Raw genomic sequence first — 56,930 nt, 5'->3', positions numbered from 1 at the left:
CAGGCCCAGCGCTTCCGTCGCGTGGTCGTCACCGACGAGCAGGCACGCGAGCTGATGGCAGGGGAGCCCTACAAGCAGGAGCTCATCGGCCTGAAGGGTGCCGCGACCGACGGCGACTCCGGCGAGAGCGTCGAGGTCGGCGCCGGCGAACTGACCGTCTACGAGAACGTCGACCCGAAGTCGGGCGAGGTGCTCTGGCAGGACCTCTGCCGCGGCCCACACGTCCCGCACACCCGCTGGATCGGCAACGCCGCCAAGCTCATGCGCGTCGCCGCTGCCTACTGGCGCGGCTCCGAGAAGAACCCGCAGCTGCAGCGCATCTACGGCACCGCGTGGCCCGACAAGGACCAGCTCAAGGCGTACCTCGTGCGGCTCGAAGAAGCGGCGAAGCGCGACCACCGCAAGCTCGGCGCCGAACTCGACCTGTTCTCGTTCCCTGACGAGATCGGTTCCGGCCTGGCGATCTTCCACCCGAAGGGCGGCATCATCCGCCGCGAGATGGAGGACTACTCGCGCCGTCGGCACGAGGAGAACGGCTACTCGTTCGTCTACACGCCCCACATCACCAAGGGCGACCTGTTCGAGACCTCCGGGCACCTCGGCTGGTACAAGGACGGCATGTTCCCGGCCATGCACATGGACGAGGCCAAGGACGAGGACGGCAACGTCACGCGTCAGGGCGCCGACTACTACCTCAAACCGATGAACTGCCCGATGCACATCCTTGCGTACCGGTCGCAGCCGCGTTCCTACCGCGACCTGCCGCTGCGGATGTTCGAGTTCGGCACGGTCTACCGCAACGAGAAGTCCGGCGTCATCCACGGGCTCACCCGTGTCCGGGGCATGACCCAGGACGACGCGCACATCTTCACCACGCAGGAGAAGATGAAGGAGGAGCTGACCACGACCCTCGAGTTCGTGCTCTCGCTCCTGCGCGACTACGGCCTCGACGACTTCTACCTCGAGCTGTCGACGAAGGACCCGGAGAAGTACGTCGGCGACGACGAGATCTGGGACGTCGCGACGAACACGTTGCGCGAGGTCGCCGAAGAGTCCGGCCTCGAGCTGGTGCCGGACCCCGCCGGCGCCGCGTTCTACGGCCCGAAGATCTCGGTGCAGGCGCGCGACGCCATCGGCCGCACCTGGCAGATGTCGACCGTGCAGCTCGACTTCAACCTGCCCGAGCGCTTCGGCATCGACTACACCGCGGCCGACGGCTCCCGCCAGCGTCCGGTGATGATCCACCGCGCGCTCTTCGGCTCGATCGAGCGCTTCTTCGGCGTCCTCACCGAGCACTACGCGGGCGCGTTCCCGGCGTGGCTGTCGCCCGTGCAGGTCGTCGGCATCCCGGTCGCGGCCGAGTACGGCGACTACCTCGACGAGGTCATCGCGAAGCTCCGCGCCCATGGCGTCCGCGCCGAGGTCGACCACTCCGACGACCGCATGCAGAAGAAGATCCGCACGCACACCAAGGCGAAGGTGCCGTTCCAGCTCATCGCCGGTGGCGACGACCGTGACGCCGGCGCCGTCAGCTTCCGCTTCCGTGACGGCCGCCAGGACAACGCGGTGCCCGTCGACGAGGCCGTGGACCGCATCCTCACCGCGATCCGCGAGCGCGCGCAGGTCTGATGACACAGTCGGGAGGCCCGGAGCAGGCCGCGGGGACCGGTCACGTCGACGACGTGGCCGGTCCCACCGCCGCCGCGGGCTCCGAAGGCGCGGACACTGATCCGCTGGTGATCCGCGACGCGGCCACCGGCGCAGCCGTCCCTGACGCGTTCCAGCGACTCTGGAACCCCCACCGGATGGCGTACATCGACGCCGGTCGCGAGGGTCGCGGCCGCGGACACGACGACGACTGCCCGTTCTGCGCGGCGCCGCGGATGTCCGACGAGGACGCCCTGATCGTGGCCCGCGGCGAGCACGCCTACGTGCTGCTCAACCTGTTCCCGTACAACAACGGGCACCTGCTCGTCTGCCCCTACCGGCACGTCCCGCTCTACGACGAGGCGACCCCGGACGAGCTGCGTGAGATCGGCGAGCTGACCCAGACGGCGATGCGGGTGCTGCGCGAGGTCTCGCACTGCGACGGCTTCAACATCGGCATGAACCAGGGCGAGGTCGCCGGCGCCGGGGTCGCCGCGCACCTGCACCAGCACATCGTGCCGCGGTGGCAGTCCGACGCGAACTTCTTCCCGATCATCGCCCGGACGAAGTCCATGTCGCAGCTGCTCGGCGAGACCCGTCGACTCGTCGCCGACGGGTGGCCGCAGGCGCACTAGACTGGCCGGCATCATGAGCGACAGCACCAGCACCTCCGGCACCCCTGGCACCTCGATCACCGGCTCCGACCGCGTCAAGCGCGGCCTCGCCGAGATGCTCAAGGGCGGCGTGATCATGGACGTCGTCGACGCCGAGCAGGCCCGCATCGCGGAAGAGGCCGGCGCGACCGCCGTCATGGCACTCGAGCGCGTCCCCGCCGACATCCGTGCGCAGGGCGGCGTCGCCCGCATGTCCGACCCGTCGATGATCGAGGAGATCATCGCCGCCGTGTCGATCCCGGTCATGGCGAAGGCCCGCATCGGCCACTTCGTCGAGGCCCAGGTCCTGCAGGAGCTCGGCGTCGACTACATCGACGAGTCCGAGGTGCTGTCGCCGGCCGACTACGTCAACCACATCGACAAGTGGAAGTTCACCACCCCCTTCGTCTGCGGTGCCACCAACCTGGGCGAGGCGCTCCGTCGCATCACCGAGGGCGCGGCCATGATCCGTTCCAAGGGCGAGGCCGGCACGGGTGACGTGTCCGAGGCCACCAAGCACATCCGGACGATCACCAAGGAGATCGCGGCGCTCCGCCACCTGCGCGACGACGAGCTCTACGTCGCCGCCAAGGAGCTCCAGGCCCCGATCGACGTCGTGCAGGAGGTCGCCCGCACCGGCAAGCTGCCCGTGGTCCTCTTCACCGCCGGTGGTGTCGCCACCCCGGCCGACGCCGCGATGATGATGCAGCTGGGCGCCGACGGTGTCTTCGTCGGCTCGGGCATCTTCAAGTCCGGCGACCCGGCCGCGCGTGCCGCCGCGATCGTCAAGGCGGTCACCTTCCACGACGACCCCAAGGTCATCGCCGAGGTCTCCCGCGGTCTGGGCGAGGCGATGGTCGGCATCAACGTCGCCGACGTCCCCGCACCGCACCGCCTCGCCGAGCGTGGCTGGTAGTCCGACGAGCGGCGCTCGTCCCCGCATCGGGGTACTGGCGCTGCAGGGTGACTTCCGCGAGCACATCGCCTCGCTGACGGAGCTCGGCGCCGACGTGGTGCCGCTCCGTCGCCCCGAGGAGATCGAGACCCTCGACGGCGTCGTGATCCCCGGTGGCGAGTCGAGCGTCATGGACAAGCTGTCCCGGGCGTTCGGGGTCGCCGAGCCCCTCGCCGACGCCATCCGCGCCGGCCTGCCCACCTACGGCACCTGCGCCGGCATGATCATGCTGTCGTCGCGGATCACCGACGGCATCAGCGGGCAGCGGACCCTCGACGTCCTCGACACCACCGTGCGGCGCAACGCGTTCGGTGCGCAGAACGACTCGTTCGAGATCGACATCCCGATGCCCGACCTCGGCGAGGCCCCGGTGCACGCGGTGTTCATCCGGGCGCCCGTCGTGGAGCAGCGCGGCGACGACGTCCACGTCCTCGGAGCGCTGCCCGACGGTCAGGTCGTCGCGGTGCAGCAGGGCAACGTCATCGCGAGTGCCTTCCACCCCGAGGTCGCGGGGGAGGACCGCTTCCACCGTCGCTTCCTCGACCTGGTGCGCACCGCCTGAGGCGCGACCGCCGCGCGGGTCGAACCGGCGGGGCGGAGCCGCACCGCGCCTCCCAGGCCGGTAAACTGAGCCCGACTTTCCGCAATACGCAAGGAGAACCGTGTCCGGGCATTCCAAGTGGGCAACGACCAAGCACAAGAAGGCCGTCATCGACCAGCGACGTGCCAAGTCGTTCGCCAAGCTGATCAAGAACATCGAGGTCGCCGCGAAGATGGGCGGCGCTGACATGTCCGGCAACCCGACGCTGGTCGACGCCGTCCAGAAGGCCAAGAAGACCTCGGTCCCCAACGACAACATCGACCGCGCCGTCAAGCGCGGTGCCGGCCTCACAGGCGAGACCATCGAGTACACGACGATCATGTACGAGGGCTACGGTCCGAACGGCGTCGCGATGCTCATCGAGTGCCTCACGGACAACAAGAACCGCGCGGCGGCCGAGGTCCGGACCGCGATGTCCCGCAACGGCGGCACCATGGCCGACCCGGGCAGCGTCGCCTACAACTTCTCGCGCAAGGGCGTCATCTCGGTCACGAAGACCGACGGCCTCGACGAGGACACGGTGATGGCCGCGGTGCTGGACGCCGGCGCCGAGGACGTCATCGACCAGGGCGGCGGCTTCGAGATCATCACCGAAGCGAGCGACCTGGTGGCTGCCCGCACCGCGCTGCAGGACGCCGGCATCGACTACGACTCGGCCGACGCCGAGTTCGTCCCCGGCCTCAAGGTCCCGGTCGACGCCGAGACCGCCCGCAAGGTGTTCCGCCTGATCGACGCGCTCGAGGACTCGGACGACGTGCAGAACGTCTACTCGAACTTCGACATCCCCGCGGACGTCCAGGCCGAGCTCGACGAGGACGAGGGCGAGTAACCGTGCTCCGTGTGCTCGGGGTGGACCCCGGGCTCACCCGGTGCGGCGTCGGCGTCGTCGAGGTCGCACCGAACCGGCGCGCACGACTCGTCCACGTGACGGTCGTGCGCACACCGCCGGACATGCCGCTCGAACTGCGGCTCCTCCGGATCGCGGACGGCATCGCCGCCGAGATCGATGAGCACCAGCCCGACGCGGTCGCCGTCGAGCGGGTCTTCGCGCAGGCGAACGTCCGCACCGTGATGGGCACCGCGCAGGCGGCCGGCCTGGCGCTGCACGCCGCGGCTGCCCGTGGCCTGCCCGTCGGGCTGCACACCCCGTCCGAGGTGAAGGCGGCCGTCACCGGTTACGGCAACGCCGACAAGCGCCAGGTGCAGACGATGATCGCGCGCGTGCTCGGTCTCGACGAGGCCCCGAAACCAGCCGACGCCGCGGACGCGCTCGCGCTGGCCGTGTGCCATGCCTGGAGGCTCGGATCACCCGACGCCGCCGGCTCGCGTGCCACGAACCTCACCCCCGCACAGCGTGCCTGGCGGGACGCCCAGGGCGGGACCGTCGACTCCCCGCTCGCGCGGGCCGCCGCGGCGGCGACCCGGGCGCAGCGTGGCAGGTCGGCATCGTCGGTGGCCGGCCCTAGGCTCGGAGCATGATCGCGAGTCTCCGGGGCACCTGCATCGACATCGCCGGGTCGGGCGTGGTGATCGAGGTCGGGGGAGTCGGGTACGCCGTGACGGTCACGCCCGCGCACGCGCTGACCATGCGCCACGGGTCCGAGGTGTTCGTGCGGACCGCCATGATCGTGCGCGAGGACGAGCACCTGCTGTTCGGCTTCGAGTCCACCGACGCGCTGCAGGTGTTCGACCTGCTCCGCGGCGTCTCCGGCGTCGGTCCGAAGTCGGCTATGGGCGTCCTGGCCCACATGGAGCCCGCACAGATCGCGAACGCCGTGGCGCACGAGGACGACGGCGCCTTCCGCAAGGTCTCCGGCATCGGCCCGAAGACCGCCAAGCTCATCATCGTCGCGCTGTCCGGCAAGCTGGGCGCGTTCGAGCAGGTCGCCTTGGTCGCCGCTGCCAGGGACACCGCGGCGCATCCGGCCGCGACCGACGTCGTCTCGGCGCTCATCGGCCTCGGTTGGCGGGAGGACGCCGCACAGACGGCCGTCGACGAGACCATCGCGAACGAGCCCGGTGCCGCCGCCATGGGTACCCAGGCGCTGCTCCGCGCCGCCCTCGGTGCGCTCCGACCCGCGGCTGCCGGCCGGTGAGCGGCATCACCTCCGCCGGCGCCGAGTCGCCGGAGGAACTCGCGTTCGAGGGGGCGCTCCGTCCCCGGTCGCTCGACGAGTTCGTCGGGCAGCGCAAGGTCCGCGGGCAGCTCGACCTGCTCCTCAAGGCCGCGGGGATGCAGGACCGCACGCCGGACCACATCCTGATGGCCGGCCCTCCCGGCCTCGGCAAGACCACGCTCGCGATGATCGTCGCCCACGAGACAGGCCGGCCGCTGCGCATGTCGAGCGGTCCGGCCATCCAGCACGCCGGAGACCTGGCGGCGGTGCTGTCGTCGCTCGTGCCGGGCGAGGTCCTGTTCATCGACGAGATCCACCGCATGGCCCGCTCTGCGGAGGAGATGCTCTACCTGGCGATGGAGGACTTCCGCATCGACGTGATGGTGGGCAAGGGCGCCGGTGCGACGAGCATCCCGCTCGACCTCGCCCCGTTCACGCTCGTCGGGGCGACCACCCGCGCCGGCCTGCTGCCGAACCCGCTGCGCGACCGCTTCGGGTTCACCGCCCACCTCGAGTTCTACGAGAAGGACGAGCTCGAACAGGTCCTGATCCGTGCGGCGCACCTGCTCGAGCTCGACATCGACCGCACCGCACTCCGCGAGATCGCGGGGCGCTCCCGGGGGACCCCCCGCATCGCGAACCGGCTGCTCCGACGGGTGCGCGACTACGCCCTCGTCCACCGCACGACCGACGGCATGACCGCCGTGCAGGGTGCGCTCGACCTGTACGACGTCGACGAACTCGGACTCGACCGGCTCGACCGGGCCGTGGTCGAGATCATGCTGACCCGTTTCGACGGTGGGCCCGTCGGGCTGAACACCCTCGCGGTGTCGGTCGGCGAGGAGTCCGAGACCATCGAGTCCGTCGTCGAACCGTTCCTCGTCCGCGTCGGGCTCGTCACCCGCACCCCGCGCGGCCGCATCGCGACCCCGCGGGCCTGGCGGCACCTCGGCCTGGTGCCGGGGCAGGCCGCTGGCGGGCAGCCCGGGCTCTTCGACGACGCCGACACCACAGACTGACAGCCCAGCGGTCGAGCGACATGCCACGTACAGTGGCGTGCCCTAGACTGCTACGGCCCGAAACCGAGCAACCAGAGAAGGCATCGCATCATGGGTCAAGAAGTCATCCTCATCGTCATCGTCGTGGCGTTCGCGGCCTTCATGTTCTACAACAGCCGCAAGCGCAAGAAGCAGCAGGCCGAACTCGTGGACAAGATGGTCCCGGGCGCCAAGGTCATGCTGTCCTTCGGCCTCTACGGCACGCTCCTCTCCGTGAACGACGAGAAGGTCACCGCGGACGTCGAGATCGCACCGGGGACCATCGTCACCGTGCACCGCCAGACCCTGTCGCGTGTCGTCGACGACAGCGCGTCGGACATCGAGACCACCACGACCACCGAGGCCGAGCCGACGCCGCTGGCCGAGCTCAACGGAGAACCCGTCTACGGCGAGCGGGTCGACGAGACCGACGCCACGAAGCGCAGCAAGTCCGACGACTGACGCACTCGGCTGCCGGGTCGTCTGACCCGGCGGCTCCCCTCTGCCGTCGCACGGTGTGCCGACGGTCCTGAACAGAAAGACGAGACGACCGGTGGCACGATCGACACCCGTCAAGAAGGCGCTGCGCTCGCTCACCTGGTTGGTGATCCTGATGGCGATCCTCGCCGGCCTGAACACCGCCGCGTCGATCCTCGCCGGCTCTTCGAAGGACGACACCGACAAGTGGTACCAGGGCGCGAGCTGGGTCCCCGAGCTCGCCCTTGACCTCCAGGGCGGCACGCAGCTGACCCTCGCCGCGCAAGACACCGAGGGCGACTCCGTCACCTCCGAGCAGCTGCAGCAGGCGGTGAACATCATCCGCCAGCGCATCGACGCCACCGGAGTCTCCGAGTCGGAGATCAACACGCAGGGCGCGAACAACATCGTCGTCTCGATCCCCGGCCGCCCCGACAAGGCGACCATCGACCGCATCGAAGCCGCGGCAAAGCTGACCTTCCGCCCGGTCCTCTACACCGAGGCCGCGACCAACACCGCGGTCGGCGACGACGGCAAGGCAACGGCGTCAGCCACGCCGTACTCCCCGCCGGCGTCGCTCGCGGCGACACCGAGTGCCAAACCGTCGAACGCGAGCGACCTCAACTGGATCACGCCGAAGCTGCAGGACCTGTACACCAACTACAACTGCGCGGCCCCCGACGACGTCACCGCGGCACCGGACGACGAACCCCTCGTCACGTGCGACCAGGACGGCGCGGCGAAGTACATCCTCGGCCCCGTCGAGGTCTCCGGCGCGGACATCAGCAACGCGACCTCCGGGCTCGCAACGGACTCGCAGGGAACGTCGACCGGTCAGTGGGCCGTCAACCTGACCTTCGACGGTGACGGCACCAAGGACTTCCGCACCGTCACGAACCGGCTCGTCTCGCTGACCGAGCCGCAGAACCAGTTCGCGATCGTCCTGGACGGCTCCGTCATCACCGCGCCGACCACGAACTCCGCGATCACGAACGGCAAGGCGCAGATCACCGGCTCGTTCACCGCCGACTCCTCGAAGACCCTCGCCGACCAGCTCAAGTACGGCGCGCTGCCGATCAACTTCCAGGTGCAGTCGAACGAGAACATCTCGGCGACCCTCGGTACCGCGCAGCTCATCGGCGGTCTCGTTGCCGGCCTGATCGGCCTCATCCTGGTGATCATCTACTCGGTCATCCAGTACCGGGCGCTGGCGTTCGTCACGGTGCTGTCCCTCGGGATCGCCGCGGTGCTCACCTACCTGGTGATCGCGATCATGTCCTGGCGCGTCGACTACCGCCTCTCGCTGGCGGGTGTCGCGGGTCTGATCGTCGCGATCGGCATCACGGCGGACTCGTTCATCGTGTACTTCGAGCGCATCCGTGACGAACTCCGTGACGGACGCGCCCTCGAGAGCGCGGTCGAGTCCGGCTGGAAGCGCGCGCTCCGCACGATCCTGGCGTCCGACGCGGTGAACTTCCTCGCCGCCGTGACGCTCTACGTGCTGGCGGTCGCCGACGTGAAGGGTTTCGCGTTCACGCTGCTCCTCACGACCCTGATCGACATCGTGGTGGTCACGCTCTTCACCCACCCGATGATGCAACTCATCGCCCGCACCCGGTTCTTCGGTGACGGGCACCGGATCAGCGGCCTCGACCCGGCGGCACTCGGCGCGGTCTACCGGGGGCGTGCACAGTTCCGCGCGCCCGTGGTGGACGGCAAGCGCCAGCGCAGTGCCGGTGAGGCCCAGCGCCGACAGACGATCGCGGAGCGGAAGGCCCAGCAGGCCTCCGGCGACAACGGCTCGACGCCGGACGGGAAGGACGACTGATGGCCAGCTTCAGCCAGTTCGGCAGCGACCTCTACACGGGCAAGCGGTCGTACGACATCATCGGACGACGCAAGACCTGGTACCTCATCGCGCTCATCATGATCGTGATCTCGCTCGCCACCCCGTGGCTGCGCGGCGGGTACCAGCTCGGGATCGAGTTCACCGGTGGTTCCGAGTTCACGATCTCGGACGTCGAGTCGCTCGACCAGAGCATCGCGACCGAGACCGTCGAGAGCGTGGTCTCCGACGAGCTCCCGCGCGTCTCGCAGCTCGGTACGCACGGCATCCGTGTCCAGACCGGACAGCTCACCGACCGCCAGACGACCGAGGTGCAGGACGCCCTGGCCGAGGCGTACGACGTGCCGGAGAGCCAGGTCGCCGCGACCTTCATCGGCGCCACCTGGGGTGCCGACGTGCTCGCGCAGGCCATCCGCGGTCTGGTCATCTTCCTCGCCCTCGCCGCGGTGTTCATGACGCTGTACTTCCGCACCTGGAAGATGTCGCTGTCCGCCATGGCCGCGCTGTTGCACGACCTGCTCATCACGGCCGGTGTCTACGGCATCGTCGGGCTCGAGGTCACGCCCGCGGCGGTGATCGGCTTCCTGACGATCCTCGGCTACTCGCTCTACGACACCGTGGTGGTGTTCGACAAGGTCCGCGAGAACACCGCGCAGGAATCGATCCGCACCTTCAAGCAGTCGGTCAACCTCGCGGTCAACCAGACCCTCGTCCGCTCGATCAACACCTCGGTCGTGGCGCTGCTGCCGGTGGCGGCGATCCTGTTCATCGGGTCGTACGTGCTGGGTGCCGGCACCCTCCGCGACATCTCGCTCGCGCTGTTCATCGGCATCATCGTCGGCACGTACTCGACGATCTTCATCGCCTCGCCGATGTACGCGCACCTGCGTGAGAGCGAGCCGAAGATCAAGGCGTCGGACGCCAAGAAGACCCAGGCGGCAGAGAAGCGCCGGCGCGAAGTCGACGCAGCGGCGGCGAACGCCTGATGCCGATCGAGATCCAGGAGATCCACGTCGCCGAGGCCCGTCGGCGGATCGACGCCGGGGCCCGACTGTTCGACGTCCGCGAGCAGGGGGAGTGGGACGAGGTCCACGCTCCCCACGCCACGCTCGTGCCGATGTCCGAGTTCGTGAACCGCTGGCAGGAGATCGACGGCGGCGACGAGCCGGCCATCATCGTCTGCCACTCCGGTGCCCGGTCCGCCCGCATCGTGGCGGCGCTCGAGCAGTCCGGTGTCCCCGCCGTGAACCTGACCGGCGGCATGGTCGCCTGGGAGCAGGCGGGGGGCCCGGTGGAGCGCGACGCCCACGGCGAACCGCGGCACGGGCACTGACCGGGGACGCGTAGTCTTGTCGGATCGAGCTCGGATCGAGCTCTCGGACCGAGTCCTGGGAGGCGCATCATGACGGACACCCGAGAAGAGCCGTCCGCGCCGAGCCGCCCCGGCTCCGCCCAGCAGCCGTCGAGCCCCATCGGCCCGAACACCACCGGCAACCTCGGTTCGCTCCGGTCCCTGCTGCCGCGGCTCTTCTCCCGCGCGCAGCCGGCCGGAGCAGTGGACACCCTGATCCGCACGGTCCGCTCGCACCACCCCAAGGCCGACGTCACGCTCATCGAGCGTGCCTACTCGGTCGCCGAGCGCGCCCACGACGGCCAGAAGCGCAAGTCCGGCGAGCCGTACATCACGCACCCGGTGGCGGTCGCGCAGATCCTCGCTGACCTCGGCATCGGCACGATCACCATCGCCGCCGCGCTCCTGCACGACACGGTGGAGGACACCGACTACCAGCTCGACCAGCTGCGGGCGGACTTCGGCGACGAGATCGCCATGCTCGTCGACGGCGTCACGAAGCTCGACAAGGTCAAGTACGGCGACAGCGCGCAGGCCGAGACCGTCCGCAAGATGGTCATCGCGATGTCGAAGGACATCCGGGTCCTCGTCATCAAGCTCGCCGATCGGTTGCACAACGCTCGAACGTGGGGTTTCGTCGAGTCCACCTCCGCCACGCGCAAGGCGAAGGAGACGCTCGAGATCTACGCGCCCCTGGCGCACCGACTCGGCATCCAGATGATCAAGCTGGAGCTCGAGGACCTGTCGTTCGCGGTCCTGCACCCGAAGCTCTACGTCGAGATCGACAGCCTGGTCAAGGAACGGCAGCCCAAGCGCGAGCAGTTCGTCCAGAACGTCATCGGCACCCTGAAGAAGGACCTGAAGGCCGCCAAGGTGCGCGGTGACGTCATGGGCCGGCCGAAGCAGTACTACTCGATCTACCAGAAGATGATCGTTCGGGGGCGTGAGTTCGACGAGATCTACGACCTCGTCGGCATCCGGGTGCTCGTGCCGACGGTCCGCGACTGCTACGCGATGCTCGGCTCCGTCCACGCGCGCTGGACCCCCCTGCCCGGTCGCTTCAAGGACTACATCGCGACCCCGAAGTTCAACCTGTACCAGTCGCTGCACACCACCGTGCTGGGTCCGCAGGGGCGTGCGGTCGAGATCCAGATCCGCACGCACGAGATGCACCAGCGCGCCGAGTTCGGTGTCGCCGCCCACTGGAAGTACAAGCAGCGCGCAGCTGGTCGCGACGCCGGGACCTCGTCGACCGCGGACGACCAGGACATGGCGTGGCTCGCCCACATCACGGACTGGCAGGCCGAGACCAGCGATCCGGGCGAATTCCTCGACTCGCTGCGCTACGAGATCGGTGCGAAGGAGACCTACGTCTTCACGCCGCAGGGCAAGGTCATCGGCCTCCCCGCCGGAGCCACCCCGGTCGACTTCGCGTACGCCGTGCACACCGAGATCGGCCACCGCACGATGGGTGCCAAGGTCAACGGCAGGCTCGTGCCGCTCGAGAGCCAGTTGTCGAGCGGTGACGTCGTCGAGATCTTCACGTCGAAGAACCCCGACTCCGGCCCCTCGCAGGACTGGCTGCAGTTCGTCCGCAGCCCCCGTGCGCGCAACAAGATCAAGCAGTGGTTCACCAAGGAACGCCGCGAAGAGGCGATCGAACAGGGCCGTGACGCCATCGCCCGTGCGATGCGCAAGCAGAACCTGCCACTCCAGCGGATCATGAGCCAGGACAGCATCGCCGAGGTGGCCTCGTCGATGCGGTACGAGGACGTCTCCGCCCTGTACGCCGCCATCGGCGAGGGCCACGTCTCGACCCAGTCGGTGATCGAGAAGGTCCTGGGCAACGTCCAGACCGAGACGGAGACCGACGAGCCCGACCTCGCCTTCCCCCGCCAGGTGACGAGTCGGCAGCTGCGCACCAGCGACAGCGGGGTGCTCGTGCGTGGCGCGCCCGACATCCTCGTGAAGCTCGCCAAGTGCTGCACGCCCGTGCCGGGCGACCAGATCGTGGGCTTCATCACCCGGGGTCAGGGTGTCTCGGTGCACCAGTCGTCGTGCACCAACGTGAAGTCGCTCATGAACGAACCGGACCGGATGATCGAGGTCGAGTGGGCCCCGTCGTCGAAGTCGGTGTTCCTCGTGCAGATCCAGATCGAGGCGCTCGATCGGTCGGGCCTGCTCAGCGACGTCACCCGCGTCCTGACCGACCACCACGTGAACATCCTGTCCGCGACGGTGTCGACCTCGTCCGACCGGCTGGCGCTCAGCCGGTTCGTGTTCGAGATGGGTGACACGATCCACCTCGACCGTGTGCTGAACGCCGTGCGCCGTATCGACGCCGTCTACGACGTCTACCGCGTCAGCGCCGGGTAGCAGTCCGGCCCCGCGCCTCCCGCCCGTCGACCGGTCACGACTCGTCACGCGGGCGCCGCCGACTGGTCACGAACTGTCGGCTGCGGCCGTGCCGACCGACGGGTCGCGACGACCCGGCAGACGTGAGCGAGGCGTCGTGACCACTCGCGACGCGGCCAGGCGCGGACCGGACGCCCGCCGGCTAGCTGGCAGGCCGGTGCTCGGCGTCGCGAGCGCGGTGCCGGGCCCCCTCAGCGGGCCCCTGCAACCCGCGCAACCGTCGTTCGGCCTGCCGGACCATGGGGATCGTCCCGAGGGCGCTCAGGCGTGCCTGCAGCTCACCGGCGGTGACCGCTCCGATCCCGAGCAGCCCGTGCACCGCAGCCGCCTCGGCCGCCCCGAACGCACCCGCCGTCGGCCCCGGCGTCCGGAGCAGATCGACCGCGGTCCGCGCCGGCAGCGTCACCCGGAGCAGGCCGAGTGCGACCGTGTCGTCCTCGGCGATCCGGACCTCGCGCAGACGGACGTCGGCGGACACGTGGACGCGGACCTGCGGTGGGATGCATGCTTCGAGCGGTGCCGGCGGGCGCGAGACGGCCCCCCAGATCCATGCGGCGGTCCGCGTACTGGCGATGAGTCGTGGGTCTCGCAGCACGAACGCAGCCGCTTCGGCACGCAGCGACGGCGTCTGCGGCTCTGCGGGGGAGGCCCAGCAGGCTCCGACGGGCACCAGCTCGCCCGCGAGCACCGCCGCCCGCAGCTCTGCCTCGGGCCAGTCGTCGCTGGTCAGGAGTCGTGGGCGGGGCACCCGCACATCCTGCCCGACCGACAGGCGCGACCGTCACCCCTGTGGACAGGACGACGGACCGAGACCAGGAGGCGCGTGCCGGGCCCGCACCGGGCCTCCCGTGGCGTCCCTGGTCGCGTCCACGGCGCGAAACGCGCCCGTCGCGCCACCCGCCTGCCGGGCGAGCGCGCTCAGCGCAGGACGTCGGCGCGGTGCACGAGCGCGGCGGCCCCGATGAGCGGGCCGTCCTGGGACAGCCCCGTCGGGACGATCTGCACCTTGGTGACGAACCCGAACTCGACGCGCTCCGCCACGGCCCGCCGGGCGTACTCGAACAGGTCGGGCGTGACGTGCGAGAACCCGCCACCGATGGCGACGATCTCGAGGTCGACCAAGCTGGTCGCCGCGGCGATGGCCTGTCCGAGGGCACGACCGCTCCGCTGGACCGCGGCGACGGCGATCTCGTCCCCGGCGGCGTAGGCGGCCGAGAGCTCCTCGCCGGTCGTGCCGGCGAAGCCCTGTCGGCGAGCCCAGGCAACGGTCTTGGGGCCGCTCGCGATCGCCTCGAGGCAGCCGGTGCCCCCGCAGGCGCACGGGTCGTCGAAGCCCCCGCACTCGACGTGCCCGATGTGGCCGGCGTTCCCGGTCGGTCCGCTGACGGTGCGGCCGTGCAGGATGAGCCCGCCGCCGACACCCGTCGAGACGATCATGCCCATCACGTGGTCGTACCCCTGCGCCGCTCCGACCCAGTGCTCGGCGAGCGTGATCGCCAGGCCGTCCATCCGGAGCGTCACGGGGACGCCCTCGGGCACGAGGGCCGCGATCCGGTCGCGCAGCGGGTGTCCGCGCCAGACCGGCATGTTGAGCGGGGAGACAAGTCCGTGCTCCTCGTCCACCGGTCCGGCCGAGCCGACCCCGACACCGACGAGTGTCGCGTCGGCGGGCAGGGCGCCGAGCGCGGCCGTCACGACCTCGTCCACGGCGGCCTGCAGTTCGTCGGAGGTCCGCTCGGGTCCGGTGGGGCTCCGGAACCGGGTCGCCGGCAGCACGACCCCCTGGTCGGTGACGAGTGCCGCCTCGACCTTCGTGCCGCCGAGGTCGACGGCCAGGGCGAGGGCGGGGGACTGGGGTGCGGTGCTGGACATGCGCGCTCCGATGCGGCGGTCGGGAGGCCCGGTGCGGGTCACCGACGCGTCGTCGCGTCCGGTGGGAGCCGGCCTGGTCTGGTGGGTCGTACTGGTGGGCTGGTGCCGGGTCAGTAGGACGAGGTGTCGTCGCCGAGCGACGACGCGGCCCCGGTCTCGGCGCGGTGTGCGACGTCGTCGAGGATGCGGGCCGACGCGCTCGTGCCGATGCGGTTCGCGCCCGCCTCGACCATCTCGAGCAGGGTGTCGAGGCCGCGGACACCACCGGAGGCCTTCACGCCGGTGTCGTCGCCGACCGTGCGGCGCATGAGGGCGATGTGCTCGGCCGTTGCGCCCCCGCCGGCGAACCCGGTCGAGGTCTTCACGAAGGCGGCGCCGGCACGCTGTGCGGCGCGGGACGCGGCGACGATCTCGTCGTCGGTCAGGAACGCGGTCTCGAGGATCACCTTGACGACGGTGGAGCCGGCGGCGTCGACCACCGCACGGACGTCCCGTTCGACGCGCTCCCAGTCGCCGGACTTCGCGGCGCCGACGTTCTGCACCATGTCGAGCTCGAAGGCACCGTCGGCCAACGCCTGCAGCGACTCGGCGACCTTCGCCTCGGTCGAGGTGGTGCCGTGCGGGAACCCGATGACGGTGCCGACCCCGACCCCGGTGCCGTGCAGGCGCTCCACGGCGTGGGCGACGTCGCTCGGACGGACGCAGACGCTGAACACGCGGTAGGCGGCGGCTTCGTCGAGCTGTGCGTCGACGTCCGCGCGGGTGAGCTCGGGCTTCAGGATCGCGTGGTCGATGAGGCCGCGGACGGAATCGGCGGTGACGGGGAAGGCTGCGTTGTCCACCCGGCAAGCCTACCCGTCAGGCGTGCCGCGTAGCGTGCAGGGCATGCAGGTCCTCGTCACCGGCGCCACCGGCTACATCGGTGGCCGCCTCGTCCCCCGTCTCCTCGAAGCCGGCCACTCCGTCCGCGTCTTCGTCCGCAACCCCCGCAAGCTCCAGGACGTCCCGTGGAGCAGCGACGTCGAGATCGCCGAGGGCGACCTCCAGGACGCCGAGGCGGTGCGTCGCGCCGTCGACGGCGTCGAGGCCGTCTACTACCTGGCGCACGCGATGGGTGCCGACGGCGACTTCGAGTCGGCCGAGCGCGAGGCCGCCGAGACCATCGCGCGCGAGGCGAAGCGGGCGGGCGTGGGTCGCTTCGTGTACCTGGGCGGCCTGCACCCGGACGGCGAGCTGTCGAAGCACCTGCGCAGCCGGAAGGAGGTGGGGGAGATCCTGCTCGCCTCCGGCGTGCCGACGGTCGCCTACCAGGCCGGCGTCGTCATCGGGTCCGGCAGCACCTCGTTCGAGATGATCCGGCACCTGACCGACGTCCTGCCGTGGATGCCCGCGCCGCGCTGGGTCCGCAACCACATCCAGCCGATCGCCGTGCGCGACGTCCTGTACTACCTCGTCGCAGCTCTCGACGTCCCCGCGGGCGTCAACCGCACCTTCGACATCGGCGGACCCGACGTCCTGCGCTACGGCCAGATGCTCAACGGCTACGCGGTCGAGGCGAAGCTGCCGCAGCGCCCCATCACGGTCCTGCCGGTGCTCACCCCGCGCCTCGCCGCGCACTGGTTCAACGCCGTCACCCCGATCCCGCGCAAGCTCGCGACGCCGATCATCGAGTCGCTGCAGTTCGAGTGCGTCCAGCGCGAGCACGACATCGACGACGTCGTCCCGCAGCCCGACGGCGGGCTCACCACGTACCGCCGGGCCGTCCGCCTGGCCCTGAACAAGATGCGCAGTGGGCAGGTGCAGACGAGCTGGCGGAGTGCGACGCTCTCCAGTGCCTCGGCCGACCCGATGCCGAACGACCCGGACTGGGCCGGGCACACGGTCTACGTCGACGACCGGAAGCGGCACTCGACCGCCTCCGCCGAGGACGTCTGGCGCGTCGTCGAGTCCATCGGCGGCGAGAACGGCTGGTACTCCTTCCCGCTCGCCTGGGTGGCCCGGGGCTGGCTGGACAAGCTCGCCGGCGGCGTCGGGTTGAACCGCGGCCGGCGCGACCAGCAGCGGCTCGAACAGGGCGACGCGCTCGACTGGTGGCGCGTCGAGCGGCTCGAACGTGGGCGCTCCCTGCGGCTCCGCGCCGAGTTCAAGTCGCCGGGGCGCGCGTGGCTCGAGATGACGGTCACCCCGGACCCCGAGGGTGGCAGCGACTACCACCAGCGGGCGATCTACTTCCCGCACGGACTCGCCGGGCGTCTGTACTGGTACGGCATCCTGCCGTTCCACGGCATCATCTTCCCGGGTATGGTCGAGCGCATCACGGCGGCGGCCGAGCGGGAGTCCGACCACACCGAGTCGACCCAGCACAACAGGACCCAGCACAATGGGACCCCTGAGCCGGCGCACGAGGAGGCAGCATGACCGACGACCGCAGTCCCGTCCTCTTCCTGGGGGACAGCATCACCGAACAGGGAACCTGGGACACCTGGCTCCCCGACGAGCACACCCTGAACCAGGGGATCGGTGGCGACACGACCGATGGCGTGCTGACGCGCCTCGACGCCGTCATCGCCGAGCAGCCCGAGGTGATCGTGCTCCTCATCGGCACGAACGACTTCGGCAACCACCGAGCGAGTGCCGAACACGTGGTCAGGAACACCGAGACGATCCTCGTCACGCTCCGGCGTGAACTGCCGGGCGTCCGACTCCTCCTCGTGTCGATCCTGCCGCGGCAGGCCGATTACGCCACGAAGATCGAGCAGGCGAACCGGCACCTCCGGCAGTTCGTCGCGACCTGCCACGCGCAGTACCTCGACGCCTGGCCGGCACTGGCGGATGGCGACCACCTGGACGACCGCTTCACCGAGGACGGCCTGCACCTGACCGAAGAGGGCTACCGCGCGCTGGTCGGTGAACTGGTTCCGGCGCTGGAGCGCGTCCGTGACCTCCCGCCCATGTCGCGGTCGATCCAGGCGATCGACCTCGACGGCGCCTCGGCCTGATGGCCGCACGCAAGGGACGGCCCCCGCTGGGGTCGTCCCAGCACGGTGTGCCCGCAGCGCCCGTGCGTCCGGCTGCCGGCTCCCCGAGTCGCACCCGCGAGACACCGCTGTTCACCCGACCGGCCCTCGCTCCGTCCCTCATCGCCGCGATCGTGCTGCTCGCCTGCGTCGCGATCGTCGACTCGTCCGGGTTCGTGTTCGCCCGCTGGGGGGTGACGGTCCTCGCCCTCATCGTGCTCGTCTTCTCGATCCGCGGGAAGACCTGGTGGGCATCCGTGCTCATGGCAGCCGTCGCCGTCTGCTGGAACCCCCTCGCAACCGTGCCGGTACCCGGGCAGGTCTGGGCCGCGCTGCAGCTCGTGGCCGCCGTCCTGTTCGTGGTGGTGGGCCTCGTCGTCAAGGTTCCCCGCGAGACGGACGCGCCCCGGGCCTCCTGACCGGCCGCCTCAGCCGCGGAGAACCGAGCGGGCGGGCGGACGGTAGGATCGCAAAGTCGGGTACAGGACCCGGCAGCACGACCCGAAGGGCATGGATGAACGACGAGACCGAGCCGGTGACCGAGAGTCCTCTGCTGACCCCTCGACCGTCCTCCGGCGGTCTCGACCGGTCCGACGTCGTCGTCCGCAAGGGCCGCCTCACGCTGCTGAACGGGCACCTCACGCCACAGCAGTCGATGATCGAGGACCTGCTGTTCCTCGATGACGCCCTCACGGCGGCCGACGTCGACCATCTGCTCATCCGCGGCAACGACCAGCGACCCGTGATCGCGGTCGACGAGCGCGACCGGCAGCGTGCCGAGAGCGCCGTCATGGCCGCCGCGGTGAACGAGCCCTTCTACGCCAAGCCGCCGGGTGAACCGGCCGTGCTCGTGCAGGACGACGGGCTCGGCTCCGTCGACGAACCCGTGCTCCGGGTCTTCCGGCCGCGCCTCGAGCCGCTGGGACGCCTTCGCTACGGCGCTGAGACGAGCGTGCAGCTGGAGTTCTGGCGGGTCACCGACACCGAGGTCCTCGCCCCCGTCGAGAACGCCCTGATGCGCCGCAGCCTACCTGTCGACGAGTTCGTACTCGTCGACATCGAGCGGTACGGCCGCACCTGGCGCACCGTCGAGCACATGTTCGACGACCACGTCTCGGACATCCGGTTCCCGATCGACATCGTCTTCTCGTGGGTCGACGGCAACGCCATCGAGTACCAGCGCGCCCGCCAGGCCGCGCAGTCGAACGCCGTCCTGGGTGAGGGCGACGACGCCCCGGCCCGGTTCCGGCAGATCGACGAGCTGAAGTACGCGCTCCGCTCGGTGCACACCTTCGCACCGTGGATCCGCCAGATCTACATCGCCACGGACTCGCCGGCGCCGCACTGGCTCGCCGAGCACCCGAAGGTCCGGATCGTCCGCAGCGAGGAGTTCTTCGCCGACCCGTCCGTGCTGCCGACCCACAACTCCCAGGCCGTCGAGTCGCAGCTGCACCACATCCCGGGGATCAGCGAGCACTTCATCTACTCGAACGACGACATGTTCTTCGGCCGCATGGTCGACCCGTCGATGTTCTTCAGCCCGGGGTCGGTGACGAAGTTCATCCTCGCGACCACCCGCATCGGGCTCGGATCGAACAACCCGGAGCGCAGCGGATTCGAGAACTCAGCGCGGGTCAACCGTCGCCTCCTGCAGCAGCGGTTCGGCGCCGTGACCACTCGGCACCTCGAGCACGCGCCGACGCCCCTCCGCTCCTCGATCATGACCGAGATGGAGCACGAGTTCGCCGCCGAGTTCGCCTCGACCGCGGCGTCGCGGTTCCGGGCAGCCGACAACATCTCGGTGACCAACTCGCTGTACCACTACTACTCGCTGCTCACCGGGCGGGCGATCGTGCAGGAGAACGCGGAGGTCCGGTACATCGACACCACGATGCAGTCCGGGCTGCGATCCCTCGACGAGCTGCTCAAGAAGCGGAACGCCGACTTCTTCTGCCTGAACGACGGCAGCTTCCCGGAGGTCAGCGACGCTGAACGCACGCAGCGCGTCACCGACTTCCTCGAGCGGTACTTCCCGTTCCCCGCACCGTGGGAGCGCCCCGGCGCTTAGGACGCGAAGCGTCCTGCCGGGGCGCTCCGGGCGAGCCTGCGAGTCCGGCGCCGGAGACCAGCCATGCGCCCTCAGCGCGCTCCCACCCCGCATGGTGAGCAGAAATGGTCGGGTCCCTGGTGCGGACCCGACCATTTCTGCTCACGAAGTGCGGCGGACTACCGGTGGATGGGGGAGACGGGCACCGAGTCGAGCGTGAAGACCGGGATGCTCGAGGTGACCGGTGCCGGCTCGACTGCTGCTGGGATGGTGACACCGTGTGCGGCGAGGCGTTCCTCGGTCTCGACGGCGGAGACGGGCTGACCGACGGTCGAGTAGTGCCCGATGGGTACGACCGAGTGGACGACGTTGCGTCCGTACACGTGCACCAGGTTGAACGATTGGGCGCCGTCACGCCCGCGGGTACCGCCCTGGTACTCGGTGAGGTCCTGGGTGTAGCAGGTCGCGCTGGCGACGGAGACCGGGACGCCGGCGAACACTGCGCTCGTCGAGTAGTGCAGGTGTCCGGCGATGATCGCGAGGACGTCGCTGCCCTCGATGACCTCGGCCAGGGCCAGCTGATCGCGCAGCTCGACCAGGACGGTGAGGTCCTGCACGCTCGGCACCGGCGGGTGGTGCATCGCCAGGATCGTGCCGTGCGGGGCGGCCTCGGACAGGACCTCGGCGAGCCAGTCGAGCTGCTCGGGTGAGACCTCGCCGTGGTGGTGGCCCGGCACGCTCGTGTCGAGGGTGATCACGCGGAGGCCGTTGACGTCGTACACGAAGTCGACCGGACGGTCCGTCGGCTGCAGGCCGAAGAGCTCCTGACGGAAGGCGCCGCGTTCGTCGTGGTTGCCCATCGCCCAGATGACCTGGGCGCCGATGCGGTTGGCGACTGGCTCGAGGATCTCGCGAACCCGAGCGTATGCGCCCGGCTCGCCCTTGTCGGCCACGTCGCCGGTCACGACGATCGCTTCCGGCCGGGTGCCGGAGGCTTCGATGTCGGCGACGATCTCGGCGAGTCGCGCGGCCGAGTCGACGTCGCCGTACAGGTCCCGGTCTCCGGAGACCAGGTGCGTGTCGCTGAGGTGGAGGAGGAAGTGGTTCGGCCTGGGGTGTTCGGCCGTCCGGCTGTCCATCGGGGTCTCATTCCGTTGGCGGATGCGTGGTGCAACACGTTGCCACACCGTCCTGGACGAGTCCAGCACGTCACAGTGAACCAGTCGTGAACTGGGGGCGGCGTGTTGAGGCGAAACAGGGAAACCCCCCGACCACGAAGTGGACGAGGGGTTTCCCTGTTTCTTGCCGAGGAATGTCGCGGGGTCAGTGATCGCCAGGGCCGACCTGAGGTGCCTGGTGGCCACCCTCGAGGTCCGGGCCGTGATGCGCTGCGTGCGCTGCCTCGAGCTCGGCCTTCGAGACCGGCTCGATGCGGTCTTCGAAGAAGAAGCGGGAGACACCGGCGCGGACCTTCTGCAGACCCGTGATCTTGCCCTTCGCGTTCGGACGGATCATCAGCGGCTTGTACTCGTTGAACTGCAGGAGCTTCCAGCGCTCGTACTCGTCGAGCTGCTCGTGCACCTCGATGTACTCACCGTGGGGGAGTCGGACGATGCGACCGGACTCGTAGCCGTGCAGAACGATCTCGCGGTCCTTCTTCTGGAGGGCGAGGCACACGCGCTTCGTGATCCAGAAGGCGATGAACGGGCCGAGGACCGTCGTTGCCTGGATCACGTGGATCACGTGTTCGATCGACACCAGGAAGTGCGTCGCGATGATGTCCGACGAGGCGGCCGCCCAGAGGCTCGCGTAGAGCGTGATCCCGGCGGCGCCGAACGCCGTACGGGTCGGCGCGTTGCGCGGGCGGTCGAGGATGTGGTGCTCACGCTTGTCGCCCGTGACCCACGCCTCGATGAAGGGGTAGAGCAGGATCGCCAGGATGAGCAACACCAGGACCGCGATCGGCGCCAGGATGTTGAACGACACCGTGTAGCCGAACCACACGACCTCCCAGTGCGGCGGCACCAGACGGAGCGCGCCGTCGGCGAAGCCGATGTACCAGTCGGGCTGGGTACCGGCGGACACCGGGGAGGGGTCGTACGGGCCGTAGTTCCAGATCGGGTTGATCGTGAACAGCGACGCGATGAGGGCCAGGATGCCGGCGACGATGAAGAAGAACCCACCGGCCTTCGCGGCGAACGCCGGGAGGATCGGGACACCGACGACGTTCTCGTTGGTCTTGCCCGGACCGGCGAACTGCGTGTGCTTGTTGATCACGACGAGCACGAGGTGGACACCGAGCACCGCGACGAGGATCGCCGGCAGCAGCAGGATGTGCAGCGTGTACAGGCGGCCGACGATGTCGGTACCCGGGAACTCGCCACCGAAGAGCAGGTAGGCGATCCAGACGCCGATGACCGGGACACCCTCGATCATGCCGACGATGATCCGCAGGCCGTTTCCGGAGAGCAGGTCGTCGGGGAGCGAATAGCCGGTGAAGCCCTCGGCCATGGCGAGGACCCAGAGCAGGAAGCCGAAGACCCAGTTGAGCTCGCGCGGCTTGCGGAAGGCGCCGGTGAAGAACACACGGGCCATGTGCAGCATGATCGACGCCACGAACAGCAGGGCTGCCCAGTGGTGGATCTGACGGACGAAGAGCCCACCGCGGATGTCGAACGAGATGTCCAGCGTGGACTGCAGTGCCGTCGACATCGCGACGCCCTTGAGCGGGACGTACGAGCCGTTGTAGACGACCTCGGTCATGGACGCCTGGAAGAAGAACGTCAGGAAGGTCCCGGAGAGCAGCACGACGACGAAGCTGTACAGCGCCACCTCGCCGAGCATGAAGCTCCAGTGGTCCGGGAAGATCTTGCGGCCGACTTCCTTGACGAGGCCCGAGATGCTGGTGCGCTCGTCGATGTAGTTGGCGACCCCGCCGATGATGCGGGACCCGCGCTCCGGTGCCGGCTTGTTCGTCGACGTGTTCGGGGCGGTGGTGGTGGTGCTGGTCATCAGCGTTCACGCTCCCAGAAGGACGGTCCGACGGGCTCGTGGAAGTCGCTCTTCGCGACCAGGTAGCCGTCGTCGTCGATCGTGATCGGAAGTTGGGGGAGGGGACGTGCGGCCGGGCCGAAGATGACTTCGCAGTTGTTCGAGACGTCGAACGTCGACTGGTGGCACGGGCACAGCAGGTGGTGCGTCTGCTGCTCGTAGAGCGCGACCGGGCACCCGACGTGGGTGCAGATCTTGGAGTACGCGACGATGCCGTCGTAGCCCCAGTCCTCGCGACCCTTGGACGGGTTGAGGTCCTTCGGGTCGAGACGCATCAGCAGAACGGCGGCCTTGCCCTTCTCCTCGAGCATGTGCTCGGACTCGAGCATGCCCTCGGGGATGACGTGGAACACCGAACCGATGGTCACGTCCGACGCCTTGATCGGGAGACCGGTCGGGTCCTTCGTCAGGCGGAGCCCCTGCTTCCAGAAGGTGTGACGCAGCAGCTCGTTCGGGTCCTCCGCCGGGGCGAAGTCGCGCACCAGGACGATGCCGGGGAGCGGGAACGCAGCCAGCGCACCGATCATCGAGTTGCGGATCAGCTTGCGACGGCTGAAACCGGACTCCTTGTCGGCCAGCTGGAAGGCTTCGACCGCCTTGGCGCGGGTCGCGTCGGTACCGCGCGTACCGTGGCGGAGCTCGGTGATCTCGCGATCGACGACGAGCGACTTGGACCAGTACACGGCGCCGAGACCCAGCGCGAGGAGCGCGAGTGCGATCGACAGGCCGAGGAAGAGGTTCGCGGTGCGGACCGTGCCGAAGTCGTTCGAGTCAATCGGGAAGGCGACGTAGGCCGCGACCGACAGAACGCTGCCGACGATCGACAGGTAGAAGTACCCGGCGACCTGGCGCTCGGCCAGACGCTGCTTCTTCGGGTCGACGTCGGTACGACGCGGGCGGTGCGGCGGCTCGCCCGGGTTCTCGAACGGGTCGGCGGGGAGGACCGCGATCCCGGGGGAGGTGGTCGTGCCGTGCTTCTCGACAGCCGAGGACGAGTTCAGCGTCTCGTCGTCGTGCTCTGCCATGGTGTTCCCTTCAGTGTCGTTCGACACGGACGATCAGTTGGACTTCGCGGTCAGCCAGACGGTCATCGCGACGACCGCGCCGAGTCCGAAGATCCAGATGAACAGACCCTCGGCGACCGGCCCCAGGGAGCCGAGTGCGAAGCCACCGGGGGACTTGTTGTCCTGCACGTACTTCAGGTACGTGATGATGTCGGCCTTCTGCTCCGGCGTCAGGTTCAGGTCGTTGAAGACCGGCATGTTCTGCGGGCCGGTGAGCATGGCCTCGTAGATGTGCTTACCGGAGACCGTCTCGAGGCTCGGGGCGTACTTGCCCTCGGTCAGCGCACCGCCGGCGCCGGCCACGTTGTGGCACATGGCGCAGTTGATACGGAAGAGCTCGGCGCCCTCGGCCGCGTCACCCTTCTCACCGTCGGTGAGCTCGGTGGACGGGACCGACGGGCCGGGGCCGAGGGAGGCGACGTACTCGGCGAGAGCATCGACCTGCTCGTCCGTGAACTGCGCCGGCTTCTCTTCGGCCTGCGGGCCCTGTGCGGCCATCGGCATGCGGCCGGTGCCGACCTGGAAGTCGACCGACGCAGCTCCGACTCCGATGAGGGACGGGCCCTCGCTCGTGCCCTGCGCGGAGAGACCGTGGCAGGTGGCGCAGTTCGACGCGAAGAGCTTCTCGCCCTCGTTCACCTGCGACTGGCTCGAGGCGGCGACGGTGCTCGTGCTGTCGTCGGCGTTCGCCGTGGAGCTGAACAGTGCGTACGCGCCACCGGTGGTCATGAGACCCACGACGATGAGCGACACGGTCGCCATCGGGGAGCGGCGGCCCTTCTTGGACTTGGTTCTGTTGAACATGTGCTGGGGGGTGTCCAGTTCCTACTTGAGAAGGTAGATGACGGCGAAGAGGAAGATCCACACGACGTCGACGAAGTGCCAGTAGTACGACACGACGATCGCGGTGGTCGCTTCCTTGTGGCCGAAGTTCTTCGCGGCGAACCCGCGGCCGAGCGTCAGCAGGAAGGCGATGAGGCCACCGGTCACGTGGAGGCCGTGGAACCCGGTGGTCATGTAGAACGCCGAACCGTAGGCACTGGAGGAGAGCGTCACGCCCTCGTGCCAGAGGTTGGCGTACTCGAAGATCTGGCCGCAGACGAAGATCGCACCCATCGCGTAGGTGACGAAGAACCACTCCGTCATGCCCCAGTGGCGTGGGTTCCAGCTCGTGCGGTGCACCTGGAAGCGCTCCGCGGCGAACACTGCGAACTGGCAGGCGAAGCTGGACAGCACCAGGATGATCGTGTTCACGGACGCGAAGGGCACCGCGAGCTTGGAGGTCTCGGTCGCCCAGAGCTCGGGGGACGTGCTGCGCAACGTGAAGTAGATCGCGAACAGGCCGGCGAAGAACATGACCTCGCTGCCCAGCCACACGATCGTCCCCACGGCCACGGCGTTCGGCCTGTTGAGGGCCGGACCGCTGGCTGATCTGGAGAGAGAGGTGCTAGTCACGTCCTCCATTATGGCCGAAACCACGGACAGTGTTTTCGCAGGAGACTGGCGGGTCTCTCGAATTCACTACGATCGACCCATGCCTGATGCACTTTCTTGGCCAGCGGTGATCAGCGCGCTCATGGCGCGCGAGGACTTGACGATCAGGCAATCCACATGGGCCATGGAGCAGATCGTGCACGGACGCGCGACGTCGGCGCAGATCGCCGCGTTCGCCGTGACGCTCCGCGCGAAGGGCGAGACGGTCGACGAGGTCGTCGGGTTCCGTGACGCGATCCTCGACGCCGCCGTCCCGCTCGACGTCGACCCGATGGCCCTCGACATCGTCGGGACCGGTGGTGACGTCGTCGGCACCGTGAACGTGTCGACGATGGCTGCCATCGTCATCGCGGCTGCCGGCGTGCCCGTCGTCAAGCACGGCAACAAGGCCAGCTCGTCGAAGTCCGGGTCGAGCGACGTGCTCGCCGCACTCGGACTCGATCTCACGATGGACGCCGCGCGTGTCGCAGAAACCTTCCGGCGTGTCGGACTGACCTTCGCGTTCGCCAACGCGTTCCACCCCGGGTTCGCGCACGCGGGACCGGTCCGGCGCGAGATCGGTGTGCCGACGGTGTTCAACTTCCTCGGCCCGCTCGTCAACCCCGCGCGGTGCGAGGCGAACGCCGTCGGCGTCGCCCAGCTCGACCTCGTGCCGATCATCACGGGCGTGTTCCAGACCCGCGGTGCGACGGCGCTGGTGTTCCGCGGCGATGACGGGCTCGACGAGTTGACCACCACCGGGCACAGCCACATCTGGGAGGTCACCGGTGGCAGGGTCACCGAGCACGATCTCGATCCGCGCGACCTCGGCATCCCACGCGCCCGGACCGAGGACCTGCTCGGCGGCGACCCGGAGCACAACGCCGGCGTCGTGCACCGGGTGCTGGCGGGCGAGACCGGCTCTGTCCGTGACATCGTGCTGCTCAACGCTGCGGCTGGCCTGGTGTCGTTCCGGCTCGCGCAGGACCCGAACGAGTCCGACCGGCCGATCCTGCAACGCTTCCGCGAGCAACTCGTGGTCGCCGCCGAGGCCATCGACTGCGGCGCCGGTGCGCGCAAACTGGCTGACTGGGTCGGCGCAGCGCCCGCTGCGTAGCCCCCAGCATCGCCGCGCACAGCACTCAGCGGACAGGTCCGCACCCTGCGCGTGTGGCGCCCGGGCAACGACGGGAGGCCCGGTGCCGGTTCTCAGAACCGGCACCGGGCCTCCAGTGCGTCGCGTCAGGGCGGACTACTGAACGTCCTCGTCGACCCAGTCGAAGGTCTTCGTGACGGCCTTCTTCCACAGACGGAGCGTGCGCTCGCGCTCGGCAGCGTCGAGCTGGGGCTCCCAGCGCTTGTCCTCCTGCCAGTTGGCACGGAGCTCGTCGAGGTTGGCCCAGAAGCCGACCGCGAGACCGGCGGCGTAGGCCGCACCGAGGGCCGTCGTCTCGGCGACGACCGGACGGACCACCGGCACGTTGAGGATGTCGGCCTGGAACTGCATGAGCTCGCTGTTCGCGGTCATGCCGCCGTCGACCTTGAGCTCGGTGAGGTCCACGCCGGAGTCGGCGTTCACCGCGTCGAGGACCTCGCGGGTCTGCAGCGCCGTCGCTTCGAGGGCCGCACGCGCGATGTGGCCCTTGTTCACGTAGCGGGTCAGGCCGACGATCGCACCGCGGGCATCGGGACGCCAGTACGGTGCGAAGAGGCCCGAGAACGCCGGCACGAAGTACACGCCACCGTTGTCCTCGACCGTCTTGGCCAGGGCCTCGACCTCCGGGGCGCTGCCGATCAGGCCGAGGTTGTCGCGGAGCCACTGGATGAGCGAGCCCGTGACGGCGATCGAGCCCTCGAGGGCGTAGTGCGTCTCCTGGTCGCCGAGCTTGTAGCCGACGGTGGTGAGCAGCCCGTTCTCGGAGCGCACGATCTCGGTACCGGTGTTGAAGATCAGGAAGTTGCCGGTGCCGTAGGTGTTCTTCGACTCGCCCTGGTCGAACGCGGCCTGGCCGAAGGTCGCGGCCTGCTGGTCGCCGAGGATGCCCGCGATCGGGACCTCGCGGAGCAGGCTGGAGGACTCGACGTGGCCGTAGACCTCGGACGAGCTGACGATCTCGGGGAGCATCGACTTCGGGACACCGAAGTCGGCGAGGATGTCGTCGCGCCACTGCAGCGTCTCGAGGTCCATGAACAGCGTGCGGGACGCGTTCGTGACGTCGGTCTTGTGCACGCCGCCGTCGACGCCACCGGTCAGGTTCCAGAGGACCCAGGTGTCGGTGGTGCCGAAGAGCAGGTCGCCCGCTTCGGCCTTCTCACGAGCGCCCTCGACGTTCTCGAGGATCCACATGATCTTGGTGCCGGCGAAGTAGGTCGCGAGCGGGAGACCGACGATGGCCTTGTACTTGTCTGTGTCCCCGCCGGCGAGCTTGTCGACGATCGCCTGCGTGCGGGTGTCCTGCCACACGATGGCGTTGTAGATCGGCTTGCCGGTCGTCTTGTCCCAGACCACCGCGGTCTCGCGCTGGTTGGTGATGCCGACCGCTGCGACGTCGTGGCGCGTGATGTCGGCACGCGACAGTGCCTGACCGATCACCTCGCGGGTGTTGTCCCAGATCTCGGCGGGGTCGTGCTCGACCCACCCGGCGCGCGGGAAGATCTGCTCGTGTTCCTTCTGCCCGGTCGAGATGATCGAACCGGAGTGGTCGAACACGATCGCTCGGGTGGAGGTCGTGCCCTGGTCGATGGCGACGATGTAGTCGGCCATTGGTGCTCCTTACGGGTGTTCGGTGCGGTGGGCGATCACCGGACGGAGACCGCACACCCCGGGGTGGGGTTGGTTCAGCTGACGACGGGCAGCAGGGCGTAGGACAGACCGGCGGCGATGGCGCCACCGATCAGCGGTCCGACGACCGGCACCCAGGCGTAGGCCCAGTCGCTCGAGCCCTTGCCCTTGATGGGCAGCAGGGCGTGCGCGATGCGCGGACCGAGGTCACGGGCGGGGTTGATGGCGTAGCCGGTCGGGCCACCGAGGCTGACACCGATCGCGATCACGAGGAAGGCCACGGGGATCGCGCCGAGCTCCGACGGCGTCTGGCCGTTGGTGAAGGCGATCACGACGAAGACCAGGACGAAGGTGCCGATGATCTCGGTGACGAGGTTCCAGCCGTACGATCGGATCGCGGGGCCGGTGGAGAACACGCCGAGCTTGGCGGCCGCGTCGGGCTCCTCGTCGAAGTGCTGCTTGTAGGCGAGCCAGACGATGACCGCACCGATGATCGCGCCGATCAGCTGGGCGAGCCAGTAGAGGAACATCTCGCCGACGGTGATGTTGCCGAGCATGGCCTGCGCGAGGCTGACCGCGGGGTTGAGCTGTCCACCGGACTTGTACGACACGGTGACGCCGGCGAAGACCGCGAAGCCCCAGCCGATCGTGACCATGAGGAACCCGGCTCCGAAGCCCTTCGACTTCGCCAGCGAGACAGCGGCGACGACGCCGCCACCCAGGATGATGAGCATCGCCGTGCCGACGAGCTCGGACAGGAAATTGACGCCGATGCCGTCCATCGGTGACCTCCAGTGCGTGAGGGTGGGGGTCCGGTGGTGCTGCGCCGGCACTCCCCGTTGAGTGATTGACGCCGAGCATAGTGACGCCGCTCACGGCCGGGCGATGAATTCGGGAGCGAAGTGCGGGATCGTGCACGAACGTGCAGGCCGACTGTCCCCAGCACGATCGGGAGCCGGCGACGCATCCCCGGTCTGCTGCACGAACGTGCATCGGCATCGGACGACCCGCCGCGCCGTCGATGTAGATTGGGCGCACTCCGGTCGACGACGCGCGGTGTGACCGCCCACGGCTCGACCCCGAACCCGTGGAGGCACCGCATGAAGAAGCTCATCAACGACCCGCAGGCCGTGGTCGACGAGACCGTCCGGGGATTCGCCCGCGCGCACGCCGGACACGTGGTCCTGGTCGAGGACCCGATCCACCTGCACCGCGCCGACGCTCCGGTCGCCGGCAAGGTCGGCATCGTCAGCGGTGGCGGCAGCGGCCACGAGCCCCTGCACGCCGGGTTCGTCGGCCACGGCATGCTCGACGCCGCGGTCCCCGGTCCGATGTTCACGAGTCCGACCCCCGACCCGATCCTCGCCGCCACGAAGGCTGTCGACGGTGGCGCGGGCGTGCTCCACATCGTGAAGAACTACACCGGCGACGTCCTGAACTTCGAGACCGCCGCGGAACTCGCCGCCATGGACGAGGTCCGCGTCGAGTCGGTCGTGGTCGACGACGACGTCGCCGTGCAGGACTCGCTCTTCACCGCCGGCCGTCGCGGCGTCGCCGGCACCGTCGTGGTCGAGAAGTGCGCCGGGGCGGCCGCCGAGCGGGGCGACGACCTGGACACCGTGGCCGCGGTCGCCCGCCACGTCAACGCCGTCACGCGGTCGATGGGACTCGCCCTCGCCTCGGGCACGGTGCCGCACGCGGGGGAGCCCTCCTTCGTCCTCGCCGACGACGAGGTCGAGCTCGGCATCGGGATCCACGGCGAACCGGGTCGCGAACGCATCGCGATGGCCCCGGCCGACGAGCTCGTCGACCGGGTGCTCGAACCGATCCTCACGGACCTCGACGCCCCCGCCGGCTCCTCGCTGCTGCTCCTGGTGAACGGCATGGGGGGCACGCCGCTGTCCGAGCTCTACATCGCCTACCGACGCGCCGCCGAGGTCCTCTCCGACCGTGGCTACGAGGTCGCGCGTAGCCTGGTCGGCGACTACGTCACGTCCCTCGAGATGCAGGGGTTCTCGCTCACCGTCACGGTGCTCGACGACGATCTCACCGCCCTCTGGGACGCGCCGGTGGAGACCCCGGCACTGCGCTGGGGCCGCTGAACCATCGCTCACCATCCAGGAAGGGACACGAATTGGCGCTCGACACCGCATGGGCCATCGACTGGGTCCGTCGCACCACCGCGACGATCGACGAGCACCGGGCCGAGCTCGTCACGCTCGACCGGGAGATCGGCGACGGCGACCACGGAGAGAACCTCGACCGCGGGTTCCGGGCCGTGCTCGAGGCCGTCGACTCCGGGTCCTTCGACACCCCGGGTGCCGTGCTCAAGACCGTCGCGACGAAGCTCATCTCGACCGTGGGAGGTGCGGCCGGCCCGCTCTTCGGCACCGCCTACCTGAAGGCGGCACAGGCCGCCGGTGACGCGGCCGAACTCGATGCGGACATCCTCGTCGCCGTCCTCACCGCCGCCCGCGACGGGGTCGTGTCCCGTGGCAAGGCCGCGGTCGGCGACAAGACGATGGTCGACGCGTGGAGCCCCGCGGTCGACGCCGCAGCAGCGGCTGCCGGTGCCGGCGACGACCCGAAGGCCGTGCTCACCGCGGCCGCCGACGCCGCCGCACAGGGAGCGGCCGACACCGAGCCGCTCGTCGCCCACAAGGGCCGCGCGAGCTACCTCGGCGACCGCGCGATCGGGCACCGCGATCCCGGCGCCCAATCGACGGCGTACATCCTGCGCGCCGCGGTGGATGCAGCGTGACCGTCGGCATCCTGGTCGTCTCGCACAGCGCGGCGATCGCGACGGGCACGGTCGAGCTCGCCCGGCAGATGGCGGCGGACGTCCCGCTGGTCGCCGCCGGCGGGACCGACGACGGCGGCATCGGAACCTCGTTCGAAGCGATCACCGCCGGGATCGAGGAGCTCGCCGACACGGACGCAGTCGTGGTCCTCTGCGACCTCGGTTCCGCCTACCTGACGACCGACACCGCGCTCGACTTCCTCGACGACGACCTCCGCGGCCGCGTCCACGTCTCGCAGGCACCCTTGGTCGAGGGGACGGTGGCCGCGGCGGTCGCCGCCCAGACGGGCGGTGGCGCCGACGCGGTTCTGGCCGCTGCGGCGTCGGCCGTGGGTTCCGAGGCGGACGCGAGCACCGCCTCCCGTCCGCCCGGTGACCAACCTGGAGGCACGGGGCCGGCCGACTGGGCAGGCGCCGTCGACGACGTGGCCGGGTCCGACCGCCTCAGCGCGTCGGTCGAGCTGGTGAACGAGACCGGGCTGCACGCCCGGCCTGCCGCGGAGTTCGTGAAGACGGCGGCGAAGTACGACGCCGCCGTGCGCGTGAACGGCGTGGACGCCAAGAGCCTGCTCGCGATCATGGCGCTGGCGCTGCCCAAGGGTGCGACGGTGTCGATCGAGGCGACCGGGCAGGACGCACGGGCCGCGGTCGACGCCCTCGTGGAACTGGTGCGGGCGGGCTTCGGCGAATGATGCTGCCCCCGGGCGAGGCACCGGCGGTCAGCGGACCGTGAGTTCCTGCAGGCCGGTGACCCGGAGCAGCTCGAGCTTCGCGGCGGCCTCGGACCCCGGCACCACCGTGTAGACGACGATCCGCAGGTCGCCGCCGGGCACGCTCAGCACGTCGCAGTCGATGTCGATCGGGCCGACCGGCGTGTGCACGAGCTTCCGGCTCGCCCGGTGCTCGGCCACCCGACCGGTGTCCCAACGGCGTGCGAACTCGGGGGACTCCCGCTGCAGGCGTGCGACGAGCTCGGCGAGGTCGCGGTCGGCCGGGTAGCGGCCGTACGCCTGCCGCAGGTCGGCCGCGAGGTCGCTGGAGAACTCCTCCTGGTGCTCGTCGTCCCAGTCCACGCCGTTGTGCTCCTGCATGAAGTGCCGCCACACCAGGTTCCGCTCGAGCCCGACGTACCGCGAGGGGTCGCCGTTCACCGCTGCCCACAGGTCGTTCCAGAGCACGATGTCGTGGGTCGCCGTGAACACCGCGAGCGGGACGTCGCCGAGCCGGTCGACCAGGCGCTGGACGCCCGGCGTGATGTGCCGCGGCACGACCTGCCGCGACGGCGGTGCCACGCCGGCCACGCGGCACAGGTGGTCCCGCTCCTCGGCCGTGAGACGGAGCGCCGTGGCGAGCGACGCGAGCAACTGCGGCGACGGGTTCGTCGCGCGGCCCTGCTCGAGGCGGACCACGTAGTCGACACTCAAGCCCGCGAGGGCGGCGAGCTCCTCGCGCCGGAGCCCGGGTGTCCGTCTGCCGGGACCGGCCGGCAGGCCGACCTCCTCCGGACGCACCCGGTCGCGCCAGGAACGCAGCACGTTCGCGAACTCGCTCATGCCCACCATCATCGCCCCGCGCCTCCCGATCGTCCTGGTACTGCTGGTCCCACCGTCGCAGCGTGCCTGGGGGAGCCGAGGCGGTGGGGGCAGGGTGGGGGCATGACAACGACACTGATCACCGGGGCCAACCGCAGCCTCGGACTCGAGACCGCACGCCGACTGATCGACGCCGGCCACACCGTGTACGCCGGCATGCGCGACCCGGCCAGCGGCGACGACGCCCGCGCACTCGGCGCCCACGTGGTGCAGCTCGACGTGACCGACCAGTCGAGCATCGACGCGGCGATCGGGACGATCCCGTCCCTCGACGTGCTCGTGAACAACGCCGGGGTCCTCGGCACCTCGTTCGGGGTCGACGACCTCGACGCGACCGCGATGGCGACCGTCCTCGACACCAACGTCACCGGCATCGTCCGGGTCACACGGGCCGCACTGCCCCTGCTGCGCCGCTCGGACGCGCCCGTGATCGTGAACGTCGCGTCGGGCGTCGGCTTCCCGCGCTGGCTGACGACCCCGGGGCACGACGAGTACGGGGTGCCCGCCGTGCCGTACGCGGCGTCGAAGGCCGCCGTGATCGCGCTGACCGTGCAGTACGCGAAGAACCTGCCCGGATTCCGCGTGAACGCCAGCGACCCGGGCTACACCGCGACTGAGTTCAACGGGTTCGGCGGGCACCAGACGATCACCGAGGGCACGGACGCGACGGTCATGCTCGCGACGATCGGCACCGACGGGCCGACGGGGGAGTTCCACAACCGCGAGGGCCGCATCGAGTACTGAGGGACGGCACCCCGTCAGTCGTGCACGTCGGCACCGAACCCCGGCCCGGGGCGCATCATCCAGCCGTCCGGGTCGGGCAGCGGGCGGAACCCGAACCGCTCGTACAGCCCGTGGGCATCCGCGGTGAACAGGGCGAAGCGCTTCAGGCCGAGCGGCTCGACCGCCTCGGTCACGCCGCGCACGAGTGCGACACCGACACCGCGACCCCGGGCGTCGGGGTCCACGAACACGTCGGCGAGCCACCCGAACGTCACCCCGTCCGTGATCACCCGCGCGTAGCCGAGCTGCTCGCCGGTCGTCGCGTCGAACACGCCGAAGTTCCGGGAGCCGGCGATGATCGCCTCCTGCGTCGCACGGTCCCGCCCGCGGGCCCAGTACGACTCCTCGCTGAGCCAGCGGTGGACGCGGTCGACGTCGAGGTCGGCGGGGTCGGCGGAGAAGCGCAGATCGGTCACGCGCCGAGTCAACCGGCAGGCCCGCTCCCACGGCAACGGCCGATCGGGTCGCGGTGGCCCGCTCCCGTGGGCGGGCTCGTCGGGCGTGACGGTCGCGGTGTTCTGAGGGCCAGCGTCCCGATCAGTCCTGTGGGCGGGTGTCCGCGTGCCGGCGGATGCGCACGACGACCGTGCCGATGACCACTGCGGCGGCGATCCCGACGACGCCGAGCAGGAGCGCTTGGCCGCCGTGCCCGTGGGCGTGGGTGCCGGTGCTCGACGGGGCCGCCGCGGCCGTGGGTGCCGAGGACGGCGTGGGCGCGGCCATCGGGCTCGTCGTCGTGGTCGGAGCGGTCGGCGACGCGGCCGGTTCCACCGTGAACGCGAACTGCCCCTCGATCGGATGGCCATCGGGGGAGACGTACCGCCAGACGACCGTGTGCGGTCCGGGGGAGAGCGACACCGCCTTCGACAGCGAGGTGCCCTCGACGGCCACCGATCCCGAGGACTCGTCCGCGCCGTCGTCGCCTCGCACCTCGATGCGGAGGCCGGCCTCGAGTCCGGCGAGCGGCGCCTCGTTGAACGTGAGGGTCACTCGCTCGAGATTCGAGGCAACGGTCGCGCCGTCGGCCGGATCGCTCGCGGTCATCGCGGCGTGCGCCGAGGCGGACGTGGCTCCCGCGATCACGAGGAACGCAGCCAGCACCGCGGCGAACAGGAGTCGAGTGGTCACCACGAGGCAGTGGCGCTGGTCATGTCGTCCGTCGTGCACGCACGAGACGCTACGGAGGCGATCCCGAGCGTCGCGTCAGCGACCGGGGCCAGGGACGGACCGCTGAGTTGACATAATATGCATTATCGGCGCCTTGACTGGGAGGCTCCGTCAGCAGAAGAGGTCGAGTCCGACGCCCGGACTCGACCTCTTCTGCCCACGAACGACGGTGGTGTCAGTCCGCAGGCTCCGTCGGGACGTCGTCGGCGTCGATCTCGAGCGCCGCCGGCTCGCCGCCCTGTTCCTGCAGGTCACCCTGGTCGGTGTCGGGCTGTTCCGGCGTCTCGCTCTGCGTGGTCTCTTCTGCGGGGTCAGGCTGGCTGTAGCTCATGCGCGGGACGGTACGCCGCGGCCCTGAGGACGCTTCCGGCTGCTGTGCGCGACCGCGTCGTCGTCCCCCGAGCGGACCATCGAGAGCAGAAATGGTCGGCTCCCCCGAAGGGACCCGACCATTCCGCTCACCATGTGGGCGTGAGCCCGAGGGCTCGTCAGCTGTTGAGCATCTGCGTCGCGACGACCGCGCCGATGATCATGAAGATGACCGCGATCACGATGGCGATGATGCTGAGGACGATGCCAGCGAGCACCATACCGCGGCTTCCCACGGCGCGGCGGCGGGCGATGATGCCGAGGACCAGGCCGACGATGCCCGCGATGAGCCCGACGATCGAGAAGAGGAACGCGAAGACGACCCCGACGATGCCGAGGACCAGCGAGCCGACCGCGAGGCCGTTGCCGCCACTGGCAGCGGTGGTGTTCTGGGCGGGCGGGTAGCCGTTCGTGGACATTGAAGCTCCATTCTGATCAGGACGCCGATCCAGGCCGGGTAGCCGATCATGAGCGTCATTCGGAACGATAGTCCTCGCACACGGCAAATGCCCAGCTTGCACGTCCGGCGGTGGTCCGGTTGTCAGGCGGTCGGCCGACCGCCCGGCGGCGGCGTGGTCCGGTGCTCAGGCGCCGTGGCGCCGGACCAAGTCCGGCAACTCGGCCGGCTCGAACTCCTCGTCCGTGGCGTCGAGTTCGTCCGCGGTCCACCAGCGCGAGGCGAGGATGTCGACGCGTTCGTCGTCGGTCCACTCGGCGTCGGACAGTTCGAAGTCCGGTGTGCGGACGACGTAGAACTCGGCGTGACCGCGGTCGTGGTCGGCGAGGTCCCACTCGACCGTGAAGTCCCACGACCAGACCGACTCGCCCGGTTCGTCGATGACGATGCCCGTTTCCTCGCGGAGCTCACGGACGGCGGCGTCGCGGTGCGACTCCCCCGGGTCGACGCCGCCGCCCGGCGTGATCCAGCGATGGGCGCCGTCCGAGGACGGCGACTTCGTGTCCATCAGGAACACGCGGCCCTCGGGGTCGAGCAGCAGGATGCGGGAGGTACGGCGCAGGCCGGGCTTGGCGGTCACCCGCCCGACGTTAGCCGACGAAGCCGCTGACGTCGCCGACGAGCTTCGTGTGGTCGGCGGGGATCGGCTCGACGGCGGCGAGGGCGATCTCGGCCGCGAACTCGGACACGCTGTAGAGCTTGCCGACCTCCTGCCGACGCCCCTCGATCGCACCCGGGTTCAGGCGGTTCAGCAGGGTGGCGGTGATCGTGCCCTCGATCATGTCGCCGGAGACGACCACGAACTCGATGCCGGCGGCCTCGAGCTGCGGGATGAGCTCGCGCAGGGCGAGTTCGCCCGCACGCTTGCTCTTGGCGACGGGGACGTACTCGTCCATCGTCTCGGCGGTCTCGACGAAGTGCGCCTGGTGGCTCGTGACGAACACCACGCGGGACCCGGCCGGCATGTGCGGCACGGCGGTCTGGAGCATGTCGACCTGGGCGTCGCGGTTCAGGCGCAGTGCGTAGTCCTCCCCGAGGCCGGACTCCATTCCGCCGGAGGCGTTCAGGACGAGCAGGTCGATGCCGCCCCACTCCCGCACGACGGTGTCGACGAGGGCCTGCACGGACACGTGGTCGGTCAGGTCGGCTCCGACGGCCAAGGCGGAGCCACCCGCGGCGACGATCTTCTCGGCGATCTGCTCGGCGCGCTTCGCCTTGTTGCGGTAGTTGACGACGACCTTCGCGCCGGCCTCGGCCAGGTACCCGACCGTGTCGGCTCCGATGCCGCGGGAGGAACCGGTGACGACGGCGCGCTTGTCGGTGAGGGATCCGGGGGCGAGGGGGTTGCTCACAGTCGTGTTCTCCAGGTCTGGTTCCGGCCGGTCGGGCGCACCGAGCCTACCAATGGGCTGCACGGGTGCCGGACGCCCCTGATATGTTGAACGGAGTTGGACCGGCGTTCGCGACGCAGCGAACCGCCGCCCGCGACCGAGGGAGGGAGATCGCGTGAACGGGATCGATTGGATCCAGAGCATCGTCTGGATCGGACTGGTGCTGCTCCTGGGCGTGGTCGAGATCTTCACCCTCGACTTCATCTTCATCATGCTCGCTGCCGGTGCCGCCGGCGGGCTCGTCGCCGCACTGCTCGGCGCACCGTGGTGGCTGTCGGCGATCGTCGCCGCCGTCCTCTCGCTGGTGCTGCTGTCGCTCGTGCGGCCCCGACTGCTCGTGGCGCTCGGCCGCAACGCCGACCCGCACCGCACGAACGTCGAGGGACTCATCGGGCTCCCCGGCACCGTCGCGGTCGCCTTCACCACCTCCGCTCCCGGCCAGGTCCGCCTGGCCAACGGCGAGACCTGGAGCGCACGGTTCGCCGCGGGCTCCGTCGACCGCACACCGCCACTCGGCACCCCCGTGGTCGTCGAGTCGATCGAGGGGTCGACCGCGGTCGTGCGCCTCGCAGAAAGGGCCACCTCGTGACCAGCATCTCACCGGGGACGATCGCACTGCTCGTGCTCATCCTCGTCGTCGTCATCTTCGTGATCGTCGTCCTGTCGAAGGCCATCCGGATCGTCCCGCAAGCCACCGCGGGCGTCGTCGAGCGACTCGGCAAGTACCACAAGACCCTCAACCCGGGCTTGAACCTCTTGGTGCCGTTCATCGACCGTCTCCGGCCGCTGCTCGACATGCGTGAACAGGTCGTCTCGTTCCCGCCGCAGCCGGTGATCACCGAGGACAACCTCGTGGTCTCCATCGACACCGTGGTCTACTTCCAGGTCACCGACGCTCGTGCCGCGACGTACGAGATCGCGAACTATCTGGGCGCCGTCGAGCAGCTCACCACCACGACGCTCCGGAACGTCGTCGGTGGTCTGAACCTCGAAGAGGCCCTGACCAGCCGCGACAACATCAACGGCCAACTCCGCGTCGTCCTGGACGAGGCGACGGGCAAGTGGGGCATCCGCGTCGGTCGAGTCGAGCTCAAGGCGATCGAGCCGCCCGTGTCGATCGTCGACGCCATGGAGCAGCAGCTGCGCGCCGAGCGCAACCGTCGTGCCGCCATCCTCCAGGCGGAGGGCACGAAGCAGTCCCAGATCCTCGAGGCGGAGGGTGCACGACAGGCCGCCATCCTCCAGGCCGAGGGCGACGCGAAGGCCCAGGTGCTCCGCGCCGAGGGCGAAGCGTCCGCGATCGCCACGGTGTTCGAGGCCATCCACACGGGTGACCCGGACGACAAGTTGCTCTCGTACCAGTACCTCCAGATGCTGCCCAAGATCGCCGAGGGCACCGCGAACAAGCTCTGGATGATCCCGAGTGAGTTCACCGAGGCCCTGTCCGGCATCGCCAAGGGCTTCTCGGGTGGACGCACCGGCAGCGGCCCGGTCGCCGGCGCGGGCGCGAACGCCGACTTCCTGTCGCGCATCTCGAAGCTCGCGAACGAGAGTCTCTCGACGACGGCATCGGCCGCGACCGCCGACGCGGCCCCGCCCCGACCGGACGCGAAGGTGTCCGACATCGTGCCGGAATCCGACCTCGACGCCCGTCTCGCTGACTCGAACCGCAGCGTCGAAGCGCGTCTGGCCGCCGCCGACGACGCCACGAAGCGCAAGCTGGACACGGACGAGCAGTAGGTCGCGACAGCACGGAACGACGACGCCCGCTCCGGATCCCGGAGCGGGCGTCGTTTCGTCAGGTCGTGGTCTCAGGCGCCGCGTCGAGCGCGGAGGATCTTCAGTCGCTCCTCGAGGAGCTCCTCGAGCTCCTCACGAGAGCGACGCTCGAGCAGCATGTCCCAGTGGGTGCGGGGCGCCTTCACGTCTTCTTGGGCGACCTCGACGGGGATCCCGTCGTCGCCGAGGAGACGGCCCTCGCGACCGGAACGGGGCTCCGACCAGGTCTGGGGAACGTCGGCATCGGCCGAGAAGACGATGTCGAACGTCTCACCCGATTCCGTCTGGTAGACCGCGCGCTTGCGATCTGAGAGCTCGACGCCCTCTTCGCTCTGGAGACTCTGACTCCCGAGCCGCATGCCGCGGAGACTCCGATCAGCCATGTGTGTGCTCCTCTCGCTCGTCTGCCATCCCCAACACTGTCCCACGGCCCATCACTCCCGTCCCGGCGCATTCACAGTCCGTTCCCAGTGGGTGGGCGCGGCGGGGCGGATCAGGAACGGGGTCGACGACCCCAGGGCGCGCAGGCGAGGAGGACGAGGAACCCGGCGAGCGAGAGCAGCAGGGCGATGGATCCGGACAGGAGCGTCGCCGGGGTGGTCGAGGTGCCGAGCGGTACGTCGGTCACCATCGAGGTCGCGGTGTACTCCGGCACTCGGTCGATCGTCCGACCGCTCGGGTCGATGACCTGCGACGCCCCGACGGTGGAGATGTTCACGAGCGACCGTCCGGTCTCGATCGCCCGCATCCGCGCGATCTCGAGCTGCTGCAGGTTCTCGTCCGTGCCGGAGAAGTCGGCGTTGTTCGTCTGCGCGAGGATCACCTGCGCACCCCCACGCACCATGTCGGCGGTCAGCCCGTCGTCGACGATGTCGAAGCAGATCGAGATCCCCGCCCGGACCCCGGCGACCGAGAGCACGTTCGGCTTGGTACCCGGGGTGTAGTCACGCTGCAGCAGCCCGATCAGCGAGGGCGCGAGCTTCGAGAAGAACCACCGGTCCGGCACGTACTCACCGAAGGGCACCGGACGCTTCTTGTCGTAGGAGGACTGCCACCCGTCGGCCGTCCACACGAAGGAAGTGTTGTGCAGCACGCCCGAGGGTGTCTGCGTGATCGCACCGGCGACGATCGGCGCGTCGACCGAGTCGACCACCGAGTCCAGCGCTGAGCTGATCACGGGCTGCTGCCGCGGGTCGTACTCCGCCGAGGCCTCCGGCCACACCACCAGGTCGACGCCCGTCGCGTCGACGTCCGTCGCCGCGACCTGCGCAGCCAGGACATCGCCGGGCTGCGCGCGGTCGAAGTAGCCGGCCGGGCCGTTGCCCTGCACCGACTCGATCCGGATCGTGCCGTCCGTCGCGGTGGGCCAAGCCGGCACCGCGAGGACCGCCCCGACGAGCAGTCCGGCCGTCGCCACGCGCATCGCCACCCGCACCGACGCGCCGGTGGCGCGCGGGGTGACGAGGGCGAGCGAGACGACGACCGCGACGCAGTACACGACGACGAACGTCAGTCCGAGGACGCCCACGTAGGCCGCCAGGTGGGTGAACGGCCCCTGCGACTGCGACAGCCCGACACGACCCCACGCGAATCCGCCGTACGGCCAGCTTCCGGAGAACCACTCACGTCCGGTCCACAGTGCGGCCACCACAGCCGGGAGGCCCCACACACGTCCGGCAGTGGAGGGCACCACCCGCGCGACCCAGCGGTACGCGAGCGCGATGGCGACGCTGCCGAGGGCGAAGAACGCGGCCTCCAGGAGCGCGAGCGCGAACCACGGGACGGGGCCCAGGTAGCGGCCGGCCCACGAGATGGCCGGGATCCAGAACGCGGCACCGGCGACGTAGCCCACCCACGCGGCTCGGCGTGCACGCTGCCCCATCACGGCGAGGAGCATGCAGGCGAGTGCGGGGTAGGCGAGGAACCACCAACCGGGCGAGGGGAACGCCAACGCGAAGAGCAGCCCGCCGATGACGGCCAGCGGCACGGCGGTGTCCAGCGGCAGCGCGGCGAACGGGCCGTCCACGACCGCACCGCGGCCCACCCGCGCGGGCAGCCCGCGCACACCGGTCTCCGGAACCCGCACCGTGCCTCCCGTCAGACCGCTGCGTAGGCGACGATGCCGCGGCGCACCGCATCGGTCGCACGTCGAGCGGTCTGGGCGAGGTCGGCGTCGCCGGCGTTGCGGATCTGGTCGAGGAGGTCGATGACCTGCTTCGACCAGCGCACGAAGTCTCCGGCCGGCAGGTCGAGCGTCCGGAGGACGTCGTCGAGCGCGGAGCCCGATGCCCAGCGGAACATCCCGACGGCCATCGCCGGCGTCGGCGGCTGCGATCCGGCCAGGCGAGCCGCGCGCTCGATGTCGTCGAGGCGCGACCAGATCGTCAGGGTCTCGTCGAGCGCCGGACGGAACGCACCACGCGGCAGGGCGTGCTCGGTGCCGGGCGCGTCCTCGCGGCGGGGCTGGTAGATGATCGTCGCGGCCATGGCGGCGAGCTGCGCCGGGGTGAGGTCCTTCCAGACACCCGCCTCGAGGCACTCAGCGACGAGCAGGTCGCGGTCGCCGTAGATGCGCTGCAGCCGTCGGCCACCCGCGGCCACCGTGGCCTCGCCGTTGCCGGCGTCGACGAGGTAGCCGAGCTCGAGGAGCACCTCGGTGACACGGTCGAAGGTCGTGGCCACCGCGCCCGTTCGGGATCGGATCTGCTGGACGAGCTTGTCGTTGGCGCGCTTGAGCTTCCACCAGCGCTCCGACCACCGGGCATGTGCTTCGCGGTCGGGGCAGGCATGGCAGGGGTGCCGCTGCAGCTGACGTCGGACCGCGGTGATCGCGGCCTGACGCTCCTGGCGTGCACCGTGCGAGGCCTCGCGCCCGCCGGGGACGTTCGTCCGCTCGAGGTCCGAGAGCTCGCGGCGGAGCGCTGAGTACTCGGTGAAGTCGCCGAGGTGGCACTGCATCGCCTCGCGGTAGCCCTCGAGCGACTCCTGCTGCGAGCGGACCTTGCGGGCCAGGTCGACCACGGACCGGTCGGCCTGGAACTGGGCGAACGAGGTCTCCAGGACCTCGCGCGTGCGCTGTCGGCCGAACTGGTCGATGAGGTTGACGGCCATGTTGTACGTCGGCCTGAACGAGGAGTTCAGCGGGTACGTGCGGCGGCTCGCCAGTGAGGCGACCGCCTGCGGGTCGAGCCCGTCGCTCCACTGGATGACCGAGTGCCCCTCGACGTCGATGCCGCGGCGCCCGGCACGACCGGTGAGCTGCGTGTACTCCCCCGGAGTGATCGGGACGCGAGCCTCGCCGTTGAACTTCTCGAGCTTCTCGAGCACCACCGTGCGGGCCGGCATGTTGACGCCGAGCGCGAGGGTCTCGGTGGCGAACACGACCTTGAGCAGCTTGCGCTGGAAGAGGTTCTCCACCACCTCCTTGAACGCGGGCAGCAGACCGGCGTGGTGTGCCGCGACCCCGCGCTCGAGCCCCTCGAGCCACTCCCAGTACCCGAGGACGGCGAGGTCCTCGTCGAGGAGGGTGCGGCAGTGGTACTCCGCGGTCTCGCGGATCTCGTTCCGCTCCTGCACCGTGGTGAGCGACAGACCGGAGCGCAGCACGTTGCGCACGCCCTGGTCGCAGCCGTTGCGGCTGAAGACGAAGAAGATCGCGGGCAGCAGCATCCGCTCGTCGAGCATGTGCGCGATCTTCTCGCGGTGCACCTTCTCGGTGCGCGGCCCGCGGCGCTCAGGGTAGCCTCCGCGACCGCCACGTCCGCGGTGTCCCCCACCGCTCCGCTCGCTGCGCGCGCCACCACCGACCATCCGGAGCAGCTCGGGGTTCACGCGGTTCGTCGCCGCGGCACCGCTGGAGTCGAACAGGTCGACCATCTTCGAGCCGACCAGCACGTGCTGCTCGAGCGGGACCGGACGGTCTTCCGAGACGATGACGTCCGTGTCGCCGCGGACGGTCTGCAGCCAGTCGCCGAACTCCTCGGCGTTGGAGACCGTGGCGCTGAGCGAGACCAGGCGGACCTCGGTCGGGAGGTGCAGGATCACCTCTTCCCACACGGCGCCGCGGAACCGGTCGGCCAGGTAGTGCACCTCGTCGAGGACCACCCAGGCGAGGTCGTCGAGCAGGTCGGAGTCGGCGTAGATCATGTTGCGGAGGACCTCGGTCGTCATCACGACGACGCGGGCGCGCGGGTTCACGTTGGTGTCACCGGTGAGCAGGCCGACCTCGGACTCGCCGTAGACGTCGACGAGCTCGGCGTACTTCTGGTTGCTCAGCGCCTTCATCGGCGTCGTGTAGAACACCTTCGCCGTCGGCTGCCGCATCGCGAGCCAGATCGCGAACTCGGCGACGATCGTCTTGCCGGCACCGGTCGGCGCTGCCACCAGGACGCTGCGGCCCTGGTCGAGCGAGTCGCAGGCAGCGAACTGGAAGGGGTCGAGGTCGAACCGCAGATCGGCCCGGAAGAGCTCGAGGTTCCGCGACCGGTTGCGTGCCTTGGCCGCAGCGAACCGCTCGGCTGCGCTGGCGCCGCTCACAGGCCGTACTCCGCGTCGAGCTTGGCCTGGCGCTTGGCCGCCCGCCGGTCGTGGAGCCACGCCACGAAGCACGCGGCGATGTACAGCACGACCATCGGGACGGCGAGCAGGAACATCGAGATGACGTCGGCGCTCGGGGTGACGATCGCACAGAACACCAGGATGCAGAGGATCGCCACGCGCCAGGACTTGATGATCGCGGACGCTGACAGCACGCCGACGAAGTTCAGCAGGACGATGAACACCGGCAGCACGAACGCGATGCCGACCGCGACGATGAGCTTGATGACGAAGTCGTAGTACGCCTTCGCATCGACGATCGAGGTGTCCTCGCTCGACACGAAACTGCCGAGGATCCCCACCACGTGCGGCAGGATGTACCACCCGAAGTAGCACCCGGCGAAGAACAGCGGGATCGCCGTGCCGAGGAACCCCCAGACGTACTGACGCTCGCGACGGACGAGCGCAGGGACGATGAACGCCCAGACCTGGTAGAGCCACACCGGGCTCGCGATGACGACGCCGATGGTGATGGCGATCTGCAGCTTGAGGTCGAACGCCCCGGTGATCATGGGGAAGTTCAGCTCTGCCGTGTGGCCGCCGACCTTCGCGAGCTCGGTCACCGGCGCGCGGAGCGAGTCGAGCACCCACGGGGTGAGGAACCATCCACCGATCGCACCGACGACGATGGCCACGACTGCGCGGAACAGACGGTTGCGCAGCTCGATGAGGTGCTGCCCGAGCGACATGCGGCCTTCGGCGTCGGTCTTCTGGCGCCCCTGCCGCTTCGCTCGCCCGCTCGCGGTCGTCGAAGCCATGTCGACGATCTTACGGGGTCAGGGCCGACAGTCGGACGGGGGTCCGTGCGACGGAGCCTCAGCGGGCAGCGAGGGCCGCGGCAGCGAAGTCCCGCACGGCGGCGCGGGCTGCGGGCGGGTCGAGCACCACGGCGCGTCCGGGCAGCCCGGCGACGAGCCGGACCACGCCGTCGAAGCCGTGGGACGCCGCCAGCCGGATGCGCACTCGGCCATCGCCGTCGGGCGCGTCCGCGGTGTCGGACAGGAAGTCGGCCACCAGGGGCAGCGAGGTCGAGTCGAGCTCGACGGTGACGATGACGTCGTCGGCGGCCTGCTGGAACAGCGTGTCCGGGATCACGACCTGGTCGATCGTCTTCTCGGCAGGACGGTCGTCGACCCGCGCCTCGGACATCCGGTCGAGTCGGAACGTGCGGAGTGCCTGCCGGTCGAGGTCCCACGCGCGGAGGTACCAGTCGGTGTCGATCGACTCCACGCGGAGCGGGTCGACCCGGCGGGTGCCGCCCTGGGTCCGGGGTCCGGCGTACTCGAAGGTCAGCCCGCGGCCGCCGGACATCGCACGGCGGATGGTGGCGAGGGCGACGTCGTGCAGGTCCTGGCCGACGGCGACCGTCGAGGCCGCTCCCCCGGCGCCGCGGGACAGCTTGGCCATCAGTGCGCGGATGGCGTCGCGGTCGGCGGCCTCGGGCAGCGCGCTCAGGTACTGCAGTCCGGCGATGAGCGCCGAGGCCTCACGCGCGGAGAGCCGAGGCGAGTCGTCGATCGCGACCAGGTTCGTCAGGACGACCATGTCGTTCTGGTCGAAGTCGTCCCAGGCGATGTCGAACAGGTCGCCGTGCTGGTACTGCATCGTCTCGCCGGGGACACCGGACACCGCGATGAGCTCGACGGCGCGGCGGATCCGGGCCTCGGGTACACCGAAGTGCCGTGCGGCCTCGGCCACCGAGACGCGTTCGCGGTCGATCAGGTAGGGCACCAGGGCGAGCAGGAAGGCGAGCTTGTCCTGCGCCTGCAGCGGCTGTGAATCAGCCATGGTCGGTGTCCTCTCCGGCATCGCTGTGGTCCCGCACGAGGGCACGGAGTCGCTCCTCGACGCGCGAGCGCAGGTCGGCGGGTTCGAGCACGCGGACCTCGGGCCCGAAGGCGGCGAGTTCCTCGGCCAGGATCTGCGGGTCGACGTGGTGCAGCACGAGTGCGCCCTCGGCGTCCGTCTCGGTGTCCCGACGGCGGGTGAGCCGGCGTTCGGCGTCGGACCCCGGCGTCACGGCGATGCGTGCGGTGCGTTCGGCCCAGATCCGCTCGAGCTCGGCGAGCGTACGCTCCCCCGCGCCGACCGGGGCCGTGTGCTGCCCGACCTCGTCCTGCGTGACCGGTCCGACGATGCGCGACAGCAGGTAGTTCTTGTCGGAGTCCGTGGCGAACTCGTGGGCCGCGAGCATCCACCGCCCGCCGTGCTGGACGAGGGCGAGGGGGGCGACCTCACGGCGCCGGGCATCGTGCTGTCCCGGCGTGATGTAGTCGAACCGGACGGCGGCACCGCGGTCGAGTGCCGAACGGAGCGGTTCGAACGCCGCGTCCCGAGCGCGCAGCCGCGGCGCGTAGGCGTCGACGCCGAGCTGCAGGGCACCGTCGTCGTCCTCGGACCCGGCGGACCGCACCTTGAGCAGGCCTCGGCGGGAGTCGGCGGACAGCGCACCCTCGCGCCAGGCCATCGCCGCGAGGGAGAGCAGCGCCGACTCGTCCGGGGTGAAGCGGACGTCGACCGGCAGGTCGTACTCACCCTTGGGGATCCGGTACCGGAGCGTCTGGTTGTTGCCGGCGGCGCCCGGGGTCTCGATCGTCTCGAGCGGGATGCCGAGCTCGCGGACGTCGTCCTTGTCGCGCTCGAACTGGCGCTCGAGCGAGGCGTTGTCCCCGCCGGGCGAGAACCGCTGCCGGTACCCCTGAACGTTCGCCAGGATCTCCGCCTTGGTCAGCCCGGACTCCGTGGACAGCAGCGCGAGCACGAGGCTGAACAGCCGCTCCTCGGCGGGCACACGGGGCACACGGGTCGCTGGCACGAGCTGATCCTACGGCAGCGCGGGTGCACCGGAGTGCACCCGCGCCGCGGTCGGTGGACGGTGGATCAGGGTCAGCTGGGGATCGACCCGAGCACGTCGATCACGTACGCGTAGGCGGTGCCCTGCTGGTTCACGACGGCGAGCACCTGGTCGCCGACGCGGTGTCCGACGATGGCGTTCCGGACGCCCTCGTCGATCTGGCCCTTGGCGAGCGGCACCGTCTGTGCGCCGGAGCCGTCGGTCCAGCTCGACCCGGCGACCGACGAGTCGGCACCCCACGTCACGGCGGTGTACTTGATGACCGCGGTGTCCTTCGCGGTGAGCGCACGACCGTCGCCCTTGCGGAGCAGGTGCGTCTCGTTCGACTCGGGCGCGCTCCACGAGGGGATCGTGATGCCGGGGGCTCCGGACGGGGCGAGCACGACGGCCGGCATCCGGTCGCCGGCGAGCTGCGGGGTACCGGTGGCGCGGGCGTCGAAGGCGCGCTTCACGTCGATCACGGCGATGACGGCGTCCTCGGTCTTCGAGGACGAACCACTGCCGGTGGTGCCGTCGGCGGAGCTGCTCAGCGCGCTCTTCGGCAGGGCGACGGCGAGCCGGTCCCCGACGTGGGCGCACTCGAGCGAGGCACCGAGGGCACCGTAGTTGCTCGCGCCGGCCGTGATCGGGGCGGTCTGGCCGGAGTAGCCGCTGGTCTGCGCGACCTCGCCGGTGGAGCCGTCGACGAGCGTGTACTCGACGAGCACCGGGGTGCCGTCGTCGATCGCACGGCCGTTGCCCTGCGTGAGCACGGACACCTGCGTGCCCTTGGTGGTCAGGCCCTTCGGCACCGAGATCTTGGGCTCCGACCCGAACGTGCCGGTGGCGGTGACCGCCTCGGACGCGGCGCCGGGGGCGCCGCAGCTCGAGGGTGTGGTGCCGGCACCGTTCGAGGCGCACGCGGTGAGCGAGGCAGCGAGACCGATGGTGACCAGGAGTGCGGGGATGGTGCGCACGGACCCTCTTTCCGTTCGATGCAGGACGGGCACGCTGTCAGCCTACCGTTCGTCCTCGACGCCACCGGACGCGGACGGAGCCGGGTCCGTCGGAGCCGTCGACGATGCCTCGGCCGCCGCGACCTTGCGCGCCTGCGCCGCCGACTGCCGGGCCACCTTGCGGAGCTTCTTGTCGCTCGTCGCCCGTTCGCCCACGGCACCGGGGGTCCAGGCCTCGATGTCCTCGTCCGAGAACTCGACCTTGCCCGCGCGGCGCTTCAGGTTCGGCAGCACCGTCCCGTCGGCCAGGCGTCGTGCCGTGATGAGGAACCCGGTGTGCCCGACCATGCGGTGGTCCGGGCGGACGGCGAGGCCCTCGACGTGCCAGGTGCGCACCAGCGTCTCGCTCGGCATCGGGTCGGTGAACCGTCCGGTGTCCCGCATGGCCTCGGCCGTCCGGGACAGCTGGGTGACGGTCGCGACGTAGCAGACGATGAGCCCTCCGGGGACGAGGGCGTCCGCGGCGGCGTCGACGCACTCCCACGGGGCGAGCATGTCGAGCACGACGCGGTCCACGGTCTGCGGCTCGGTGGCCTCGGGCAGTGCCTCGACCAGGTCGCCGACCGTGACGGACCAGTTGTCCGGGACAGCGCCGAGGAAGGTGCCGACGTTGCCCCTGGCGATCGCCGCGAACTCCTCGCGGCGCTCGAACGACTGCAGCTGGCCCGTCGGTCCGATCGCGCGGAGCAGGAAGAGCGAGAGCGCACCGGAACCGACGCCGGCCTCGACCACGCGTGCGCCCGGGAAGACGTCGGCGAAGGCCACGATCTGCGCGGCGTCCTTCGGGTAGACGATCGCCGCACCACGTGGCATCGACATGACGTAGTCGTTGAGGAGCGGACGGAGCGCCAGGTACTCGTCGCCGGTGCTCGCCCGGATCACGGAGCCGTCGGGCTGGCCGATGACGTCGTCGTGCCGGAGCACCCCGCGGTGCGTGTGGTACTCACCGGCGGTCTCGAGGGACAGCGTCGTGAGCTTGCCCTTCGGACCGGTGAGCTGCACGCGGTCACCGGCCCGGAACGGGCCGCGCGGCGGCGTGTGCGGGGCACCACCCACGGTGTGCGGGAGCGCTGCCGTCGCGTCGGAGGCGCTGCTCACGCTGGCCTCGTCGCGTGCGTCGTCGGTGTGGTTCATCGGGTGACCCCCTCGGTGTCCGCAGCGTGCGCCGGGTCCGGCACCGGGCCTCCCGACTCGGCCGCGCGTGCAGCCAGGGCCGGCGCGGTCAACTCGACCAGGCGGTCGACGTCGACGCCCGACAGGGTGGTCAGGTGCACGTCACCGCCCGCGATCTCGGACAGCGGCACGATGTGCTCGACGGCGACCGTGACGGCACCGGAGGCGACGGCTGAGGCGACACCGGTGGCGGAGTCCTCGATCGCGACGCAGGCGGTCGGCTCGACGCCGAGCTGCGCGGCGGCGGACAGGTAGGGATCCGGGAACGGCTTGGGGCGGTCGACGTCGTCGCCGGCCACGACGACGCGGAAGCCGCGCTCGCCCAGGGCCTCAGCCGTGACGAGGGCCATCTTGCGACGGGACATCGTCACGAGCGCGGTGGGGATGCCGCGGGCGTGCAGCTCCTCGATGAGCTCGCGGGCACCCGGACGCCACGGCAGTTCACCGGCGCGCAGGTGGCCCATGACGTAGTCGGTCATCCACTCGATGATCTCCTCGACCTCCATGTCGACGCCCTTGGCGCGCAGGAGCTCGCCGGAGCGCTCGAGACCGCTGCCGACCAGGGACAGACCGTCCTCCTCCGTCCACTCCGCGCCGTACCGGTTCGTCAGGTCGACCTGGGACCGCTGCCAGATCGGCTCGGTGTCGACGATCGTGCCGTCCATGTCCCACAGCACTGCTGCGGGCGGGACGAGGACAGGAGGATGCGCGGTCACGGGCGACGAGTCTACCGGGGCCGTTCCGCTGGGCGCGGACGCTCGCGTGCGCGGACACACGCTGGGCCTACAGTGGATGCCTGAATCGTGTCCGGCCGGGGGCTCCGCTCCCGCCCCGCTCCGCTCCACCACCAGGAGGTCCGCTCCGTGCCACAGCACTCCCCCTTCAGCGACGGCCGGTTGCTCGTCGTCGCCTTCGAGGGCTGGAACGACGCCGGTGAAGCCGCGAGCGGCCTCGCCCGGCGCATCGTCGAGTCGCTCGGCCTGGACGAGCTGCGCGAGCTCGACGGTGAGCGGTACGTCGACTACCAGTTCAACCGACCCTCCGTCGGCTCGGACGAGAGCGGCGTGCGTGGCGTGCAGTGGCCCCGGATCGTGCTGTACGGCCCCGGCGCCGAGGGCCGCCCGGTCATCGGCGCGACCGGCTCCCCCACCGACCGCGACGTGTTCGTGCTCGTCGGCCCCGAGCCGTCGCGCACCTGGCGCGGGTTCTGTGCGGAGATCATCGATCTGGCGGACGTCTACTCGATCGACGCGGTCGTCTTCGTCGGCGCCATGCTCGCCGACGTCCCGCACACCCGGCCGATCTCGGTGTTCGTCTCGAGCGAGAACGCCGGAGTCCGCGCTGCCTTCGACGTCGACAAGTCCTCGTACGAGGGGCCGACCGGCATCCTCGGGGTCCTCGCCGACGCGATGGACAAGGCCGGGCTGACCACGCTGTCCCTGTGGGCGTCGGTGCCGCACTACGTGCACAACTCGCCCTCGCCGAAGGCCACGCTCTCGCTGCTCGACAAGATCGAGGAGCTCACCGACGTCACGGTGCCGCGCGGGACGTTGCTCGACGACGCCACCGAGTGGGAAGAGGGCATCGACGCCCTCGCCGCCGACGACGAGGACATGGCGTCCTACATCGGGCAGCTGGAGCAGGCGCGCGACACGGTCGACTCCCCCGAGGCCTCGGGCGATGCCATCGCGCAGGAGTTCGAGCAGTACCTCCGCCGTCGTGAGCGCAAGGACGGCAAGGACGGCGGCACCGCCGGCGGCGAGGGGCCGTGGCGGCCCCAGCAGCCGCCGCAGCAGTAGCCGACACCCACTGACGGACGGGAGGCACGTGGCGGGCCCGCCACGTGCCTCCCGTCCGTCGGTCGCGTGGGCCACGACACCCCGCTCACCTCCGCCGAGTGGTCGCGATCTGTCGGCTGCGGCCTGCCCGGGCGACAGTTCGGTACCCCTCGGCGCGGGCGCGACGGCGCCCGCCACGCGGCGTCAGGCCAGGCGGATGCCGAGCAGCGCGTCGATCAGGTCGACGAGCTCGGACGTGCACGCCGTGCCACCCGCGATCGCGGTGTCGACCGCGGCGACGGCGCCGGGGGTGTCGAGGTCGTCCGAGACCCGCGCGCGGATGCGTCCCGCGACGTCGGATGCGTCGTCCGCGTGCCCCGCGGACGCTCCGGAGGACCAGGCGTCCCACCCGGCGAGACGCTTCTCGGCGCTGGTGAGTTCGGTGTCGAACCACTCCCAGTCGTCGGAGTACTTGTGCGACAGCAGCGCGAGCCGGATGGCCCGGGGGTCAGCGCCGCCGTCGAGCAGCCCTCGCACCGTGACGAGGTTGCCGAGCGACTTCGAGATCTTCGTGCCCTGGTACGCGATCATCCCGGTGTGGACGAAGGCGTTCGCGAGGGGCAGGTGCGACAGGGCAGCGGCGTGCCCGGCGCTCATCTCGTGGTGCGGGAAGACCAGGTCGCTCCCGCCGCCCTGCACGCTGATCGGCAGGCCGAGGCGATCACCGGCGATGACGCTGCACTCGATGTGCCAACCGGGGCGTCCAGGTCCGATCTCGGTGTCCCAGCTCGGCTCGCCGTCGCGGGCGGCACGCCACAGCAGCGGGTCGAGCGGGTCCCGCTTGCCCGGTCGCTCCGGGTCGCCCCCGCGCTCCGCGGCCAGTGCCAGCATGGTGTCGCGGTCCAGGCCGCTCTCGTCACCGAGGGTCCAGCCGTCGGTCGGACGGTGCACGTCGAAGTACAGGTCGTCGCCCTCGGCACCGTCGGTCGGTACCGCGTACGCGTATCCGGTCTCCTGCAGGAACGAGACGGCTGCGGCGACGCGCTCGACCTCGTCGGTGACGGCCACGAAGTCGTCCGGCGGCAGGATGCGGAGCGATTCCATGTCGCGGCGGAACAGGTCGATCTGCGACGCCGCCAGCTCACGCCAGTCGACGCCGTCGCGGGCGGCGCGCTCGAGCAGCGGGTCGTCCACGTCGGTGACGTTCTGCGCGTACTCGACGTCGAGTCCGGCGTCCCGCCAGGCCCGGCCGAGGGTGTCGAACGCCAGGTACGTCGCGGCGTGGCCGAGGTGCGTGGCGTCGTACGGGGTGATGCCGCAGACGTACAGCGCGGCGCGGTCCTCGTCGCGCGCAGGGTCCACCGGCTTGCCCGTGGCGGTGTCGTGGACGACCGGGCGCGGCGCGGCGCCCGCGACGTCGGGGACGGATGGGGCCTGCCAGGCCCTCACGGCTGGATCACTCCGAGCGACAACAACACGATCAGAACGATACCGAGTGCGATCCGGTAGACCACGAAGGGCATGAAGCTGCGCTTGCTGATGTAGTTCATGAACGCCGCGATCACGACGAACCCGACCACGAACGCGACGACCGTCGCGATGAGCGTGTCGGCGAGTCCGAACGGCGAACCGTGGTCGCCGAGGCTCGTCGCGGCCTCGTAGAACCCCGACAGGAACACCGCGGGGATCGCGAGCAGGAAGGCGAAACGCGCTGCCGCCGGTCGGGTGTAGCCGAGCGCGAGCCCCATCGACACCGTGGCGCCCGAACGCGAGACCCCCGGCACGAGGGCGAGCATCTGCGCCAGACCGATGAGCAGCCCGCCGCGGAACGTCATGTGCTCGATCCGCCGTTCCTTGCGGCCGACGACGTCGAGCACCCCCAGCACGATGCCGAAGACGATGAGCACGATCGCGACGATCCAGAGCGACCGGAACGTGGTCTCGATGGAGTCCTTCAGCAGGAGGCCGGCGATGCCGATCGGGATCGTGCCGAGGATCACGAGCCACCCGAGTCGGACGTCCGGGTCACCCTTCGGCACGTCTCGACGGAACACCGAACGGAACCACCGACCGATGATCCGCGTGATGTCCCGCCAGAAGTAGATGAGCACCGCGGTCTCGGTGCCGAGCTGCGTCACCGCGGTGAACGCCGCGCCCGGGTCCTTCGCATCGGGCAGGAACAGCCCGACGATGCGCAGGTGCGCGCTGGAGGACACCGGCAGGAACTCGGTGAGCCCCTGGACGAAGCCGAGGAAGATCGCCTCGAGGATGTGCATCGCACGGGCCTTTCGGGGAGAGGTCGGTCAGGGGCACCGCCACGACGGCGACCATGCACAATATCAGTCGGCAGCTGCGGCGGTGCCGCGACCGCGCTCGCGGTCGGGCGATCCGGAACGGTCGGGCGATCCGGACGGTCGCCGTCGGGCACAGTCGGTCAGTACGTCGCGAGCAGGTCCGCGAGGACCCGCCGGCCGAACGCCAGGGACTCGAGCGGTACCCGCTCGTCGACACCGTGGAACATCGCGGGGAAGTCGACCCCGGCCGGCAACTGCAGCGGCACGAACCCGTAGCCCGCGATGCCGAGCGTCGAGAGGGCCTTGTTGTCGGTACCACCGGACAACAGGTACGGCAGAACCGGCGCACCCGGGTCGTGGCGGCCGAGGACGTCGCGGACGGCGTCCACCAGCGGGCCGCCGAAGTCCTGCTCGAGGCCGATGTCGCGGAACGACATCACGACCTCGACGTCGTCGCCGGCGAGCTCTCGCACGCGCTCGAGCACCGTCTCCTCGTCGCCGGGAAGGCAACGGATGTCGACGAGGGCCTCGGCGGTGTCCGGGATGACGTTGTGCTTGTACCCGGCGGTCAACACCGTCGGGTTCGAGGTGGTGTGCAATGCAGCGTGGATGAACCGCGAGGCCGACCCGGTGGCCAGTGCGACCTCGTCCGGGCCCGTCACGGTGGGATCGACCCCGAGGAACCGCGCGACCTCGGCGACCATGGCGTCGGTCGTGGCGGAGAGCCGCACCGGCCACTCCTCGCTGCCGATCCGGGCGACGGCCGCCGCGAGTTTCGTGACCGCGTTGTCACGGATGACGTGCGACCCGTGCGCCGCCGTGCCGCGGGCGATGAGCTTCACCCACATGAGCGCTTTCTCGCCCGTCTGCAGCAGGTACGCCCGACGATCGCCGAGCGAGATCGAGTACCCGCCGACCTCACTGATCGCCGCCGTCGCGCCCGCGAAGACCTCCGGGTGCCGGTCCACGACGTGGTGCGAGCCCAGTACTCCACCGGCTTCCTCGTCGGCGAAGTACGCGATCACCAGGTCCCGCTCGGGAGCACCGTGCTGCGCGATCACGTCGGCCAGCGACGTGAGCATCATCGCGTCCATGTTCTTCATGTCCACCGCACCGCGACCCCACAACGAGCCGTCCTTGACCACGCCACCGAACGGGTCCACCGACCAGTTCGTCGGGTCCGCAGGGACGACGTCGAGGTGCCCGTGGACCACGAGCGCCGGCTTGTCGCGGTTCCGTCCAGGGACCCGCGCCACCACGCTCACCCGGTCGGGCTCGGACTCGAACAGCTGCGGCTCGAGGCCCAGCCCGCGGAGCTTGTCCTCGACGTAGTGCGCCGCCTCCGTCTCACCGCGGGACTTCCCCTCGCCCCAGTTCGTCGTGTCGATGCGGATGAGGTCGCGCGCGATCGCAGCGGTGGCCTCGAGCTCGGGTGCTCGCTCGGCGTCGGTCTCGAGCGCGGTCGGCTCCGGGTTCGTCATGGCTCCACGGTATCGGTCCGTACCGCAGCGATCCCGGTGCCGATGGCAGTGGACTCGCCCGGGATGCGCAACCGTGTTCATCGCGCGTTCAGACCCGTGCTAGTGTCTTCTCTCGGCAGGAACGCCGGGTTCAACCCGGGAAACAGACACCAGACACCCTGTCCGGGTGGCGGAATTGGTAGACGCGCTAGCTTGAGGTGCTAGTGCCCGTATTAGGGCGTAGGGGTTCAAGTCCCCTCTCGGACACAGAAAATGAATGCCCCCTGACCTGTCGGTCGGGGGGCATCTTCTGTTGTGTCTTCCCGGCGAGTGCCGCCATCGCTGCGCTCAGGGCGTCACCGCCTCGTGCGCCACCTCGCTGCGCTCAGGGCGTCCGGCGTCGCCGCCGCCACCTCGCTGCGCTCGGTGCGTCCGGCGTCACCACTCCGTGCGAGGTTGCGGACTCCGTGCGGCGCGTACAAGCTCGCACCGAGTGCGCAAGGCCGCACCGGGCGGTGGACCCGGCACCGTGCGGACGGGAGGCGCGGGGCGCGGCCGCCACGCGCCTCCAGGCCGCACTGTGCGCGCGCCGCAACCCCGTGCGAGGTTGCGCACTCCGTGCGGGGCAAACAAGCTCCCACCGAGTGCGCAACGCCGCACCACGGCAGTCGCGGCACCGCGCGGACCACGGGCCGCGCCCGCTGCGCGCGCTCAGCGCGAGCGCCGCGCCCGCCGCACGAGCAACACGACCGCGCTGACCGCCGCGAGCCACCCCCAGTTCGCCACGAGCGGGTCGAGCAGCTGGTGCCGCCAGTCCCGCCGGCTCGAGCCGAGCCGCGACGCCACCGGGTGCTTCCCTCGCTCCGCTCGGATGCCGGTCTCACGGATCACCCGATCCGGGCGACCGCGCAGCGCGTCGGTCACCCGGTGCGTGGCCACGTCGAGGCGGTCCCCGACGACGAGCAGCATCCAGTGCGCCAGACGCCCCTCGCCGAAACGGCGGTAGGCGTACCGACGGACGATCCCGGCGATGCCCGACAGCGGCTGCGCCGTGCCGAACACCGGGGTGACGTGTGCGTGCTCGATGGAGCGCTCGCGGCCGCTCGCACCGTCCTGCTGCGGTGGGACGTGCCAGTGCGCACCGGTGGCCATACCGGCCTCACGCGACAGCTTCGGCACCGAGGGACGGTCGGCGGGGTCGAGATCGCTCCCCCACCCGGGGATCCGGGCACGGAGCTCGTCGGCCGAGGGCACGCGACGCGGCGGATCGGCGACGTAGGGGGTGTGATCGGCCGCGGTGTTGTCGGGCACGGCGTTGTCGGGCACGGTCGGCTCCTTCACGGGACGATGACGGTCTTGATGCAGTCGTCGAGCTTCGACGAGAACAGGTGGTACCCCTCGGCGATGTGCTCGAGCGGGATCCGGTGCGTGACGATGTCGTTCGGCTTCAGGTGACCCGCCTGGATGTGCTCCAGGAGCCGGGGCCACTGCCGCTTGACGGGCGCCTGGTTCATGTGGATCGTGACGCCCTTGTTCATCGCGTCGCCGAACTTCACCAGGTTCGGGATCGGCCCGTAGGCACCCATCGCCGAGACGGTGCCGCCCTTGCGGACCCCGTCGATCGCCCAGTTCAGCGCGACCGGCGACCCGCCCTGCATCTTGAGCTTCGTGGCGCTGACCTGCTGCAGGAAGCTGCCGTCGGCCTCTGCACCGACGGCGTCGATCACGCTGTCCGCACCGAGGAAGTCAGTCTGCTTCTTCATCTCGACCACGACGTCGTCCACCTCGGCGAAGTTGATCGTCTCGGCGTGCGCGAAGGTCCGGGCCTTCTCGAGCCGGTACTCGAACTGGTCGACGACGATCACCCGCCCAGCGCCCATCAGCCACGCCGACTTCGCCGCGTACAGGCCGACCGGGCCGGCGCCGAGCACCACGACGGTGTCGCCCTCGCGGATCGAGGCGAGCTGCGCACCGAAGTACCCCGTGCCGAGCGCATCGGTCATCATCAGCGCGTCCTCGTCGTCGAGCCAGTCCGGGATCACCTGCGGCCCGACGTCGGCGAACGGCACCCGGACACGCTCGGCCTGGCCGCCGTCGTAGCCGCCGGTGGTGTGCGAGTACCCGAAGATCCCGCCGACCGCGGTGGCGTTCGGGTTGACGTTGTGGCAGTTCGTGAACAGGCCGCGCGCGCAGAACCAGCAGGTCCCGCACGAGATGTGGAACGGGACCATCACGCGGTCCCCCACGCTGAGGCGCTCCACCGACGATCCCACCTGCTCGACGACCCCGATGAACTCGTGGCCGAAGGTGTGGCCGACCCGGGTGTCCGGCATCAAGCCGTGGTACAGGTGCAGGTCGGATCCGCAGATGGCGGCGCGTTCGACCCGGATGACCGCGTCGTTCGGGTGCTCGATCCGGGGGTCCGGCTTCTCCTCGACGCGGATCCGGTAGGGCCCGCGGTAGGTCATGGCGCGCATGTACGCTCCTCTCGCTCGTCTCCCCACGCTGACCTGGTGCACGTGGGAGCGGACCCAGGTCCGCGTCCGTTGACCAGGCGCCGGACGGGAGGCGCGCGGCGGCCCGGTCCCGCGCCTCCCGTCCGTCAGGTGCGTGCGTTGCGCTCGCAGCGCAGCCAGACGCGCGCCCCGGCGTCGACGAGATCGCCCGGAGAACAGCCTGACCCGCCTGGCGGCAGCGTCGCGGAGCGCCACCGCGGATCAGTGCCGTGCCGGGGACGGGCCAGCGGCCGGCCCGCGCCCCTGCGAGTCCGCCTCGCAGACCCGCGCCCAGAACTCCGTCGCCGCCAGCGAGGACCCGAGTCGCCCGAACAGTCGTCGGGCCGCGGAGCGCTGCCGGTCGGCGCAGAGCGCCACAGCGGACGCAGGAGGAGGCGGTGTCGGTGGCATCCACGTCTGGTCGGCTTCCGGGACCTCCGTGCCACGGGCACCGAGGGAGTCAGTGTGCCGGACTGCGGCAGGCGGGTGCGAACGCGGGCCGCGGACGGACGGGAGGCGCGGTGCCTGCTGGCACCGCGCCT

General features: G+C 70.2%; 56 protein-coding genes and 1 tRNA gene (1 of these 57 running past the window's edge). 26 read left to right on the top strand and 31 right to left on the bottom strand.

All coding sequences use genetic code 11. The annotated features are described in order from the left end of the window. From thrS to ITJ56_RS10185, 13 genes are all read left to right on the top strand, one after another. On the top strand, positions 1–1,629 hold the 3' portion of the coding sequence (gene thrS, locus ITJ56_RS10245) for a threonine--tRNA ligase (protein WP_194630379.1). 393 nt of this gene lie to the left of the window's left edge; only the last 1,629 of its 2,022 coding nucleotides appear in the window; its start codon lies off the left edge, out of view; it ends in the stop codon at positions 1,627–1,629. Then, complete coding sequence (locus ITJ56_RS10240) at positions 1,629–2,282, top strand: HIT family protein (RefSeq protein WP_228517483.1); 654 nt, start codon at positions 1,629–1,631, stop codon at positions 2,280–2,282. Before thrS ends, ITJ56_RS10240 begins: the two co-directional genes overlap by 1 nt. 13 nt (positions 2,283–2,295) lie before the next feature. After that, a complete protein-coding gene (pdxS, locus tag ITJ56_RS10235) occupies positions 2,296–3,216 on the top strand; it encodes a pyridoxal 5'-phosphate synthase lyase subunit PdxS (RefSeq protein ID WP_194630377.1) in 921 nt (306 codons plus the stop codon). Continuing rightward, positions 3,206–3,817, top strand: a complete 612-nt coding sequence (pdxT, locus tag ITJ56_RS10230) for a pyridoxal 5'-phosphate synthase glutaminase subunit PdxT (RefSeq protein WP_194630375.1) — start codon at positions 3,206–3,208, stop codon at positions 3,815–3,817. Before pdxS ends, pdxT begins: the two co-directional genes overlap by 11 nt. Before the next feature lie 100 nt (positions 3,818–3,917). Next, the gene (locus ITJ56_RS10225) at positions 3,918–4,685 is read left to right on the top strand and encodes a YebC/PmpR family DNA-binding transcriptional regulator (RefSeq protein ID WP_194630374.1); all 768 of its coding nucleotides are present in this window, start codon (positions 3,918–3,920) and stop codon (positions 4,683–4,685) included. A 2-nt stretch (positions 4,686–4,687) separates the two neighbouring features. Beyond that, on the top strand, positions 4,688–5,335 hold the full coding sequence (gene ruvC, locus ITJ56_RS10220; protein WP_194630372.1) for a crossover junction endodeoxyribonuclease RuvC: 648 nt from the start codon (positions 4,688–4,690) through the stop codon (positions 5,333–5,335). Then, positions 5,332–5,952, top strand: a complete 621-nt coding sequence (gene ruvA, locus ITJ56_RS10215; protein ID WP_194630370.1) for a Holliday junction branch migration protein RuvA — start codon at positions 5,332–5,334, stop codon at positions 5,950–5,952. Before ruvC ends, ruvA begins: the two co-directional genes overlap by 4 nt. Then, positions 5,949–6,992: a Holliday junction branch migration DNA helicase RuvB gene (gene ruvB / locus ITJ56_RS10210; protein ID WP_194630369.1), complete on the top strand. Its 1,044-nt coding sequence runs from the start codon at positions 5,949–5,951 to the stop codon at positions 6,990–6,992. The genes ruvA and ruvB overlap by 4 nt, the downstream gene beginning before the upstream one ends. Positions 6,993–7,082: 90 nt before the next feature. Next, positions 7,083–7,472, top strand: coding sequence for a preprotein translocase subunit YajC (locus ITJ56_RS10205; protein WP_194630368.1), 390 nt, complete (start codon positions 7,083–7,085; stop codon positions 7,470–7,472). Positions 7,473–7,563: 91 nt separating this feature from the next. Next, positions 7,564–9,315, top strand: coding sequence for a protein translocase subunit SecD (secD, locus tag ITJ56_RS10200; protein WP_194630367.1), 1,752 nt, complete (start codon positions 7,564–7,566; stop codon positions 9,313–9,315). Next, entirely contained in the window at positions 9,315–10,319 is a 1,005-nt protein-coding gene (gene secF / locus ITJ56_RS10195; protein ID WP_194630366.1) for a protein translocase subunit SecF, read from the top strand. Before secD ends, secF begins: the two co-directional genes overlap by 1 nt. Further along, on the top strand, positions 10,319–10,666 hold the full coding sequence (locus ITJ56_RS10190) for a rhodanese-like domain-containing protein (protein WP_194630365.1): 348 nt from the start codon (positions 10,319–10,321) through the stop codon (positions 10,664–10,666). Before secF ends, ITJ56_RS10190 begins: the two co-directional genes overlap by 1 nt. 69 nt (positions 10,667–10,735) lie before the next feature. Then, positions 10,736–13,060 (top strand): RelA/SpoT family protein, encoded by a 2,325-nt coding sequence (locus ITJ56_RS10185; protein WP_228517481.1) that lies wholly within the window; start codon positions 10,736–10,738, stop codon positions 13,058–13,060. Between the two features lie 181 nt (positions 13,061–13,241). Here the strand turns inward: ITJ56_RS10185 and ITJ56_RS10180 are convergent, their stop codons facing one another. The 3 genes from ITJ56_RS10180 to deoC all read right to left on the bottom strand — a co-directional run bounded on the left by ITJ56_RS10180 (position 13,242) and on the right by deoC (position 15,813). After that, a complete protein-coding gene (locus ITJ56_RS10180; protein WP_194630364.1) occupies positions 13,242–13,847 on the bottom strand; it encodes a hypothetical protein in 606 nt (201 codons plus the stop codon). A 170-nt stretch (positions 13,848–14,017) separates the two neighbouring features. Continuing rightward, positions 14,018–14,971, bottom strand: a complete 954-nt coding sequence (locus ITJ56_RS10175; RefSeq protein ID WP_194630363.1) for an ROK family protein — start codon at positions 14,969–14,971, stop codon at positions 14,018–14,020. Between the two features lie 110 nt (positions 14,972–15,081). Beyond that, positions 15,082–15,813, bottom strand: a complete 732-nt coding sequence (deoC, locus tag ITJ56_RS10170; protein WP_194630362.1) for a deoxyribose-phosphate aldolase — start codon at positions 15,811–15,813, stop codon at positions 15,082–15,084. A gap of 43 nt (positions 15,814–15,856) precedes the next feature. Here deoC and ITJ56_RS10165 point away from each other — a divergent pair, with 43 nt between their 5' ends. From ITJ56_RS10165 to ITJ56_RS10150, 4 genes are all read left to right on the top strand, one after another. Further along, positions 15,857–17,389 (top strand): SDR family oxidoreductase, encoded by a 1,533-nt coding sequence (locus ITJ56_RS10165; protein ID WP_228517479.1) that lies wholly within the window; start codon positions 15,857–15,859, stop codon positions 17,387–17,389. Continuing rightward, the gene (locus ITJ56_RS10160) at positions 17,386–17,970 is read left to right on the top strand and encodes a GDSL-type esterase/lipase family protein (RefSeq protein WP_194630361.1); all 585 of its coding nucleotides are present in this window, start codon (positions 17,386–17,388) and stop codon (positions 17,968–17,970) included. Before ITJ56_RS10165 ends, ITJ56_RS10160 begins: the two co-directional genes overlap by 4 nt. Next, positions 17,970–18,407, top strand: a complete 438-nt coding sequence (locus ITJ56_RS10155; protein WP_194630360.1) for a DUF6804 family protein — start codon at positions 17,970–17,972, stop codon at positions 18,405–18,407. The genes ITJ56_RS10160 and ITJ56_RS10155 overlap by 1 nt, the downstream gene beginning before the upstream one ends. Positions 18,408–18,502: 95 nt before the next feature. Further along, positions 18,503–20,056: a stealth conserved region 3 domain-containing protein gene (locus ITJ56_RS10150; RefSeq protein ID WP_194630359.1), complete on the top strand. Its 1,554-nt coding sequence runs from the start codon at positions 18,503–18,505 to the stop codon at positions 20,054–20,056. A 158-nt stretch (positions 20,057–20,214) separates the two neighbouring features. On the opposite strand, the gene ITJ56_RS10145 is transcribed toward ITJ56_RS10150, so the two are convergent. The 5 genes from ITJ56_RS10145 to ITJ56_RS10125 all read right to left on the bottom strand — a co-directional run bounded on the left by ITJ56_RS10145 (position 20,215) and on the right by ITJ56_RS10125 (position 25,614). Next, positions 20,215–21,174, bottom strand: coding sequence for a phosphodiesterase (locus ITJ56_RS10145; protein WP_194630357.1), 960 nt, complete (start codon positions 21,172–21,174; stop codon positions 20,215–20,217). A 184-nt stretch (positions 21,175–21,358) separates the two neighbouring features. Next, positions 21,359–23,047 carry a cytochrome b gene (locus ITJ56_RS10140; RefSeq protein ID WP_194630355.1) on the bottom strand — a complete coding sequence of 563 codons (1,689 nt, stop codon included), beginning with the start codon at positions 23,045–23,047 and terminating at the stop codon, positions 21,359–21,361. Then, the gene (locus tag ITJ56_RS10135) at positions 23,047–24,111 is read right to left on the bottom strand and encodes a ubiquinol-cytochrome c reductase iron-sulfur subunit (RefSeq protein ID WP_194630353.1); all 1,065 of its coding nucleotides are present in this window, start codon (positions 24,109–24,111) and stop codon (positions 23,047–23,049) included. Before ITJ56_RS10135 ends, ITJ56_RS10140 begins: the two co-directional genes overlap by 1 nt. A gap of 33 nt (positions 24,112–24,144) precedes the next feature. Then, positions 24,145–24,954, bottom strand: coding sequence for a c-type cytochrome (locus ITJ56_RS10130; RefSeq protein ID WP_194630346.1), 810 nt, complete (start codon positions 24,952–24,954; stop codon positions 24,145–24,147). 21 nt (positions 24,955–24,975) lie between these two features. Then, entirely contained in the window at positions 24,976–25,614 is a 639-nt protein-coding gene (locus ITJ56_RS10125; protein WP_194630344.1) for a cytochrome c oxidase subunit 3, read from the bottom strand. Positions 25,615–25,684: 70 nt separating this feature from the next. Between ITJ56_RS10125 and trpD the strand changes: the two genes are divergently transcribed. Next, positions 25,685–26,740 (top strand): anthranilate phosphoribosyltransferase, encoded by a 1,056-nt coding sequence (gene trpD / locus ITJ56_RS10120; protein ID WP_194630342.1) that lies wholly within the window; start codon positions 25,685–25,687, stop codon positions 26,738–26,740. 135 nt (positions 26,741–26,875) lie between these two features. Here trpD and glpK read toward each other — a convergent pair whose 3' ends face one another. Both glpK and ITJ56_RS10110 read right to left on the bottom strand, forming a co-directional pair. Next, on the bottom strand, positions 26,876–28,387 hold the full coding sequence (gene glpK / locus ITJ56_RS10115) for a glycerol kinase GlpK (protein ID WP_194630340.1): 1,512 nt from the start codon (positions 28,385–28,387) through the stop codon (positions 26,876–26,878). A gap of 74 nt (positions 28,388–28,461) precedes the next feature. After that, positions 28,462–29,187: an MIP/aquaporin family protein gene (locus ITJ56_RS10110; RefSeq protein ID WP_194630338.1), complete on the bottom strand. Its 726-nt coding sequence runs from the start codon at positions 29,185–29,187 to the stop codon at positions 28,462–28,464. A 318-nt stretch (positions 29,188–29,505) separates the two neighbouring features. On the opposite strand from ITJ56_RS10110, the gene dhaK reads away from it, so the two are divergent. The 3 genes from dhaK to dhaM are packed head-to-tail and all read left to right on the top strand — an operon-like array spanning position 29,506 to position 31,897. Further along, a complete protein-coding gene (gene dhaK / locus ITJ56_RS10105) occupies positions 29,506–30,507 on the top strand; it encodes a dihydroxyacetone kinase subunit DhaK (protein WP_194630336.1) in 1,002 nt (333 codons plus the stop codon). 32 nt (positions 30,508–30,539) lie between these two features. After that, positions 30,540–31,166, top strand: a complete 627-nt coding sequence (dhaL, locus tag ITJ56_RS10100; RefSeq protein WP_194630334.1) for a dihydroxyacetone kinase subunit DhaL — start codon at positions 30,540–30,542, stop codon at positions 31,164–31,166. Beyond that, positions 31,163–31,897, top strand: a complete 735-nt coding sequence (dhaM, locus tag ITJ56_RS10095) for a dihydroxyacetone kinase phosphoryl donor subunit DhaM (protein WP_194630332.1) — start codon at positions 31,163–31,165, stop codon at positions 31,895–31,897. The genes dhaL and dhaM overlap by 4 nt, the downstream gene beginning before the upstream one ends. A gap of 27 nt (positions 31,898–31,924) precedes the next feature. Here the strand turns inward: dhaM and ITJ56_RS10090 are convergent, their stop codons facing one another. Then, on the bottom strand, positions 31,925–32,758 hold the full coding sequence (locus ITJ56_RS10090) for a helix-turn-helix domain-containing protein (RefSeq protein WP_194630331.1): 834 nt from the start codon (positions 32,756–32,758) through the stop codon (positions 31,925–31,927). 102 nt (positions 32,759–32,860) lie between these two features. On the opposite strand from ITJ56_RS10090, the gene ITJ56_RS10085 reads away from it, so the two are divergent. Further along, a complete protein-coding gene (locus tag ITJ56_RS10085) occupies positions 32,861–33,541 on the top strand; it encodes an SDR family NAD(P)-dependent oxidoreductase (protein ID WP_194630329.1) in 681 nt (226 codons plus the stop codon). Between the two features lie 14 nt (positions 33,542–33,555). Here the strand turns inward: ITJ56_RS10085 and ITJ56_RS10080 are convergent, their stop codons facing one another. From ITJ56_RS10080 to ITJ56_RS10055, 6 genes are all read right to left on the bottom strand, one after another. Continuing rightward, positions 33,556–33,996, bottom strand: coding sequence for a GNAT family N-acetyltransferase (locus ITJ56_RS10080; protein WP_194630327.1), 441 nt, complete (start codon positions 33,994–33,996; stop codon positions 33,556–33,558). 121 nt (positions 33,997–34,117) lie between these two features. After that, positions 34,118–34,747 carry a copper resistance CopC family protein gene (locus ITJ56_RS10075; RefSeq protein ID WP_194630326.1) on the bottom strand — a complete coding sequence of 210 codons (630 nt, stop codon included), beginning with the start codon at positions 34,745–34,747 and terminating at the stop codon, positions 34,118–34,120. Positions 34,748–34,922: 175 nt separating this feature from the next. After that, on the bottom strand, positions 34,923–35,078 hold the full coding sequence (locus tag ITJ56_RS10070; protein WP_194630324.1) for a hypothetical protein: 156 nt from the start codon (positions 35,076–35,078) through the stop codon (positions 34,923–34,925). 157 nt (positions 35,079–35,235) lie between these two features. Beyond that, on the bottom strand, positions 35,236–35,535 hold the full coding sequence (locus tag ITJ56_RS10065; RefSeq protein ID WP_194630322.1) for a DUF4190 domain-containing protein: 300 nt from the start codon (positions 35,533–35,535) through the stop codon (positions 35,236–35,238). A 165-nt stretch (positions 35,536–35,700) separates the two neighbouring features. Beyond that, entirely contained in the window at positions 35,701–36,153 is a 453-nt protein-coding gene (locus tag ITJ56_RS10060; protein ID WP_194630320.1) for an NUDIX hydrolase, read from the bottom strand. A gap of 10 nt (positions 36,154–36,163) precedes the next feature. After that, positions 36,164–36,925, bottom strand: coding sequence for an SDR family oxidoreductase (locus ITJ56_RS10055; RefSeq protein WP_194630318.1), 762 nt, complete (start codon positions 36,923–36,925; stop codon positions 36,164–36,166). 154 nt (positions 36,926–37,079) lie between these two features. On the opposite strand from ITJ56_RS10055, the gene ITJ56_RS10050 reads away from it, so the two are divergent. Both ITJ56_RS10050 and ITJ56_RS10045 read left to right on the top strand, forming a co-directional pair. Next, positions 37,080–37,553 (top strand): NfeD family protein, encoded by a 474-nt coding sequence (locus ITJ56_RS10050; RefSeq protein ID WP_323749776.1) that lies wholly within the window; start codon positions 37,080–37,082, stop codon positions 37,551–37,553. Then, positions 37,550–38,704 carry an SPFH domain-containing protein gene (locus ITJ56_RS10045; RefSeq protein WP_194630316.1) on the top strand — a complete coding sequence of 385 codons (1,155 nt, stop codon included), beginning with the start codon at positions 37,550–37,552 and terminating at the stop codon, positions 38,702–38,704. The genes ITJ56_RS10050 and ITJ56_RS10045 overlap by 4 nt, the downstream gene beginning before the upstream one ends. A 71-nt stretch (positions 38,705–38,775) precedes the next feature. Here ITJ56_RS10045 and ITJ56_RS10040 read toward each other — a convergent pair whose 3' ends face one another. The 9 genes from ITJ56_RS10040 to ITJ56_RS10000 all read right to left on the bottom strand — a co-directional run bounded on the left by ITJ56_RS10040 (position 38,776) and on the right by ITJ56_RS10000 (position 49,077). Beyond that, positions 38,776–39,126 (bottom strand): RNA polymerase-binding protein RbpA, encoded by a 351-nt coding sequence (locus tag ITJ56_RS10040; RefSeq protein ID WP_194630314.1) that lies wholly within the window; start codon positions 39,124–39,126, stop codon positions 38,776–38,778. 110 nt (positions 39,127–39,236) lie between these two features. After that, positions 39,237–40,829 (bottom strand): apolipoprotein N-acyltransferase, encoded by a 1,593-nt coding sequence (gene lnt / locus ITJ56_RS10035; RefSeq protein ID WP_323749775.1) that lies wholly within the window; start codon positions 40,827–40,829, stop codon positions 39,237–39,239. 11 nt (positions 40,830–40,840) lie between these two features. After that, positions 40,841–43,279 carry a DEAD/DEAH box helicase gene (locus ITJ56_RS10030; RefSeq protein WP_194630305.1) on the bottom strand — a complete coding sequence of 813 codons (2,439 nt, stop codon included), beginning with the start codon at positions 43,277–43,279 and terminating at the stop codon, positions 40,841–40,843. Continuing rightward, positions 43,276–44,028, bottom strand: coding sequence for a twin-arginine translocase subunit TatC (gene tatC, locus ITJ56_RS10025; RefSeq protein ID WP_194630621.1), 753 nt, complete (start codon positions 44,026–44,028; stop codon positions 43,276–43,278). The genes ITJ56_RS10030 and tatC overlap by 4 nt, the downstream gene beginning before the upstream one ends. A gap of 127 nt (positions 44,029–44,155) precedes the next feature. Next, positions 44,156–45,127: a helix-turn-helix transcriptional regulator gene (locus tag ITJ56_RS10020; protein ID WP_194630303.1), complete on the bottom strand. Its 972-nt coding sequence runs from the start codon at positions 45,125–45,127 to the stop codon at positions 44,156–44,158. Then, positions 45,120–46,154, bottom strand: a complete 1,035-nt coding sequence (locus ITJ56_RS10015) for a helix-turn-helix transcriptional regulator (RefSeq protein ID WP_194630301.1) — start codon at positions 46,152–46,154, stop codon at positions 45,120–45,122. Before ITJ56_RS10015 ends, ITJ56_RS10020 begins: the two co-directional genes overlap by 8 nt. Before the next feature lie 71 nt (positions 46,155–46,225). Further along, positions 46,226–47,149 carry an FKBP-type peptidyl-prolyl cis-trans isomerase gene (locus ITJ56_RS10010; protein WP_194630299.1) on the bottom strand — a complete coding sequence of 308 codons (924 nt, stop codon included), beginning with the start codon at positions 47,147–47,149 and terminating at the stop codon, positions 46,226–46,228. A 42-nt stretch (positions 47,150–47,191) separates the two neighbouring features. Next, on the bottom strand, positions 47,192–48,322 hold the full coding sequence (locus tag ITJ56_RS10005; protein WP_228517477.1) for a tRNA (adenine-N1)-methyltransferase: 1,131 nt from the start codon (positions 48,320–48,322) through the stop codon (positions 47,192–47,194). Next, on the bottom strand, positions 48,319–49,077 hold the full coding sequence (locus ITJ56_RS10000; RefSeq protein WP_323749774.1) for an HAD family phosphatase: 759 nt from the start codon (positions 49,075–49,077) through the stop codon (positions 48,319–48,321). Before ITJ56_RS10000 ends, ITJ56_RS10005 begins: the two co-directional genes overlap by 4 nt. 147 nt (positions 49,078–49,224) lie before the next feature. Between ITJ56_RS10000 and ITJ56_RS09995 the strand changes: the two genes are divergently transcribed. Further along, complete coding sequence (locus tag ITJ56_RS09995) at positions 49,225–50,160, top strand: proteasome assembly chaperone family protein (RefSeq protein ID WP_194630298.1); 936 nt, start codon at positions 49,225–49,227, stop codon at positions 50,158–50,160. 183 nt (positions 50,161–50,343) lie between these two features. On the opposite strand, the gene mshC is transcribed toward ITJ56_RS09995, so the two are convergent. The 3 genes from mshC to ITJ56_RS09980 form a co-directional block, all read right to left on the bottom strand. Continuing rightward, a complete protein-coding gene (gene mshC, locus ITJ56_RS09990) occupies positions 50,344–51,588 on the bottom strand; it encodes a cysteine--1-D-myo-inosityl 2-amino-2-deoxy-alpha-D-glucopyranoside ligase (protein ID WP_194630296.1) in 1,245 nt (414 codons plus the stop codon). After that, positions 51,585–52,415: an undecaprenyl-diphosphate phosphatase gene (locus ITJ56_RS09985; protein WP_194630294.1), complete on the bottom strand. Its 831-nt coding sequence runs from the start codon at positions 52,413–52,415 to the stop codon at positions 51,585–51,587. The genes mshC and ITJ56_RS09985 overlap by 4 nt, the downstream gene beginning before the upstream one ends. 158 nt (positions 52,416–52,573) lie before the next feature. Next, entirely contained in the window at positions 52,574–53,914 is a 1,341-nt protein-coding gene (locus tag ITJ56_RS09980) for a M20/M25/M40 family metallo-hydrolase (protein WP_194630292.1), read from the bottom strand. A gap of 160 nt (positions 53,915–54,074) precedes the next feature. Here ITJ56_RS09980 and ITJ56_RS09975 point away from each other — a divergent pair. Further along, positions 54,075–54,160, top strand: a tRNA-Leu gene (locus ITJ56_RS09975). A gap of 444 nt (positions 54,161–54,604) precedes the next feature. Here ITJ56_RS09975 and ITJ56_RS09970 read toward each other — a convergent pair. Both ITJ56_RS09970 and ITJ56_RS09965 read right to left on the bottom strand, forming a co-directional pair. Beyond that, positions 54,605–55,219 (bottom strand): hypothetical protein, encoded by a 615-nt coding sequence (locus ITJ56_RS09970; protein ID WP_228517475.1) that lies wholly within the window; start codon positions 55,217–55,219, stop codon positions 54,605–54,607. A gap of 11 nt (positions 55,220–55,230) precedes the next feature. Then, on the bottom strand, positions 55,231–56,370 hold the full coding sequence (locus ITJ56_RS09965) for a zinc-dependent alcohol dehydrogenase (protein WP_194630291.1): 1,140 nt from the start codon (positions 56,368–56,370) through the stop codon (positions 55,231–55,233). Between the last annotated feature and the right edge of the window lie 560 nt (positions 56,371–56,930).

This window comes from Curtobacterium sp. VKM Ac-1376, from assembly GCF_015351025.1.
Lineage (GTDB): Bacteria > Actinomycetota > Actinomycetes > Actinomycetales > Microbacteriaceae > Curtobacterium.
Note: the sequence above shows the minus strand (reverse complement) of the source record. Positions and strands in the feature narration are given on the sequence as shown.

Bases quoted from the DNA above. Each gene is read 5' to 3' on its own strand.
- ITJ56_RS10110 (WP_194630338.1), bottom strand. From the start codon at position 29,187: ATGGACGGCATCGGCGTCAATTTCCTGTCCGAGCTCGTCGGCACGGCG.
- ITJ56_RS10160 (WP_194630361.1), top strand. From the start codon at position 17,386: ATGACCGACGACCGCAGTCCCGTCCTCTTCCTGGGGGACAGCATCACC.
- ITJ56_RS10185 (WP_228517481.1), top strand. From the start codon at position 10,736: ATGACGGACACCCGAGAAGAGCCGTCCGCGCCGAGCCGCCCCGGCTCC.
- ITJ56_RS10085 (WP_194630329.1), top strand. From the start codon at position 32,861: ATGACAACGACACTGATCACCGGGGCCAACCGCAGCCTCGGACTCGAG.
- pdxS (WP_194630377.1), top strand. From the start codon at position 2,296: ATGAGCGACAGCACCAGCACCTCCGGCACCCCTGGCACCTCGATCACC.
- ITJ56_RS09965 (WP_194630291.1), bottom strand. From the start codon at position 56,370: ATGCGCGCCATGACCTACCGCGGGCCCTACCGGATCCGCGTCGAGGAG.
- ITJ56_RS10065 (WP_194630322.1), bottom strand. From the start codon at position 35,535: ATGTCCACGAACGGCTACCCGCCCGCCCAGAACACCACCGCTGCCAGT.
- dhaK (WP_194630336.1), top strand. From the start codon at position 29,506: ATGAAGAAGCTCATCAACGACCCGCAGGCCGTGGTCGACGAGACCGTC.
- ITJ56_RS10040 (WP_194630314.1), bottom strand. From the start codon at position 39,126: ATGGCTGATCGGAGTCTCCGCGGCATGCGGCTCGGGAGTCAGAGTCTC.
- glpK (WP_194630340.1), bottom strand. From the start codon at position 28,387: ATGGCCGACTACATCGTCGCCATCGACCAGGGCACGACCTCCACCCGA.
- ITJ56_RS10150 (WP_194630359.1), top strand. From the start codon at position 18,503: ATGAACGACGAGACCGAGCCGGTGACCGAGAGTCCTCTGCTGACCCCT.
- ITJ56_RS10240 (WP_228517483.1), top strand. From the start codon at position 1,629: ATGACACAGTCGGGAGGCCCGGAGCAGGCCGCGGGGACCGGTCACGTC.
- secF (WP_194630366.1), top strand. From the start codon at position 9,315: ATGGCCAGCTTCAGCCAGTTCGGCAGCGACCTCTACACGGGCAAGCGG.
- ITJ56_RS10020 (WP_194630303.1), bottom strand. From the start codon at position 45,127: ATGGCTGATTCACAGCCGCTGCAGGCGCAGGACAAGCTCGCCTTCCTG.
- tatC (WP_194630621.1), bottom strand. From the start codon at position 44,028: ATGTCGCTCGGGCAGCACCTCATCGAGCTGCGCAACCGTCTGTTCCGC.
- ITJ56_RS10155 (WP_194630360.1), top strand. From the start codon at position 17,970: ATGGCCGCACGCAAGGGACGGCCCCCGCTGGGGTCGTCCCAGCACGGT.
- ITJ56_RS10165 (WP_228517479.1), top strand. From the start codon at position 15,857: ATGCAGGTCCTCGTCACCGGCGCCACCGGCTACATCGGTGGCCGCCTC.
- ITJ56_RS10145 (WP_194630357.1), bottom strand. From the start codon at position 21,174: ATGGACAGCCGGACGGCCGAACACCCCAGGCCGAACCACTTCCTCCTC.
- ITJ56_RS10190 (WP_194630365.1), top strand. From the start codon at position 10,319: ATGCCGATCGAGATCCAGGAGATCCACGTCGCCGAGGCCCGTCGGCGG.
- ITJ56_RS10070 (WP_194630324.1), bottom strand. From the start codon at position 35,078: ATGAGCTACAGCCAGCCTGACCCCGCAGAAGAGACCACGCAGAGCGAG.
- ITJ56_RS10090 (WP_194630331.1), bottom strand. From the start codon at position 32,758: ATGAGCGAGTTCGCGAACGTGCTGCGTTCCTGGCGCGACCGGGTGCGT.
- ITJ56_RS09985 (WP_194630294.1), bottom strand. From the start codon at position 52,415: ATGCACATCCTCGAGGCGATCTTCCTCGGCTTCGTCCAGGGGCTCACC.
- ITJ56_RS10125 (WP_194630344.1), bottom strand. From the start codon at position 25,614: ATGGAGGACGTGACTAGCACCTCTCTCTCCAGATCAGCCAGCGGTCCG.
- ITJ56_RS10135 (WP_194630353.1), bottom strand. From the start codon at position 24,111: ATGGCAGAGCACGACGACGAGACGCTGAACTCGTCCTCGGCTGTCGAG.
- ITJ56_RS10005 (WP_228517477.1), bottom strand. From the start codon at position 48,322: ATGAACCACACCGACGACGCACGCGACGAGGCCAGCGTGAGCAGCGCC.
- ITJ56_RS10175 (WP_194630363.1), bottom strand. From the start codon at position 14,971: ATGTCCAGCACCGCACCCCAGTCCCCCGCCCTCGCCCTGGCCGTCGAC.
- ITJ56_RS10130 (WP_194630346.1), bottom strand. From the start codon at position 24,954: ATGTTCAACAGAACCAAGTCCAAGAAGGGCCGCCGCTCCCCGATGGCG.
- trpD (WP_194630342.1), top strand. From the start codon at position 25,685: ATGCCTGATGCACTTTCTTGGCCAGCGGTGATCAGCGCGCTCATGGCG.
- ruvA (WP_194630370.1), top strand. From the start codon at position 5,332: ATGATCGCGAGTCTCCGGGGCACCTGCATCGACATCGCCGGGTCGGGC.
- ITJ56_RS10140 (WP_194630355.1), bottom strand. From the start codon at position 23,047: ATGACCAGCACCACCACCACCGCCCCGAACACGTCGACGAACAAGCCG.
- ITJ56_RS09980 (WP_194630292.1), bottom strand. From the start codon at position 53,914: ATGACGAACCCGGAGCCGACCGCGCTCGAGACCGACGCCGAGCGAGCA.
- ITJ56_RS10205 (WP_194630368.1), top strand. From the start codon at position 7,083: ATGGGTCAAGAAGTCATCCTCATCGTCATCGTCGTGGCGTTCGCGGCC.